The following is a 57671-nucleotide window of genomic DNA, read 5'->3' on the forward strand; positions in this document are numbered from 1 at the left end:
TTATAGGCATCAGCGTCTTTCATATCTAACTGTTGGTACACTAAACGAGCAATAAAACGTGCTAGTACTTCTTGGTCGATTGCTTCTTTAACAAAGCTTTTCAAACTATCGACAACTATTGCCTTAAATTCATCAAGACTGTGAGTTGGACGGGCAACCCCTACAATAGTACTTTGCTCATTAATCAGACCACAAACTTCTAATTGATATAAAGCGGGTAACAATTTTCTGCGCGATAAATCTCCTAACGCGCCAAAAATAATGATTTCACTGGCGGATTGACAATCTAATTTTTTCATAAAAACTTTCTGACCCCGTATCTGAGTATATAAAGTGTTAATTGTGATCAGCTGATATTTTTCAGCTTAATAACAGCTAAGAGAATTAACGACTACTCATCAAAAATAATAAACAGCAATATTTGTAACTAAAGTACATATACTGCTAATTTAGCGCTTGAATGCTCATCAGTAAAGAACTTTTTGTAATATTACTACATTTTATTTAAAAAAGGCGCTTATCGTTGACTTTTTTGCTTGAAATAAATATCAGAACACTTTTTTTGTTCACTTTTCACAAAAAAACAGGAATGAATCGGTAAAAAATCGCTGTGTTGATTTATTAAACATTGCAAATCACCTCGTTTTCGCAGTATATTAATAACAATTATGAAATAAAATTTCATTTTTTCTGTTTCTTAATCAGAAAATAAATTACAGTATGCACATATTGCAATAATGAAATAGCTAAAATTAGTTATTAAACTCAACTTTTACGTCAAACTATTTGGCTTATATAAAGTAGCGCTAGGGTCACACAATAATGAACATATTAGAAAAGATCGCTAATGAACTAGACACTCTGAGCAAGTCAGAGCGTAAAGTAGCCGAAGTTATTCTCTCTTCACCAAGCACAGTCATACACTCAAGTATAGCGGCATTGGCAAAACAGGCGAACATAAGTGAGCCAACGGTAAATCGCTTTTGCCGTCGATTAGATACTAAAGGTTATCCTGATTTTAAATTACATCTGGCACAAAGTTTAGCCAACGGTACACCTTATGTTAATCGTCATGTTGATGAAAATGATAGTGCCGAAGAATATACTGATAAGATTTTCGAATCTACCATGGCAAGCCTTGAATTAGCACGTAAAAACTTAGACGCATCCTTGATTAATCGCTCAGTAGATGTGTTAACACAAGCTAATAAAATCTCATTTTTTGGTCTAGGTGCTTCAGCCATTGTCGCTCATGATGCACAGAACAAGTTTTTTCGCTTCAATGTACCCGTTGTTTATTTTGATGACATATTAATGCAACGTATGAGTGCTATAAATAGTCGCCAAGGTGATGTGGTTATTGTCATATCACATACCGGCAGAACAAAATCGCTAGTAGAAGTAGCAAGTCTAGCCAAAGAAAATGATGCGACAGTAATAGGTATTACCACTAAAGATACGCCACTAGCAAAAGAGTGCAGTATTGTACTGTCTGTTGAGGTTGCTGAAGATACTGACTTGTATATGCCAATGTCGTCCAGAATTGCTCAGCTAGCGTTAGTTGATGTACTAGCAACAGGGTTTACTTTACGACGAGGAAGTAAATTTAGAGATAATTTGAAAAAAGTAAAAGACAGTTTAAGAAGCTCACGCTTTGAACGTAAAGATTAATTTTTTGTAATAAACACTTAACCAGTGATAAGGATTAAAATGCCTAGAAGAACGAAAATTGTTGCAACCCTTGGTCCAGCAACTGATGACAAAATTAAATTAAAAGCCGTACTTGCAGCGGGTGTTAACGTTGTAAGACTCAATTTTTCCCACGGCGTACCTCAAGATCATATCGATAGAGCGAATAATGTTCGTGAAGCTGCAAAAGAATTAGGTGTCTATGTCGGTATTTTAGGTGATTTACAGGGGCCTAAAATTCGTGTTTCCACCTTCAAAAATGGCCCAATCAAGCTAGCAGTTGGCGATAAGTTTGAACTTGATGCCACCTTGGAAAAAGGTCAAGGTTGCCAAGAGAAAGTGGGCATAGATTATAAAAAGCTGGTGCAAGATGTGAGCACCGGTGACATCCTACTACTTGATGATGGTCGTGTTCAGCTTAAAGTACTTTCAACATCTCTAACTTCAGTGTTTACTGAAGTTACTGTTGGTGGTCCTTTGTCAAATAACAAAGGTATTAACCGCCAAGGTGGAGGGTTAACAGCGCCAGCACTAACAGCAAAAGATAAAGACGATATTAAGCTTGCCGCTGAAATTGATGTCGACTTTCTCGCCGTTTCTTTTCCTCGTGATGCTGCGGATATGCGTGAAGCCCGTTTATTAGCGCAAGAAGCTGGTTGTGATGCACGTTTAGTCTCTAAAATTGAACGTGCTGAAGCAGTTAATGATGACAAAGTACTTGATGACATCATTTTAGCTTCTGATGTAGTTATGGTTGCCCGCGGTGATTTAGGTGTTGAGATTGGTGATGCTGAGCTAGTAGGCAAGCAAAAGCACATTATCACTCGCTCTCGTCAGCTAAATAGAGTTGTGATTACCGCCACACAAATGATGGAAACCATGATTGAACAACCGATGCCAACACGAGCAGAGGTTATGGATGTTGCCAATGCAGTATTAGATGGTACAGATGCTGTTATGCTTAGCGCTGAAACGGCTGCAGGTAAATACCCCGTTGAAACAGTTACCGCTATGGCTAATGTCTGTTACGGCGCGGAAAAACATCGCTCAGTGAATAGCTCTAACCACCGAATTGATCTAACTTTTACTGAAACATCTGAAACTATCGCACTTTCAGCTATGTATGCCGCAAACCATTTGGAAGGTGTAAAAGCGATTATTTCATTAACAGAGTCAGGGCAAACCAGTAAATTAATGTCTCGTATTACCTCAGGTTTACCGATTTTTTCGTTATCACGTCATGATAAGACGCTCAATAAAACAGCTATTTATCGCGGCGTTTATCCTATCCTATTTGATTCAACTAATAGTGATGATGCCACCTTGAGCGATGATATTCTAAACATGGTATGCCACAACGCAGACTTAGTGGTTGGCGATAAAGTGATTTTAACTCACGGCGATTTAATGGAAACTGTTGGTGCTTCTAATACGTTAAAAGTGTTAAGTATCACTAAAAAGCATTTACGTTAATCTAATTCAATTGTAATTAATTAATGAGTTAAAAGAGCAGTTTACTGCTCTTTTTTATTGTCATTTTTACACAAAATACCAGTCTGATATTTGTTATATCTACAAAACCGTATTAATATATAAATAACTATGGTAAATGAGTCAGTAATAGGATGTTAAATAATACCCCTCAGGCCTATCGAGCATCAAAACCACCTTGGCTATCTTTTTTGTTTGTGCTTGGGTGTTACTTGCTGTCATTACCATCTCAGGCTCAAGATAAACTCATGATTGCTGTAGGTTTAGCCAAACCCCCTTATGTCTTTCAAGCAGACAATGCTGGATTTGAAATAGATCTTGTTCGTAATGTTCTCGCCAAGATGGAGAAGTCTGTAGAATTTGTTTACACTTCTTATGGTCATGCCCCCAAAATGTTAGCGGTAGATGAAATTGATGCCGTTATGACTATGAGCCCCAAAGTATTTCGCGATAAATCTCAGTTAAGTGATATTTATATTACCTATCAAAACGTTGCTATATCACTCAAAGAAAAGCAGCTAAACATATTAACAATCAATGATCTAGCTAATTATTCAGTGGCGTCATTTCAACAAGCAGATAAAATTTTAGGGCCTGTCTTTGAAAATGCCGTCAATTTAAGCCCTATTTTCCTTCAGGTAGCCGATCAACAACGCCAACCTAATCTACTCCTCAAAGGACGAGTCGATGTTGTAGTAATGGATAAAAATATCTTTAATTATTTTGCCCGTAAGTTAAAAATAGAATCGTTATCTAGCCACTTTAACTATCACAATGTATTCGCTAAAAGTCATTATCGAATGGCCTTCAAAGATAAAAGCCTTATTGCATTATTTAATCGCGCATTTCTTGATTACTCCAGCAGCAAAAGCTATCAACGCTTACTAAAGCAATATCAATTAGAGCAATATCCATTATCTTCAATCATATTTGAGGAATCAAAAATATAATGCTTTTATCACTCATTATAGTCATACCAGAACGTCGCCCGTTGACTAATATTATCTAAAGCATTTCCTAACAGCACTTCAAACTCTCCTGGCTCAGCTAACCACTCATCCTTGATTTCATCCCAAAAAGACAAATCACGACGGGTTAATCGGATTTTAATCAACTTAGTCTCTTGAGGTTGTAACATCACTTTCGCAAACCCCTTTAATTCTTTATTTGGACGTAGAACACTTGACTCAACATCATGAAGATACAATTGAACGACTTCTGCACCGGCACGCTTTGAAATGTTTTTAACTTTTGCTGTCACAATAAGGGAGTCATCACCTTTAACTAGGCTAGATGACAATTCAATATCACTTATCACAAATTGACTATAAGAAAGGCCATGACCAAAGCTAAACAATGGTTTACGTTGTTGTTGTTCAAACCAGCGATAGCCAATAAAAACTCCTTCACTGTACAAACTCTCTGTTGCATTATAGTCATCTAAAGCGATTGGTGCCGTGTGTTCAAGTTTAACCGGTAAGGTAATGGGCAGTTTGCCACTTGGATTAACATCACCAACTAGAATATCAGCAAAAGCATGCCCTGCTTCCATACCGCCATACCAACCCCAAACAACCGCATTAGCTTTGTCAACCCAAGGCATTTCCACTGCCGAACCAGCAACTAAAAACACTACGGTTTTAGGGTTAGCATCAAGCAACTTGCCAATGATTTCATCTTGTGAGTTAGGGAGCTTCATATGAGTGCGATCAATAGACTCTCTATCATCTGCATGGCTTAAACCACCAAAGTAAATCACCGCATCGGCTTTTTTCGCTGCCGCTATATAATCTATTTCGTCAGTAAATAATGTTCCTGGAGCTTCCCAACCTAAGGTAAAACTTTGTTTTCCATCGTATTCAATTTCAAAGCGATATTCTTCTTTATTATCTAAGGTAATATCGTGATTGCGTAAGATCATATCCTCTTTATGATTAACATGGCTAGAGTGAGACATAATCACTTCATCATTAATCTTTAATTGAAAACGACCAATAGCCTTCACTTTCAATTGATGAATACCACTTTTTAATGGTTTTATCTTCGCGGTCATGGTGATGTGGTGGGTTTTGTCCTTGCTATTAGATTTAAATTGAGAGTCAACAATCCAAGATTGTTCAATTAACGTTTTACGCTGTTGTTGTTCAAAGTATGAAATATTCCACGCAGGAGTTCCTGTCCAATGTTTGCTTGCGACATAATCACTGGCTATAGGCGTTAACTCACTGCTTTTAGCTCGCATCACCTCAATATTAACCTCATCGCCAAACTTGGCTTTTAATCCAGCTAAAGGAGTAATCTCATAAAGAGACTTAACTTCAGAAGATCCGCCACCTGAGCCGTGCTTTTTATTAGCATTAGGACCCAACACTAAGATGTTTTTTATTTTATTTTGATGCCAAGGTAATGTTTTTGCGCCATTTACATCAGAGTTTTTTAATAAAACCACACCTTGCGTTGCAATTTCACGTGCAGCTGCTTGATGGGCACGGGTATTTCGAGCGCCTTTTTTTCTGTTTTTATCATACATGCCTATACTATGCTGAACGCGCAAAATACGACGCGCTTTATCATCAGCGATACTGACAGGAATTTGTCCGGCTTCAATCATTGTTAACATAGGCTTAGCTAAATAATAATTCTGATAATCATCAACCTCTGTTCCCATTTCTAAATCTAAACCATTCATAGCGGCATCGAAGGTGTTGATGTCAACATTCCAATCTGTCAGTAATACACCTTGATAGGCCCACTCACCTTTTAGAATATCCATAACCAAATGCTTACTTTGATTAGCATTGGTACCATAATATTGATTATACGCTCCCATCATACCTAAGACGCCAGCATCTTTAACCGCTGCCTCAAAAGCCGGCAGATACACTTCTCTTAACGTGCGTTCACTAGGTTTAGCGTTCACTCCTGTGCGATTTAATTCTTGGGTATTTAGGGCATAATGTTTAACCGTAGCAGCAACATCATTTTCTTGAATTGCCTTAATTTGTGGTACAACGAGCTTAGCGGCAAGAACGGGATCTTCACCCAAGTATTCAAAATTACGTCCGTACAGCGGTAAACGCGCTAAATTCACCCCCGGCCCTAAAATAAAGTCTTTGTTCCTATCTCTTGCTTCTGCACCTAATACTTGACCGTGCAGATAGGCCATTTCAACATTCCAACTCGCGGCAACCGAAGTAAGATGAGGCAAGTAGGTTGCGTAATCATCTGTCCAGCCCGCTGATTCCCAACTATGCATTTGAATTTGATGTCGCACACCATGAGGACCATCTGACAGCCACATTTGAGGGATACCCAACCGCTCAATCGCATTGACATGAAACTTACCACTAGCATGAGCTAAAGACACTTTTTCAGCTAAAGTCATCTTAGACAATAAAGTGCTTACATCTTGCTCTACTGTGGCCAAACGATCTTGTTTAGTTGCTAGTGCAGATGATATGTTTATTATTGCTTGCTTGGCTCTGTCTTGCTCGATCGTTACTTGTTGCTGGCAAGCAGTTAAGCAAAACAAAGTAAAAATTATCATGGGTTGTCTTGATGATACTCTCATATGCTTCTTCTTGTAGTTTGTAGTGGGTAAAATGCTTTTTTGAGCTAAGTAATCAAAGCAGTTAGTGTTAAGTGTTAAGTGTTTAGTGTGCATTAGGCTAAGTTCATAATTTTTTCTTCTGCTGCGTTTACACTCTTCTCAAATAAACATTAGCGCGTCTTAAATATTCACGCTTTAAAAAAAACATCAATAGCCTGTTATGTTGATTGCTGTTTTCTATAAAACACAATGACTAATTTGATTACTAATTTGGTATAGAGTACACCATAAATGTAAGCGCTTACAATTTATTTTTATTTTTTTAAAAATATCAATCACCTTGAGATCAACTACCTATCAAACCCCATAAGGTACTGTTTAATAAACATATAATAGAAATATCGTTCATAATATTGATCTACTACGTGTATTTTTTCCTTAAAAAAAATGTGCCGAGTTTAACCAATTAATAAAAAAATTATTGACCTCGCCAGCGTAATAATCTAACTTAAATGTAAGCGCTTTCATTTGTTTGCAATTTATCCTTTACACATCAAGATAAAAAAAGCATAAAGTGTTTATAAAAATGATAATTATAAGGTATCTCAATTTGAGGGGAGATGAACATGAATCACAAGGTTTTCACCAAGACAAGAATAGCAACAAGCTTGTCTTTAATTCTGTCTGCAACTGCAGCACTTCCGGCGCTTTCAGCCGAAGAAATCAATAAAAAGCAAGATGACCAAGTAGAGATTATTGAGGTCAGAGGTATCCGCGGTTCGTTAGTACAATCTGTGGATATGAAACGCAATGCTATAGGTGTTACTGAATCTATTTCAGCAGACGACATTGGCAAAATGCCAGATCAAAATATTGCTGAATCGTTACAGCGCCTTACAGGTATTCAGATTGACCGCAATGCGGGCGAAGGAACTACCGTTAGGATCCGTGGCATGTCTAACAACCTGACGGTACTTAATAACGAGAGCTTTTTAACAGGGATGGAATATTTCCAGCTCGGTGAAGGCCGAGCTGAATTTCAAGATTCACTTGAAGGTGTGCCTGCAGAAGTTCTAGGTGGAGTAGATGTTTATAAAACACCAAAGGCATCATTAATTGAAGGCGGCGTTGGCGGTGTAGTAAATTTACGAACCCGTTCTCCTTTTAGCGTTACTGAAGGTTTTATCGCTGGAAACGTAAAAGCAGATATGGGTCAAGATGCGGATCAGTGGAAACCTCAAGCAACCGTTGCCGTTGGTAATAGTTGGGATTCTTTTGCGGCTATAGCAACGTTATCAACCAATAGTAAAGTTGTGCATTCTGATCAGGCACAAAACATTAACCGTCAAGGCTGGGTATACAATCAAACAGCTATGGGAGAAAATTATATCCTTCCGGGCATGCAATATGAATCTGACCGCGAATATAGCCGTGACCGAATTGGCGCTACTTTAGCATTAGGATGGCGCCCTAGCGATGATTTAGAAGTCAACCTAGATATTTTTCACAATGAATTGGACGTTGATAGCCGCGAGTATGCACAAAAATATGCAATGGCTATTGATGGCGCTTTAGATGAAAGTAAGCCTTATAGCATTGATTCAAATGGTGTCATTAAAAACGCAACCTTTAAGCAAAACGCAGGTGAAACCAATGCCGCTCGCGAAATTACTCACATTACTGCCGACAATATAAAACTGAGTTTTGACTATTACCTCGATGATTGGCGTTTTGACGGTAACATTACTGTGAGTCAATCCGAGTTAAATAAGGAAGCAGCATTTGCTGATTCACGCTATTCGCCTTATGGAGTCGCTGGTTTTATCGGCGCTGACGCCGCTAGCGGTAATGGCTCTGGCACAATTATTCCTAACACGGTAACAGGTGATGACGGTGATCGTTCTTATGAATTTACGGGCGGAAATGGCCTTCCTGGCATTTCATTTTTGAATCATGCGCCATTACAAGAGGAACAATATCAGTTTTATAAATCTCATTGGGGCTTTGCTGATACAACCGAAAACGATGCAATCTCTGCTAGTTTAAACGCTGAATATGATATTGATGCTGGTGATGTTAAAACCATTAAGTTTGGTGCTCGTTTAGCCAATAATGAAGTTGATTTTGCACAAGGTCGTTATTTAACTAATTTAAGTCAAAATGGGGCTCCAGCTTCATTTGATCCTACCTTTGACTATGGTTTTAATGCAGGTATTGCTGCACCTGACGGTCACAATTTAGGCGATGTGGACGGTGATGGTGTCAGTGACAATCAAGCGTGGGGACCCATGTATTATTACTTAGATGCGGCTATAGGTAATACTGCATTTGATGCAACTACGTCAAGCGGTGAAAATTTATTCCAAAACCTTCATGGGGTTGGTGGTTGGATGTGGGGTGGATCACCATCGACAATGCCAATTGCTACTTTCACTAGTGATCCAAGTCGTGGCACGCTTGTTGATGGTTGGTTCCCAAGTGGCGGCTCTGTCAGTAGCGCCCTATTTCAGGATACGAGTAAAATGGGTAATCCTCAAGCATGGCTTTCAGCAATATCGGGTGGCGCACCTGTTAGCTTACACTCTATGCCTTTAGAGTCGTGGAATGTTGAAGTCAAAACATCTGCATTATATGCGGAAGCAGACCTAGAAGGTGACGACACACCATATAAATTAAATATTGGCGTTCGTGCTGTTCATACCGAAGTGACTGTCAAAGGTGCACAAGCATCACCTCAAACAGATGACTACTGGGGAACACACACTTGGAATGGTACCTATAAAACATGGTCAAATACCTCACAATCTACTGATTATTGGGACTTATTACCCAGTGCAAACTTTAGTTACGATCTAGATGATAAACAAATCATTCGCGCTTCATTTGCCCGTGTTATGTCACGCCCTAGTAACCAATCTCTAGGGCGCGGTTTTGGAACAGAGTTTGTTCGTAATGATCAAGACCAATATGTTTTCTCCTCAGGCTCAGCGGGTAACCCTGATCTAGAGCCCTTTAGAGCCAATCAATTGGATGTCTCTTATGAATGGTACATGGATGAACTGAGTTACCTTGCTGCAGGTATATTCTATAAAGATGTTGAATCTTTTATAGTAAACCAAACCAATACTGAATTTGTAGCTGACGATAGCGATGCAGGCGAATCAGGTGCAGGCGTAACTCGCCCGTTTAATGGTGACGGTGGCTCAGTACAAGGATTTGAATTTGCCCTTCAAAAAGGCTTTGAAAATGGTCTAGGGGTTATTGTTAACTATACTTATTCAGATTCTTCTACCGACCAAAACTCATTAACAAAAGATAACTTAGCCTTACCGGGTATTTCAAAACATGCCTATAACATTATCGGTTTTTATGAAAATAATGGCATCAATGCAAGAATTGCTTATTCATGGCGAGATGAATACTTATCACCCGATAATACTTTTATTTCAATTGCCGGTTTAACTGACCAGTTTGGTGATAGCGATCGTCCATTGGCTAACTACTATTCTGATTACGGACAACTGGATGCGTCAATCAGCTACGACATTAATGAAAACTTCACCTTAACGGCTGAAGCAATTAATATCACAGGTGAAAATCAATCACGCTACGCCGAGTGGAAAAACTTATTCAGAAGTTTCTCATCTGGTGAAGCTAGATACATTGTTGGTGCTTCATTTAGATTCTAAAAGGGGGCTTTTAGAGTCTAATGCAAGTAATAGCACAACTGAGTTTTAGTTGTGCTTTTTTTATTTTTCTAGCACAACATTCAGGAATAATGATGGACAGCATTAATAATATTGTCATTGTTGGTGGCGGCACAGCCGGTTGGACAACAGCCGCTTGTTTAGCTCGGGTATTAAACCAAACCAAGAGTAAAATAACCTTAATTGATTCACCTGAAGTTGCCACTATTGGTGTTGGTGAAGCAACTATTCCCCCTTTAGTTGAGTTTATGCGCTTTTTGGGGGTGAACGAGCAAGAGTTTGTCAGAAAAACCCAAGCAACGTTTAAACTGGCGATAAAGTTTACGGATTGGAATAAAGTCGGTGAGCATTACTGGCACCAGTTTGGCAGTGTTGGCGCGGATATCGATGGTAAACCCTTCTATCAACATTGGTATAAATCAAGATTACAGGGTAATCAAAACAACTACACTGATTACTCCCCAGCAATTGCTATGGCCAAAAAAAATAAATTTGCGATCCCGGATCCTAGGCAGCAATCTATTTTAAACGGTGCAACTTATGCTTGGCATTTTGACGCCTTATTAGTCGCAAATTTTTTAACAGAGTATTCAGTTGAGCTTGGTGTTGATCATATTCGAGGACATGTTGAGAGCATTGCTAAGCATGACAATGGCTTTATAAAAAGTGTGTTCTTAAAAAATGGACAAATCATTACCGGTGATTTTTTTATTGATTGTACCGGCCAAAAAGCACTATTAATAGAAGGAGCAATGGGCGCTAAGTTTGAAAGTTGGCAACATTATCTCCCAATGAACAGGAGTATTGCCTTACAAACCGAAAACCATGGAGAACTCGTGCCTTACACTGAATCTATTGCCCACCCATGGGGATGGCAATGGCGCATTCCTTTACAGCACAGAACCGGTAATGGCATGGTATTTTGTGATAAATATTGTACTGATGAAGACGCTCTAATCGCATTAACCAAAAATATTTCGGGTAAACAACTCACTGAGCCTAGATTTATCTCTTTTGCCACAGGCAAAAGAAAGGAGTTATGGAAAGGTAACTGTTTAGCACTTGGACTATCCTCCGGATTTTTAGAGCCGCTTGAGTCAACGGCTATTCACTTAATGATGAAAGGGGTCATTAAATTTGCCGAAATGTTACCCGACAAATATTGCCACCAAGCAACCATTAATGAATACAATCGAATAATGGATATTGAATATCTAAGTATTCGTGATTTCATCATTTTGCATTACTGCACAACCTCTAGAACAGATAGTCCATTTTGGCAAGATTGCCAAAACATGCCTATCCCTGACTCTTTAGCTGAAAAACTGGCTTTATTTAAAAACCAAGGACGATTATTTCGCAGTGAGTTTGATCTTTTCACACCACCGAGTTGGTATGCAATTCTAGCGGGTATGAATATAAAGCCCGACAATTACGACCGTTTAATTGATATTTCTGATACAAATCAAGTTAATAGTATTATGAACAATGGTTTACACAATTTGAACAATACCATTTCACAACTCCCTAGCCATGAAACATTCATCAAACAATTTGCGCTAAAAACATAAAAGATCGCTTAAGATACTCGTAGTATCTTTACCACTTAACCTCATAACCATGTTTTAGTTATGAGGTTTTTTACCCACAATTATGGGCTTACTTTCACCCGGCTACCGCTAATACCGTAATGGGCAATAAACCCATAGCACAAAATAGGTAATAAAAATGCCATTTGCACCCCGACGTTATCGGCAATCATCCCTTGAAATAATGGCACAATTGCACCACCAACAATTGCTAAACACAAAATCCCCGAGCCTTGCCCTGTGTCTTTACCTAATCCAGTGATCGCTAAACTAAAAATCGTTGGAAACATAATAGAATTACATACACCAACCAGCAAAATAGCCCACATAGCGAGCTTTCCCGATGTTGTCACGGCAATGATAAGCAGCCCTATTGCAACAACCGCATTAAAGCAAAGCACTTTACCTGCTGCAATTTTTTGCATCACCCCTGCACCAATAAAGCGACCGACCATAGCGCCGCCCCAATAATAAGTAATGTATTTCGCCGCGTCTGCTTCTGCAAGACCAGCAATGGTTGGCTCACCCAGAAAACTGACTAAAAAGCTGCCGATGGAAACCTCAGCACCCACATAAACAAAAATGCCTATTGCCCCTAAGACTAAATGTCGATGGTGCCATGGACTACTTAACGATTCATCTATATCAACTTCGCGTTGGTTATCAATCAGTTTAGGCAACTTTAAATAGGCAAAGATTCCAGCCAAACCAAGGAGCATAGCGGCAAGAACAACATAAGGCATTTGTACCGCTTGAGCATTTTCGTTTGAAGAAATTGAGTTAGCGGCATGATTTAATATTAACAGCGCGCCAAAAAGAGGGGCAACGGTTGTACCTAGCGCATTAAAAGCCTGTGTAAGTGTTAATCTTGCTGAAGCAGTTTTAGCATCCCCTAGCCTGCTGACATAAGGATTGGCTGATACTTGCAATACGGTAATACCACTGGCCAAAATAAATAGCGCTAATAAAAACACCGGGTAACTATGCAAAGCGGCAGCGGGATAAAAACATAAACACCCAAAGGCTGCTATCGTTAAGCCAATAACTATACCCTTTTGATAACCTACCCTTTTTACCAGTGTACCAGCAGGTAAAGAAATCAAAAAGTATGCCGAGAAAAAACAAAATTGGATCAACATTGCCTGCGTGTATGATAATTCAAACACCGCTTTTAAATGTGGAATTAAAATGTCATTTAAGCAGGTAATAAAACCCCACATAAAAAAAAGTGAAGTAAGCGCAGTTAATGCAAACTGATAATTCTGTGGTTGCTGTTCATTAATGACATTGTCGCCTAGCGTTGTTTTTATGATCATGTTCTTTTTACCTCTTTCGTCGATTGTTTTCATTATCGGCCATGTAATTTGCATGTAATTACGAAGCGCTACTTAGCCTTTTTATATGTATTACCTTATAGCTTATCGCCTCTTGTCAGCGCATTAGAATCACTTCTATAAAGTAAGACCTTACAAAAAAATCAAACATTTAACTTTAATACGTATATTAATAATTAAAATTAGTTGACCTAGGTAACAGAAAACACTAACCTAAATGTAAGCGCTTTCATTTATTCATTAAAAACTATTAATCACTTTATTTCAAGTGTTTTGTAAGCGCTAACAATTATTGATTGAACAATAGATTTACCAAGTAAACTTTATTAAATAGGTATTTTTTATAATGACAGTAAAACTTTCTCTGCCCAAAAGCTCGAACATGCTTTCACCCGATTTTATTTATGGTGTTGCTACTGCAGCTTTTCAAATCGAAGGCGGAGCGAACAAACGATTACCCTGTATTTGGGACACCTTTTGTGACACCCCACAAAAGGTTATTGACGGTTCAAACGGTTTAATAGCCTGCGACCATTTTTCACTATGGCAACAAGATATAGAATTAATAGATTCTTTGGGGGTTGATGCTTATCGCTTATCAATTTCTTGGCCCAGAGTTATTACCCAATCAGGTGACTTAAACACTGAAGGCGTCAATTTTTATTTAAATATTCTCAATGCGTTAAAGAAAAAAAACATTAAAGTTTTTGTAACGCTTTATCATTGGGATTTACCGCAACATATAGAAGATAGTGGTGGTTGGCTGAATCGAGACACTGCCTATAAATTTCGTGATTATGCGGATCTTATTAGCCAAGCTTTTGGTGATCTAGTTCATTCTTATGCAACACTCAACGAACCCTTTTGTAGCTCTTATTTAGGGTATGAAATAGGGATTCATGCTCCGGGTAAAATAGGACAAGCAAACGGACGTAAAGCCGCTCATCATTTATTACTAGCACATGGTTTAGCCATGCAAGTACTTAATAAGAACAGCCCTAACTCTCAACATGGAATCGTGTTAAATTTCACCCCATGTTACCCTCAATCTAACGCTGAAGCAGATCAAGCAGCAAGTCGTTATGCCGATGACTATTTTAACCAATGGTATATAAAGCCTCTCTTTGATGGTGAATATCCTGAGATTATTAACCAGATATCTAATGAAAATCAACCCGATATTCAACCCGGCGATATGGAAATAATTGCTCACCCTCTCGATTTTTTGGGTGTTAACTTTTACACTCGAGCCATTTATAAAGCTGATAACAAACTACCTTATGTGCAGGTCGCTCCACCGGAGCCAACAACGGATATTGGCTGGGAAATTTACCCAAATGCACTAACTACGTTACTTACTTCACTCAATGATAAATATACATTACCACCTATTTATATTACAGAAAATGGTGCTGCAATGGCAGATGAGCTAATTGATGGTAGTATCGAAGATTTAGATCGCATAGATTATTACCAAGTTCACCTTAACGCGGTCAACGATGCCATCATTAAAGGGGTTAATGTTAAAGGGTACTTTGCTTGGAGCTTGATGGATAACTTTGAATGGGCTGAAGGCTATTTGAAACGATTTGGTATTGTCCATGTAAACTACAACACGCAAGTGCGCACCATAAAAGCGAGTGGTTACGAATATAAACGATTAATTAGCAATCGATAATTTTCTTTCATCAGGCAACAATTAAACCAATATCACTGGACACAACATGCATAAATTACCGTACTTTGAAAAAGCTGGTTACGCCATGGGCGATGCCGCTGCAAACCTTGTTTGGCGCGGTGCGCTAGCTTATCTTGCGGTATTTTATACCGACACTTTCGGTTTAACGGCCTCAGCTGCCGCAATGTTATTTTTAGTGGTACGCTTATCTGATGGTGTTACCGATATTATCATGGGAATGATTGGTGATAGAACTCACACAAAATGGGGTAAGTTTCGTCCATGGATCTTATGGTCTACCCCTTTTTTAGCTTTATTTATGGTGTTGTGTTTTACCACACCAAACTTCAGTGATAGTAATAAGCTCATCTATGCTTACGTGACCTACATAGGGTTAACGCTTGCTTATACTGTTAATAATGTGCCCTACTCTGCCCTGATGGGCGTAATGACCCCAAGTGATACTGAACGTACCAGTTTATCTAGTTTTCGATTCGCAGGCGCGTTTGCCGGCGGTTTGTTAGTGATGGGTTTTTTACCTGATTTGGTTGCCTATTTTGGCGAGGGAAATGATTCTGTCGGCTACCAACAGACAATGTATCTATTTGCCGCTCTATTAATCGTACTAATGCTGATCACATTTGCCAGCACTAAAGAACGTATCATTCCCAAAGTTGATCAGTCGAGCAACTTAAAAACAGAGTTAGGTGATTTATTTAAAAATTTACCTTTTATTATTTTACCCTTACTATCAACCACGCTGTTTTTTTACTACCGAGATTTCTATAGTGGCTTATTCTTCTTTATTGTTATGATCGCCATGTGGTTAATAGTTAAAAAACTCATTAAAAACACCACGAATTGCGTCAAAGCTTCTACTCTTAGTGGTACTCAGCGAGATATGGTTGATCTATTAACCAACAAGCCTTGGTTAATATTGCTGGGGATGGGCTTTTTAACCATGATGTTTAATGGCATCAAATATGGTGTTATAGCGTATTACTTCAAATACCATGTTGGTGATGAGTTGATGGCCGGCACGTATTTTATCGCATTGTTAATTGTCTCTATTTTAGGCGCCTTGGCAACGGGGTATTTATCTAGAGAGTTAGGAAAGCGTAAACTATTCATCTTGTCATTGACATTAAGCGGTATTCTTACAGCAGGGTTTTACTGGATCCCACAAGGAGATGTAACGAGTATCTTTATTTTAGGTTGTGGTGCCGAATTCTTTGCAGCTATGATGCCCACCTTATTTTTTTCCATGTTAGGTGATTCCGCTGATTATTCAGAATGGAAAAATGGACGAAGAGCCACAGGGTTAATTTATTCCGCAGGTACTTTTGTTCAAAAAACCGGTGGCGGTTTCGCAGGTGCCTTAGTTTTAGTAGTACTGGCAAGCTATGGGTATGATGGTATGGACATAAACACCATTAATGGTGCCTTAGCTGGCATGCAACTCCTTATGAGCTGGATACCTGCAGCTTTTGCTTTTGCAGGCGCATTGCTTATTATGTTTTATCCTCTAACGTGCGCAACAAACCAGCAAATTGGCAACGAATTAATCGCACGTAGAGCAACATTAATTAATGCACCAATCTTGGCTAGTAAATAATGTGACTGTGCTAGTTAAAACGCCTCTTAACATGCTAGAATCTTGTTTTTTAAAGTCTCTTTTTAATGAATAAACGTAAAGGCATTGGAATTACATGGCTACAATTTATCAAGTATCAACCCTTGCCGGTGTTTCACTTGCAACCGTTTCGCGGGTAATTAACAAAAGTACTCGTGTGAGTGACAAAACCCGGCAAAAAGTGGAAGATGCAATGAATGAGTTAGGGTATCGTCCCAACTCAATCGCTCAATCATTAGCCTCAAACTGTACTAATAGTGTAGGAATATTAGTATCTGAACTACATGGTCCCTTTTTTGGGCAAATGATGGCCGGAATTGAAGCTGAACTTAGAGCCGCCGGAAAGCATGTTATTATCACCACAGGACATAGTGAAGCAGACAAAGAAAAAGATGGTATTGATTTTTTAATCAGCCGAAACTGTGATGCTTTAATCATTCACACCGAAGCCTTAGATGATGACTATTTAGTCAAGCTCACCAAAGGAAAAACCCCCGTTTATTTTATGAGCCGTTTGATTGCGGGTATAGAAGATAACTGTATCCACCTAAACAATGAACTCGGCGGTTACCTTGCAGCTAAAGCAGTGATTGACCAAGGGCATTCAAAAATTGCTTATATTGCAGGTCCTCAATTTAAACCTGACTCACAAGATCGTCTTGCAGGACATAAACGTGCTCTAGCCGAAAGCAAGTTACCCTTTAGCAGCGATTTGTTTTTTGTTGGTGACTTTAAAGAAACAGGGGGGAAAGCAGGCCTTAAAAAGTTTATTAGCCAAAAATTATCTTTTACCGCACTAGTGTGCGCTAATGATGAAATAGCCTCAGGTGCAATGACCTATGCCCGCGAACATAATTTTTCTCTACCTGAAGATTTATCAATAATCGGCTTTGATAACATTATTTTTTCTCAGCATATATATCCTAAATTGACAACCATTGACAATCCAGTGAATGAAATGGGGCATATGGCAGCCAAACTTGTTTTAAAAAATGTCTATAATCATAAAAAGCTCAACATTAACCATTCGTTTGATCCTGTGCTAGTTTCACGCGATTCTATTGCCAAAATATCAATTTAACATTTAAGGTTTTCACTATAACAATAAATGAAACTATTCACTAAGCTCAGCCAGCATTGCTGCAATGTAATGACCTTATTAATATCGCCTTTATTACTGGTGCAAGCCCTTTGGGTAAAACTAACCATAGTACGCTTACCTGAGCCTAGTGGCGAACGCATTGGAACTTGTGAGCTGACTGATGATAGCCCCCCAAATCTTAAACTTCTTATTATTGGCGACTCTGCAGCAGCTGGCGTGGGTGTAAAGCAACAACAAGATGCCTTAGCGGGACAACTCTGTAAATTACTCGCGGAAAAAAACAAAGTAGATTGGCAGTTACTCGCTAAGACTGGAGCTACATCAACTGATCTAATCACCTCACTCTCTTACCTGACAGCACAAAAATATGATTATGTGCTGGTTTCAATTGGTGTTAATGATGTCACTCATCCCACTCGTGCCAGTGTATGGCAAACCAACCTAAAAACCTTGATAAGCCTATTAGAGACCAAGTTTGACAGTCCAAAAATCATATTTACTAGCGTGCCACCCATGCAAAAATTCACCGCTATTCCTGCACCTCTTAGATGGTGCTTAGGTCAAAGAGCTAAAAAATTAAATAATATATTGATGAAAGAGATAACGACTTACGAGCAACACTCAGTAATTAATTTTGACTTACCGTTCAAACCTGAGTTCATTGGGGAAGATGGTATCCATCCATCAAAAATTGCTTATTCAACTTGGGCAAAAAAAGTAGCATTTACCATGCTAAAACACTGAATCAGCTAAAAATGCCAGCATAATTATTTTACAAACTTCATCTTTACATGGATACTGAAAACAATAGGAAACAAAAAATAAAACACGGGGTTAGTATCAAGCACACTACCAATAAAAATCACACGGTAATTGAGTCACTCAGAGCTAAGCTCGTCAATGACGTATATTTAGGACTTGGGATTGCAGCAATCCCGTCATTAGCTATTTCGTTATGGCGTTCTATTTTCATTGATTTTCAATTATTTATGCTTGTTCAAATTATCCTAGTGGCAATTTTATGGATTTGTTGGCTTTCTCGGCATCAACTCTCATATCTTGTCAAAGTGACTAGCTTGCTTACTATACTATGGATAGCTTCATTTGCAGCACTATTCCAACTAGGGCCTGTTTCTGATAGCAAGGTTTTCATTGTATTGTTCGCATTCACCAGTATGCTGTTTTTAAGACCCTTAATAGCCTGCTTGTTAATTACAGCCATCATTTTTAACATCATGATACTTGGTTATGCTGCAACCCAGCAATGGATCATTTTTAGTCTAGATTATAGTAGCTACTCAGCACATCCCTTATCTTGGCTATTGTTAACATGGAATATGGGAGTATTTAGTGCAATTGTTGCCTACCTTGGCTGGCAAATGATCTTTGGTTTAAGAAACTTATCTGATAAATCTGATGCGCTCGCATTACGACACAAAAAAATTACTGAACGCATACCCGGTTTAGTATATCAATACCGATTACGTCCTGATGGCAGTGCCTGTTTCCCTTACGCAAGTGAAGGGATTGAAACAATCTATAGAGTAAGCGCAGAATCAGTTAAAGAGGATGCGTCTTCAGTTATGGCTTTGGTTCACCCTGATGATATTGCCGAACTTAGCAAAAAAATAAACGAATCAGCCCAAGCGTTAACGCCTTGGCAAATGGAATATCGCGTGTGTTATTCAAATGGCGACTTTAGCTGGCTTTCAGGAAACTCTACACCTGAGGTAGAGCCTGACGGCTCAATACTTTGGCATGGTGTGATTATTGATATTAGCGATAGAAAAAAAGCTGAAAATATCAAAGAAGACTTCGTATCCACCGTTAACCATGAATTAAGAACACCACTGACAGCCATTTCAGGTGCTTTAAAATTGATCAACAGCGGTGTGCTTGACCAAGCGGCTGATAAAAAACAAAATATGCTTGAAGTTGCCGAAAAAAATACTGAGCGATTATTGTTCCTAATTAATGACTTGCTCGATATCGATAAAATTGAAAAAGGTAAACTCAACTTACATTACTCGAAGGTTTCGATGCAAACGCTACTTGAGCAGTGTGTTGAAGAAAATCAAGCGTTTGCCGCTCAGTATAATGTTGAACTAACAATAACCGCCTTTGCGCCTTGCAATATAAGCGTTGATGAAGATCGATTAAAACAAGTAATCACCAACTTATTATCCAATGCATGCAAGTATTCGCCCGCAAATGACGAGGTAGTAATTCATGTTGAGCATGATGAGAAAAACATCAGTATTACCGTCACTGATCATGGACCTGGCATTCCAGAACAATATAAAGCAAGTGTGTTTGAAAAGTTTACTCAAGCTGACAACAGTAATACCCGTGAATTAGGTGGCACAGGTTTAGGCTTGTCCATTTCAAAAAAAATAGTAGAACTACATAAAGGTAGCATCAGCTTTAGCAGCGAACCTTACAAAGCGACTTCGTTCACAGTAACTTTGCCGTTAATAAGCCCTTAAACTGTATATGATATTACATTTTAAGGTAAGACTAAGCAGACTAATTAATTATTGCCTCAATGAAGGTTAATGGGTCTAGAAGCAGGGGTTGATTTTAAAAGCCCTTGTTCACGACATTCGTTTGTGGTGTTGTCTTTCTAGTAACTGTTTTAAATGAGACCAACTCAGACATAAAAAAACCGCTAAGCTTTATTTTTAAAGGCTTAACGGTCTGTTTCGTTCTTCTTTGTTTAATTTAGTGGTGCGGATGGGGGGACTTGAACCCCCACGACCTAAGTCACCAGCCCCTCAAGCTGGCGCGTCTACCAATTCCGCCACATCCGCGCAAAACTAAATTAATATTGTTTTTCAGTACCTATTACTTTGGTACGTCACTATCATCGTTTTTGTTGACAACAGTATCAGCAGCAGGGACATCAGAGTTTACGCTCTCAATAGCTTTTGGCTCTGCGCTTTCATCTGGAATAGCATCAGTTGCTATAGTTTGCTCGCTAACAGGTTGACTTAAGTCATTCCATTCTTCAACCGCTTTAGTACGATTAGCCGTTAAGTTACCTAGCACGAGACTGATAACAAAAAAGCCGATCGCTAACCAAGTAGTCATTTTAGTTAAGAAATTACCTGAGCCACCGGCACCAAACACGGTAGCAGATGAACCAGCACCAAAAGATGCACCCATATCGGCACCTTTACCTTGTTGAATTAATACTAATCCAATTAGGGTTAAAGCAATTAATACGTAAGCTATAATTAAAACTTGATACAACATTTTTACTTTCCTTTCGCTGCTGAGCAAATGATTTTAAACTGCTCAACTTGTAGACTAGCACCGCCAATAAGACCACCGTCTATATCAGATTGTGCGAATAATTCTTCACAGTTTGACGCATTAACGCTGCCACCGTATAACAAAGGCACTTTAGCCGCCACATCTTCATCAGCTTGCGCTAAGAACTGGCGAATAAATTGATGTGTTTCTTGTGCCATCTCACTTGATGCTGTTTTTCCTGTCCCTATCGCCCAAACAGGCTCATAAGCGATAACAACATCATTAAATTTTTCTATGCCTATTTCATCAATAACAGGTTGCAATTGAGCAGCAAGTACTGTGTCTGTTTGCTCCATTGCTCGTTCGGCTTCGCTTTCACCAATACATAGAATGGGTGTTAAACCAGCTGTTAATGCCGTATGAACTTTATGAGCAATTTGAGTAGAAGATTCATGATAATAACTTCTACGCTCAGAGTGTCCTATAATAACAAACTTTACTGATAATTCCTGTAACATTTGTGTAGAAATTTCACCAGTATATGCGCCCTGCTTATGCTCACTTACATTTTGTGCACCTATTGAAATGGCAGCACTTAACTGCTTGGTTTTAACCTGCGCAGAAAGTTCAGATAAATAAGGAGAACTTGGGCACACCACTACGTTGACATTGTCTTGTAATTCAACGTTTGCTAGGCCTGAAACCATAGTGTTAACTAAGGCTAAATCACCATTCATTTTCCAGTTTGCTGCAACGATTGCACGTCTGGTCATTATAAATCCTCTTTCCACTTTCAATATATTGCAAAATGAAGCCGCGAGATATTAACCAACCTGAGAATAACTTACAAGTTTTAAGTTAAAAACCTGTGTCATTAGCGTAAAATTTGTTTGTGTTTGTTGGTTATTTACTCAGTTAGCTTGCTAATTTTACTGAATCAGCGATTTCATTCGCTAAGTTTGTTACTTCGTCTAAGTTAGAACCTTCCACCATGACTCTAATTAAAGGCTCTGTTCCTGATTTTCGAAGTAATACTCTTCCACGTCCAGAGAGTTGGCTATTAGCCTTCTCAACTGATGCTTGCACATTCGGCGCGTCAATTGGATTATGATCACCGTTAAAGCGCACATTGACCAATATTTGCGGCAACATAGTCATCCCTTGACGTAATTGATATAACGACTTACCTAGCTGGCACACAGCGGTTAAAACATTCAGCGCTGCAATGATACCGTCACCTGTTGAGGTATGGTTCAAGTTAATAATGTGGCCTGAGTTTTCCGCGCCTAACTGCCAACCTTTTTCACGTAACATTTCCATCACATAGCGATCACCAACGTTACTACGAGCAAATGGAATATCTAACGCCTCTAGCGCAAGTTCAAGCCCCATATTACTCATTAATGTGCCGACGACCCCACCTTTTAAACTACCCGATTTTAAATCATTACAAGCAATGATATAGACCGCTTCATCGCCATCAATGACATAACCTGTGTGATCGACCATCATTAAGCGATCACCATCACCATCGAGGGCGATACCTAAGTCAGCTTTATGTTCAATGACCGCTTCACTAATAGCTTTCATCGAGGTTGCACCGCAGCCATCATTAATGTTGGTTCCATTAGGTTGAGTACCTACCTCAATAACGGTAGCACCTAACTCGCGAAAAACATTCGGTGCTATGTGGTAAGTGGCACCATGGGCAGAGTCAACCACAATAGTTAAGTTGCTTAATGACAATTGGCTTGGAAAATTTGATTTACAAAATTCAATATAACGACCCGCTGCATCTTCAATTCGATTTGCTTTGCCAAGTTTTGCTGAGTCAACACAGCCCATAGGTTTATCTAATTCTGCTTCAATCGCTAACTCAACCTCGTCTGGCAATTTTTGACCATCTTGTGAAAAGAATTTAATACCATTATCGTAATAAGGATTATGTGACGCACTAATGACAATGCCAGCCTCTGCACGAAACGTTTTGGTTAAATAAGCGATACCCGGAGTTGGCATTGGGCCTAATAAGCCAATATCAATACCTGCAGCCGAAAACCCAGCTTCTAGTGCTGATTCAAGCATGTAACCAGAAATTCGCGTATCTTTCCCGATGAGCACTTTTTTAGTCCCTTGTGCTGCAAGCACTTTTCCAGCAGCATAGCCAAGCTTCATCACAAATTCGGGTGTGATAGGGTATTGCCCAACTAAACCTCGCACGCCATCGGTACCAAAATATTTACGACTAGCCATTTTATTTCCTTCTGTTAGTTCTGCTCAGCACGATTTAATGCTGTATTACATAATTAAGGTGTTTCTTTATAAACACGATTAATTAGTGATTATTTGAATATTGAGCAACTTCGGTTAATACTTTAATTGCATCTACTGTTTCAGCTACATCATGAACCCGTATTATACTTGCCCCTTGCTGAACGGCAACAATAGCAGCCGTTAAACTACCTGCTAAGCGATGTTCGACATCTCTATTTAATACATCCCCTAACATTGACTTGCGTGACATCCCCGCAAGTAATGGCAGTTTCAGTTGTTTAAATTCAGCAAAGTGTGCCAACATTTGGTAGTTATGTGCTAACGTTTTACCAAAGCCAAAGCCAGGATCTAGTATCAAACGTGATTTATCAATCGCCTGCTGCTCACAACTAGTGATTCGTTGCTGAAAAAAATCAATGATATCGGTTATAACATCATTGTACTGAGGATTTGCTTGCATAGTTCTTGGCATACCTTGCATGTGCATTAAACAAACAGTCACGTCACTTTGAGCAACCACATCCAAACAACCTTTATTCTGTAATGCTCGCACGTCATTTATCATATCTGCGCCGTATGTAATCGCTTCGCTCATTACTGCCGATTTGCTTGTATCAATAGAAACACTAATATCAAAACGTGATTTGATTGCTTTTAATAAGGGGATAACCCGTGCTATTTCATCTTTTTCACTGACTTCAGCAGCCCCTGGTCGTGTTGATTCTCCGCCAATATCAATAATGTCTACACCATTGATTATCATTAACTCAACTTGAGTGAGTGCCTTATCAAAACTCGAAAACTTTCCGCCATCAGAGAATGAATCAGGCGTGACATTCAATATGCCCATGACCTTAACTGGTTTAAATGCTGACATAGCGTGTGTACTTATATTCATAAATGAGTGTTCTTTTGCCAAAGCATTAGACTTGCATTGGGAATTAGATAAAATAAAGCCTCGGGGTTTTCACACCGAGGCTTATGTTTGGCTATTAATTACAGACTACTTAACTGGTGCATCACTATTAGGCTCTGACAGATCTGGTGTAGGTTCGATATCACCATCTTGCTCTGTTGATTTTTTAGCAGAGCCACCTTCATTCGAATTCGAGCTTGAATTAGAACTAGAGTTAGAATCACTGTCATCCCATCCAGAAGGCGCTCTAACGGCTGTTCTTGCCATTAAATCATCAATTTGCAGCGCATCAATCGTTTCATACTTCATCAATGAATCTTTCATTGCATGTAATATGTCTATATTATCTTTGATCATTTTTTCAGCGCGTTGATAGTTTCTATCAATTACCGCTTTAATTTCTTCATCAATGGCTTTCGCCGTTTCATCGGACATATGCAATGACTTGGCTGACGTGCGACCTAAGAATACTTCGCCTTCTTCCTCAGCGAAAAGCATTGGACCCATTTTATCTGACAAGCCCCATTGTGTAACCATTTTACGGGCAATATTCGTTGCACGCTCGATATCATTAGAGGCACCTGTTGATACTTTATCACTACCATAAATGACCTCTTCAGCAACACGACCACCAAACAGCGAAGAAATATTACTTTCTAAATGTTGTTTAGAATGGCTAAATCTGTCTTGTTCAGGCAAGTACATGGTCACACCTAGCGCACGACCACGCGGAATAATACTTACCTTATAAACGGGATCATGATCTGGCACTAAACGTCCGATTATAGCGTGCCCTGCTTCATGGTAAGCGGTCATTTCTTTTTCAGATTCGCTCATCACCATAGACTTACGCTCTGAGCCCATCATGATTTTATCTTTAGCTTTGTCAAACTCATGCATACATACAGTACGACGTGAAGTACGAGCAGCCCATAAAGCCGCTTCGTTTACCAAGTTGGCTAAATCCGCCCCTGAAAAACCAGGTGTACCTCGGGCAATAACAGAGGCTTTCACATCATCACCTAAAGGCACTTTACGCATATGCACTTTTAAAATTTGCTCACGACCACGAACATCCGGTAAACCTACCGTTACTTGACGGTCAAAACGACCGGGGCGCAATAACGCTGGATCTAATACGTCAGGGCGGTTAGTTGCTGCAATAACAATAACGCCTTCATTGCCTTCAAAGCCATCCATTTCTACTAACATTTGGTTTAAGGTTTGCTCACGCTCATCATGACCACCACCAAGACCTGCACCACGTTGACGACCTACTGCATCAATTTCATCAATAAAAATGATACAAGGGGCTGATTTTTTTGCTTGTTCAAACATATCACGAACACGCGACGCACCGACACCAACAAACATTTCAACAAAATCTGAACCTGATATAGTGAAAAACGGTACCTTGGCTTCACCAGCAATAGCTTTTGCTAGTAATGTTTTACCCGTACCCGGTTGACCTACTAATAAAATACCTGATGGAATACGCCCACCTAACTTTTGGAACTTACTTGGCTCTTTTAGATATTCAACTAATTCAGCAACATCTTCTTTTGCTTCGTCACAACCTGCAACATCAGCAAACGTTGTTTTTATTTGTTCTTCACCCAATTGACGTGCTTTAGATTTACCAAATGACATGGCACCTTTACCGCCCCCACCTTGCATTTGACGCATGAAGAAAATCCATACCCCTATAAGCAAGATCATCGGGAACCATGACACAAAAATGGTCGTTAAAAAGCTGGTTTCTTCTGGTAATTTACCTTTTGCACGAACGCCCTGCTTGACGAGATCATTAATTAAATCACGGTCATAACCACCGGGTATTGTTGTAGTATATGCTTCACCACTACGTTTTTCCCCAGTAATAACGCCATTTCTGTCGACGTTAGCATCACGAATTTGTCCTTGACGAACATCAGTGATAAAACGGGTGTAGTCCATTTGCTCTTCATTGGCTGTATTAGGAGAAAAACTCTGAAAAACAGACATTAAAACAACGGCTATTACTAACCATAAAATAAGATTTTTTGCCATATCGCTCAACTTAATGACCTCTTTGGGTTTGATGAATTTGTACAAACATAACTGTTATACGTTATTGTGCCTAATTTACTACAATTCAAGCCTTGTCGCTAATTTACTTTAGTCTGTATTTACAACTAGTAACAACTTAATTACTCTACACTTGATAAATAATTGCGTCAAAACAAGTGCTCTGGTTATAAACATTAACCTTTATAACCGGTGGCAACAAGGTATACCTCACGCGAACGGGCACGTGAAGATTCAGGTTTTCGTGTTTTAACTGAAGTGAATACCGCTCTAACCTCTTTCATAAACTCTTCAAAACCGGCTCCTTGAAAAACTTTTACGACAAAAGCACCTTGTGGTTTCAATACTTGATGACACATATCTAACGCCAGTTCAACTAAGTACATGCTGCGAGCAGAGTCAGCACTTTCATTGCCGGTCATATTTGCTGCCATATCCGACATTACTACATCAATATTCTTGCCGTTAATGCGCGTTAACAAGGCATTAAGCACTGCTTCTTCGCGAAAATCACCTTCTAAAAAGTCAACGCCGGCGATAGCGTCCATAGGCAAAATGTCACAAGCAATGACTTGTCCATTATCACCAACCGCTTTAACCGCATATTCAGACCAACCTCCTGGAGCTGCGCCTAAATCAACCACCTTCATTCCGGCTTTAATTAATTTATCTTTGTTATTAATTTCTTCAATTTTAAAAACAGCACGTGATCGTAACCCTAATTTTTGAGCTTTTTTCACGTATTCATCTTCAAAATGCTCGTCTAGCCAACGCTGAGAGCTTGCTGTATGTTTTTTCTTTGCCATAATTTCGACTATTTATAGATATTAGTAGTTAGATAAGGGTAAAATAGCGTTAATTCAAGTTAACGACTATCGAAAAATCTTAATGAACCTAAATAAAAAGCAAATTCAATATTTAAAAGGGGTTGCTCACCCACTAAAACCGGTTGTTTTACTCGGAAATAACGGCTTAACAGAGGCCGTTGTTGCTGAAATAGATTATGCCCTTAATCATCACGAATTAATTAAAGTGAAAATCCCAACCGATGACAGAGACACAAAAGCTTTAATTGTTGAAGCTATTTGTCGCGAAACTAATTCAACTAAAATCCAAGTAATTGGTAAAACGTTAATTATTTATCGACAAAGTGAAGAGAAGAAGATTCGCATTCCTAAAATTTAGCAAGGCGTTAACTTTTCATTTAAATAAATAATAACCAAAAGGCAGATGTATTAGCATCTGCCTTTTTTATTGGTTCAAACCAACTTAACCTTTACCCGGCTATTTTTGCCCAAGTATCACGTAACCCAACGGTACGGTTAAACACTAAAGCACGTGCACTCTTTTCATCATTGTCTAAACAAAAGTAACCTTGTCGTTCAAACTGAAATGCTTGTTCAGGTTTTGCATCAATTAACGATGGCTCTACCTTGGCTTGCTCAATAGTTACTAATGATTCAGGGTTCATAACTTGATGAAAATCATTTTCAGCGGCAGGATTAGGAACAGTAAATAATCTATCATATAAACGCACTGTCGCATCAAGCGCTTTATCAGCATCAACCCAATGTATTACCCCTTTAGGTTTAGTGCCATCCGTTGGATTTTTACCTAAAGTATCGTCAAGATAATTACAATACACTGTAGTCACATTGCCCTGTTCGTCTTTATCACATCGAGTAGCTGTAACGACATAAGCACCACGAAGACGCACTGCTTTATCAAGTACCAAGCGTTTATATTTTTTATTTGCTTCTTCTCTAAAGTCTTCCGCTTCAATATATAATTCGCCGCTAAACGGGACAACTCGTGTACCTTGACTTTCATCACTTGGATGATTTTTAACAATTAAGTCTTCAGTTTTACCGGCTGGGTAATTCTCAATAACCAATTTAATCGGATCAAGCACGGCCATTGCTCGTGGCGCATTATCATTTAAATCTTCGCGGATGCAAGCTTCTAGCACGCTCATTTCAACGGTATTTTCCATCTTAGTCACGCCGATGCGTTTTGCAAATTCACGTAATGATGCGGGAGTGTAGCCACGACGTCTAAAACCTGCAATCGTAGGCATACGCGGATCATCCCAGCCATCAACTAGCTTTTCTTCCACTAAGGTATTTAATTTGCGCTTACTCATTAATGTATATTCAAGGTTTAAGCGTGAAAATTCATACTGATGGGGCTTAACCGGTACAGAAGCGTTATCAATAACCCAATCATACAAACGACGGTTATCTTGAAACTCCAAAGTACAAATAGAGTGTGTAATACCTTCAATCGCATCAGATAAACAATGGGTAAAATCATACATTGGGTAAATGCACCATTTATCGCCTGTTTGATGATGATGAGCAAAACGTACACGATAAATAATAGGATCACGCATGCACATAAAGCTTGAGCTCATATCTATTTTGGCGCGCAAAGAGCATTCACCTTCTTTAAATTCACCTTTACGCATTTTTTCAAATAACGCTAAGTTTTCTTCAACTGAGGTGTCTCTATAGGGACTATTTTTTCCCGGCTTATTCAAGGTACCGCGGTACTCACGCATTTCGTCGCCCGTTAAAAAACAGACAAATGCCAACCCTTTCTCTATTAGTTCTACCGCAAATCCATGTAATTGTTCAAAGTAATCAGAAGAGTAATGAACGTCACCTGCCCATTCAAATCCTAACCACTGAACATCCTTTTTAATGGCATTAACGTAGTCAATATCTTCTTTTTCAGGGTTAGTGTCATCAAAGCGTAAATTACATAAGCCATTATAATCGTTAGCAATACCAAAATTTAAACAAATAGATTTTGCATGACCTATATGCAAAAAACCATTTGGCTCTGGCGGAAAGCGTGTTTGCACTGAATTGTGCTTACCACTGGCAAGATCAGCATCAATAATTTGACGAATAAAGTTTGATGGGCGTTTTTCAACTTCCGACATTCACAAAACCTCTAAAAAAAATACGAAAAATATAATTGAACGGAGTATATCAAGAGTTCTAGGCAGCGAATAGCAAAAAGGCTCAACCGAGCCTTTTAATTATGAGATAAAATAACAAGGGAGTTTGAGACTATTTTTTTAAAATACCATCAATAGTGCCTTGGGCAAGACCATGATATCCCGGTCGAGCTTGTTGATAGACTTTTAATGCCCATGCTTTGCCTTGCTCGGTTTGTGCCAATTCTTTATACAAAGGTACAATTAACTTACGGCGGCCAATGGCTATTAAATACTTAGACATTGCAGGATAGACAACATCGTAACCCGCACGTACTGCTAATAAATACCACGCGTGAGCTATCTCTGCATTGTTACTATTGGTTAGATTGAATTGTTTATCAAGTGCTGTCATACGCTCAACCTTGATATCTAAAGGTAAGTTATTTATAAAATGCAACCATTCATGCAAGGTCCATTTCGCCGAAGGTAATTGAACTAACGTGATGTCGTCTGCTAACCATTGAGATATTTGTTTATCAACGATACTAAATGCGCTCGATGTAGGTTTAGGTACAAACGCCGGTAAACCTTGTTGATAAATCCATTCGTTTACTTCGTTATCACTGACGATATTCGGATATTTGTGTGTGAGGTTAGCTTTAAGGTATTTAACAAAATTAGCAGTGCCTAAACTTTCAAAGGCATGACTATCAAAGTAGTCCAATACAAAAGCATCGAAGCGTTCACGACCAAATTTTTTCTCTAAATAGATAAGGAATAATTGACCTTTAGTATAAGGTACGCTTGAAAAAGCATCATCTGGATCACGACCTTTTAAATCAATATAAAGCTGTGTGTCTCCAGGCGCTAGTTCGGCGATTTCATGGTTTAGCCCTTGTGCATCAAGAGCTTGCTCCATAATTGCTCTGTTTTTACCAAATACTGCTTCCATAATACGGTTTTCAACATAACTGGTAAAACCTTCATTTAACCAGAGATCTCGCCAGCTTTCATTAGTCACCAAATTACCAGACCAAGAATGTGCTAGCTCATGGGCTATTAAATTAACTAAACTTTTATCTCCTGCAATTACGGTAGGAGTAATAAATGATAAGCGCGGATTTTCCATGCCACCAAAAGGAAAGCTTGGTGGTAAAATTAGTAGATCATAACGACCCCAACGGTATTTACCATACATCTGTTCGGCTTTATCTATCATGGCTTGAGTATCATCAAACTCAGCAACCGCTGCATCTAATATGTTTGCTTCAGCATAAATTCCTGTTTGATGACTCATTGCTTTAAAGTGAAGATCACCCACGCCAATCGCAATTAAATAAGCCGGGATAGCTTGTGGCATTGAGAAAGAATAATCACCATCGCGTGTTGTGTCTGGTTCGTTATTTGCGCTCATTACTGCAAGTAAATCTTTGTCTGTGCGGATGCGTGCGGTGTAGGTTACGCGAACACTCGGGGTATCTTGAATAGGAATCCATGAACGCGCATGAATCGCTTGGTTTTGACTAAATAAAAACGGCTTTTCTTTACCAGCAGTTTGCTCGGGTGATAACCACTGTAACCCTGAGGCTTTTTCAGTAGAATTATAATAGATACGTAGTTTCTTTGTTTGATTGACAGCGTTAATGGTCAATTTAGCGCCTAGTACATCATCACGCTTGGCTAAATCAAAGCTCACTTTTTGCCATTGACCTTGCTCATTTTGCGCCAGTACTTTATCAATAACTAAATCACGAGTATCTAGGATAACTTGTTGACTGTCATCGCTAAGCCATTTTAATGACAACTCGGCAAAACCTAATAGTGATTTTTGCTCAAAATCTACCGCCAGATCCAAGTATAGATGTGTGGTGATCACTTGATCATAGTTTGCATAGGTATAAGCATCATTTCGTACCTGATGAGTGACCGAGGTATTAGCTAAAGCCCACTGCGACAAGGTTAAAGTAAATAACACTATTAACCGATTAAAATTTTTCATTTAGAGAATCCTAAAATATAGACAAAAAAACAGGCTAGTAGATTACTTCGAATCTACTAGCCTGTTCAACTTTTTATCAAACTCACTAGGCGGTTATTTTTATAGAATAACAACCAAATGTAATGCTTTAGCTACAATTTTTGCATTTGAATAACAACACGTCGGTTTTTGCCACGACCTAATGTAGTTTCATTAGAGGCTATATGGCGTTTTTCACCATAACCTGTCGCTTCGATACGGCTGGCATCAATACCATTTTTGACAAAGTAATCACGAATTTTCATCGCTCTTTTTTCTGACAACTTCAAATTTGACCATCGGCCACCATAACTATCTGAGTAGGCATCAACCAAAACGAGTTCAAGATCAGGGTCCAAACTTAAATATTCTCGGATCATATCAATGCGTCTTTGTGATGCTTTAGTAAACTTATCACTATTAGACTGATAATTTAATACCGTGTAAGCAATGTCCTCGAAACTATAATTCAGTAAATTACTCACGCAGGTAACAAAATTTCGGTAAGCACCTTTAAAGCGAGCTGTAGATAAACCAACCGATATTTTATCTTGCTCACTATGCCAATCATTATAATAAAAAGTTGGGCTCATCCCTTGCTCAAGCTCACTTAACATGGTCCAAGCGACTTTTTTAGGTAAACTAGGGGTAAACTGCTTATGGAGTTTCATGTTAGCTAAAACTTTGCCACCGTATCCGGGCCGCCATTTAGGAGATTCGCTGCGAACCTGTGCTAGAGAGTAGCTATCAGGTAGTAGCATCATATCTAATTCAAATTCCATATTAAGCTGACGACTTGCTTTTGCGGAAAATCGAGCTTGCCCATAATGAGGAATTTGGTGAGCTAACGTGCATTGTAGCCTTGAATCGTTAGCAAGTTGCCATTTAGAGCTGTTGAGATCAGCGCTATATTGACGAATACCGGCTAGGGCATTATTGGGAAGTAAACTAACAAAAAATGCCATAATGAAAAACACCTTAGCTAGGAAAAGGTAGCTAGGTAAATAAACGATAATTGGATTACCGATTGCACAAGAGTGTCTTTTCATAATAGTTACACGAAGTTTATAATTGGCTTAATTCTGTATCGACCCTTTCAATAGTAACTTTAGCATTTAATTATTGAATTTGCGTTAACAAATTAAATTATCTTACTTTGGCTTTTTCTGAGATAATCACGGTAAATTTTCTTCAATGATCTTATCCCTAAAAAATATGTCATCAAGCTTAGAGACCTTAAATCAAAAAAATACCGATATCATCACTCAAGCCAGCACGGCAAAGCCGCTTTTTGCTGAACGTTTTCGTGGTTACTTTCCTGTGGTCATTGATGTTGAAACAGGTGGTTTTAATGCCCAAACAGATGCGCTATTAGAGATTGCCGCCTCTGTTTTAGCTCTAGATGAAACCACTGGAAAGTTTTACTTAGATGAAACGATACAATTTAATGTAAACCCATTTGAAGGCGCAAATTTAGAGCCTAAAGCATTAGAGTTTACTGGTATTGATCCGAGTAACCCTCTACGTGGGGCTGTTGATGAAGACGTTGCTTTAAAAGCAATATTTAAATTGGTCAGAAAAAAAATGAAGTTAGCCGGTTGTCAACGCGCCATTATTGTAGCCCACAATGCCGCATTTGATTTAGGTTTTTTAAATGCTGCAACCACCCGCAGCAAAATAAAGCGTAGTCCATTTCATGGCTTTGTGAGTTTTGACACCACCACCTTGGCCGGACTTGCTCTAGGACAAACCGTGTTGGCCAAAGCCTGCGAGGCCGCCAATATAGATTTTAGCAATAGTGAAGCTCACTCAGCATTGTATGATACTGAAAAAACAGCAGAATTGTTCTGCTATATTGTCAATAAATGGCATGATTTAGGCGGGTGGCCACTAGTGAATAGCGATAATTAATACAAAAAAAAGGTTAGTGTCAAAAACACTAACCTTTATATCAATTGAATAACAAGCATTGAATTTAGCTTGCCATTAATAACCCGTCACTATTAAAGTTGGTCGGCATTATCTGTAAGGTAAGCTGCAACACCGTCTGGTGACGCTGTCATGCCTTTATCGCCTTTATTCCAACCTGCTGGACAAACTTCGCCGTGGTCTTGGTGAAATTGTAGTGCATCAACCATACGAATCATTTCATCTACGTTGCGGCCTAATGGTAAATCATTCACAACTTGGTGACGAACATTACCTTCTTCATCAATTAAGAAAGAACCACGAAATGCAACGCCAGCTTCTGGATGTTCAACATCATAAGCTTGACAAATTTCATGTTTAACATCAGCAACTAAAGTGTACTGAACTGGGCCAATACCACCATCATTTACTGGGGTATTACGCCAAGCGTTATGTGAAAACTGTGAATCAATAGAAACACCAATAACTTCTACACCACGACTCTTGAATTCTTCCATACGGTGATCAAAAGCTAAAAGCTCAGACGGACATACAAAAGTAAAGTCTAACGGGTAGAAAAAAACTACCGCTTTTTTACCCTTAATTGCTTCACTTAATGTAAAACCATCAACAATTTCGCCACTACCTAATACTGCAGCAGCTGTAAAATCTGGTGCGGGACGACCAACTAATACGCTCATTTTACTCTCCATTTATTTTATTAATTTCTCGATATGAGAATGATAAACTATCACTAGTATTGTGACAAATATCAATTTTTCAAGAAAAACAATAGAATTACTTAAGATTCTATTCCGAAACGTTTTTAGCCGCTGCTTCTTTAACTAACGTTTGTAGCTCGCCTTGTTGAAACATTTCTAAAATAATATCACAACCGCCAACTAACTCACCATTAACCCAAAGCTGAGGGAAGGTAGGCCAGTCTGCATACTTTGGTAATTCCGCTCTAATATCAGGGTTTTGCAAAATATCAACATAGGCAAATTGCTCATCACAAGAAATCAATGCTTGAGATGCTTGAGAAGAAAAGCCGCAACTTGGTAACTTAGGTGAGCCTTTCATATATAATAAAACGGCATTTTCACTAATTTGTTCTTTAATACGTTCAATCGTATCCATATTAACCTCTAATAAATTATTTCTGTTGATGTTTCAATGTAAACATATGGTGATAAAACTCAATTTTTCAATTCAAGATAATAAATACCTAAAATAAAATTTTTAATGCTTGAAAATAGCTGAAGAAAACCTATATCGTAATAAGACAATATAGTATAAACTTAATACTTGAGTATTTTACTCAAGTTTTAGTAAAAAAGACACCCTTTCTTCTTAAATACCTTATAACTTTTAAGATAAAAAAATTGGAGAGCAAAATGGCTATTGAATTACCTGCATTACCTTATGAACAAGATGCTTTAGAACCGCACATTTCTGCAGAAACTTTATCGTTTCACTATGGAAAGCACCATAACACCTACGTAGTAAAGTTAAACGGTTTAATTGAAAACACTGACTTTGCAACCAAGTCATTAGAAGAAATTGTAAAATCATCTACTGGTGGTGTATTTAACAATGCAGCACAAATTTGGAATCATACCTTCTACTGGAATAGTTTAAGTCCTAATGGCGGTGGTGAACCTTCTGGCGCATTAGCTGAAGCAATCAATGCTAGCTTTGGTTCTTTTGCTGATTTTAAAGCAAAATTTACCGAAAGCGCAATTAATAACTTTGGTTCGAGCTGGACATGGTTAGTGAAAAATTCTGATGGTAGCTTAGCGATTGTTAATACTTCGAATGCGGCTACACCATTAACTGACGATAACGTTACCCCACTAATTACGGTTGATTTATGGGAGCACGCTTATTATATTGACTACCGTAATCTTCGTCCTAGCTATATGGAAGCTTTTTGGGCATTAGCCAATTGGGAGTTTGCACAAGCAAACTTTGCATAAGTTTCAATTGCTTTAATTAACCTTAAACAGGTTGATAATCAAACAAAAAACGAGCCAAATGGCTCGTTTTTTTCTATTCATTGGTCCAACACTTTACCACGTTATATACTTAGGATGGCTCAATTAAAATGTTTTAACTACTTTCACAGAACCATCAACACTCGCTTTAGCCACATAACCAATGGCGCCAGGATTTGCAGCAACAAAGGCTAAAATCGCTTTATCGTTTGCAAGTTCTTTTGGGGGCTTACCTTTCCCTGAAAACATGAGTTTTGACCAATAAGCTTTCACTTGGCTCGCTTTTTTATTTAATACTTTTTCTTCAAATTCATTTCTGGTTGCATTGTTATATTTTAAATTGACAATGGTAATAGTATCACCCGTTGAAAATGCTTTTATTTTACCCAAAAAAATCCGTGAAACATCATCATCTGAGATAGTTGCACCATTTCCTGAATTTACTATCACAGACACTTCGGCGAGCGTGTATGAACTAAACAACATGATTGAAATGCAAAGTAAAAGCTTACCCTTAATATTTTTTATAATAGACATTGTATTTAACTCCAAATATGCAGTAACTAAGATAATCCTATTGAATACTCAGAATTAAATTAATTACTTATATTTTATAAAAATTAACTAAAAAACTTTAACCACTTTAACCGAGTCATCAACGCTTGCTGCATCGACATAAGCAATCATATTATTATCTGACGCCACCATCGATAAAACATCCTTATCAGAAACAAGCTCTGGTGGTGGTTTACCTTTACCTGAAAAAACTCTTTTTGACCAGTAAGCTTTTATTTGACTCGCGCTTTTACCCAAGACTTTAGTTTCAAATTCATTTCGTGTATCGCTGCCTAGTTTCAAATTGATAGCAACCGCTTTACCACCAGAAGTAAATTTTTTCAATTTACCTAAAAATAACCGTGATATATCACTGTCTGAAAGTACCGAGTTATTTTCATGATTAACCACCACGGCAATATCAGCATAGCAAAACGAACTAATCAATAGAGTACTACAGATACTTGTTTTAAAGAATTTATTCATAATTGACTCCGTTAATAAGTAATAAGATGTATCGTTTTAAAAAACCGCTACTAATGCGGTACGGAACAAGCCTGCATCATTATTACTATTAAGATCATCACTGTAGGACATATACTCAAATTTTAGTGCTGCTGAGTCATGAAAATCCCAACGCAAACCAAGGTTTATATAGCTTGCTTGATTTTTTTGAGAATCAGACAGTCCATTAGTTGGTACCAGTAATGGTAATAACTGATCGACAACTGGCACATTCTCGGTGACTCTATCCCTTGCATCATCATCTTCACCATAGGTAACGTGTACTAGCATATTATCAAAACGGTAGCCTGCTAACACATAAAATGAATCTTGATTCGGAAGGATTGTACCATCTAGGTTCAGTTCGGTATATTCACCAATCACGAGCCAATTGTTATAGTCAATTTGAAAACCAAACTCTAGAAACGACCCGGTATCTTTCATCACATTAATATCATTTGCGACACTATCAAACCCAGCAGCTTGCCAACCTTGAATAAGGGGTTGAGTGCCTTGCAATGGAATATTCATCTCGGTTTGTAAATACCCTGTTCGAAGCGTTAGCCAATCTCTAGTTATGGTGGCTACAAGCCCCATTGAGTCAATAAAATCAGGTTTGACGGTTTCACCTGCCACAGTAATTTCAGAATTATTGCCACCATAAATCATATGAAAATTAGCATCAAAACTACCCATACTCGTTGAGTATATCGCCCCTAAACCATCGAAGGTATCAAACGCAACACTATAAACACCTTCTGGAGGTGTGATCCAAGGGTATGCGTAAGAGACATCAAGAAAGTCCGAATACATATAAAAAGGGACGCGTTGTCGCCCGGCTAAAACACGCAAGTTATCGCTGGCATCATACGCGATATAAGCCCATTCAAAATCAGGATCCCAATCATTTTCTCCTCTCGCTAACAATTGTACTGTAGCGGTTAAACTATCCCCAAGATCTGCTGATGCTTGAATGGCAAATAATGAACCTTGGCTAAAGTCAATATCTTGATCATAACCATATAGAGTATCGTCACTTGATGTTGTGACTCCACCAACAATTGATGCAAAACCGTTGAGTGTGATTTCCGCTTGGCTATTTGCTGCAAAAATCGCACTAGATAGAATTAAAGCTTTGTGTAAGTTTTTCATATTTACTCCCAGTGTTTACTCTTATTATTTAATCAATTGAATAATGAAAAAGTGTATTTTCATCAATACCTATACCTTAAACTGTCTAGCAACTGATTCTAATTCCGATGCTAGGCTAGTTAAATGTTCACTAACAGAGGCGACTTCATCAGACGCTTTAGAAGCTTCATCCGCACAAGATTGTATGTCTTCAACATGACCTACCATAACCCCTGAAACTTGGTGTTGTTGCTCTGTTGCAACCGCTATAGCACCATTCATTTCTGCAATTGTATTTACCGTGTCAGTGATCACAACTAAGCTATCCCCAGCTTCGTTTGCTGTTTTAACACTATCTTCAACGCTCGAACGCGAACTCTCCATCATGGTTACAGCTTTTTTGGCCGCTCCTTGCAATTGACCTAACATTTGATTTATTTCTTCTGTTGACTCTTGGGTTCTCGATGCAAGGTTTCTCACTTCATCAGCAACAACCGCAAAACCACGACCTTGCTCACCAGCTCTTGCTGCCTCAATTGCAGCATTTAGGGCTAATAAATTGGTTTGCTCTGCAATACCTCGAATAACCTCGAGAACGACATTGACTCTATCGGTGTCTTCTTGCAGTAGGTTTATTGTTTCAGCTGCCTCTGTAACATTTTTAGCTAAATGCTGAATCCCTGATACGGTTAGCTCAACAACTTGTTTTCCTTTTTCAGCTTCGGTATTAGCATTTTTAGCCGCATTAGCTGCATCAGCCGCATTAGTTGTAATTTCAGCAACACTATTACTCATTTCTTCTACCGACTGTCTCGATTGAATAACACTTTCAGATTGGCGGTTAAATGACTCAATGGTACTGTTAGAGAGTGTTGAAATAGTACTGGCTGTTTCAGCAAGAGGTAATGCAGTGTCTACAACATTTTTAATTACCCCTTGTAATTTTTCAATAAAGCTATTAAACCAGAAAACCAAATCGCCCATTTCATCTTTGCTGGTAGTGGTTAACCGCACCGTTAAATCACCATTTTCTTGGGCAATATTTTTCATGGAATAGATAATATCTCGTAAATTAGAGCTAATGGTTTTAGCCACAGGAATAGCCACTGCAAATAAAACAATGATGGTAACAACCCCGACAATAACCCCTGTGGTTGAGGTCGATTCTGCCTCCTCATTAACTGATTCAAAGGCATTTTTAAAAGACTCATAGCGCTCGGCTCTAAAGGTGTTTAACTTACTTTGCAATGCAGTTAATTTGCCTAGCATCTCTTGACTTCGCTGTCCTAAGGTTGCAAAGTCTGCAGTGCCATCAACCATCTCTTTTGATAGCGCATAAGCTAATTTATAATATTCATTAAAATCAACCAGTAATGACCGTAAAAAACTCGCATTATCTTGGTCTGCTTGAATGTTTCTTTCGAGTTTGTCTCGAGTTTCCTGAGCGTAAACATTAGCTGTTTCCAGTAAATCAGCCTCCCCCATAGTCGCCGCATTCCCCAGGGTTTCTTTAAGCTTGTCAAGGCGAACCAAACTGTACTCTGAGGTTTGTAGTAATTGGTATTCAACTCGATAAGCGCCATCAAGCTGAGTAACTATGTTCGACATCGCTATTAACGTAATTGCGAGGTAACTGCAAAAACCTAACGCTCCAACCATTGGAATTAAAAGTATTTTGTAACGCACCGATAATGTTTTAAAAAAATTCATAGAGACCTACTAGTTACTGTTACACAAGGTTATTGTTATTTTGAACCACTAACTAAAATGAGTGTAGACAAGGAAATTTGATTCAACAACTTTTATAAAAAATTAAAAAAGCAATTAATTGATCTGACAAACTTTTTATCTGGGAACAATGCAATTAAATAACATTTATATTAGCAATATCAGCCAAAGCAACTAATCTTAATTTAAGGCTCTAGTAAATTTACTGTTAGCAATTATTACACCCAAGCTTATGGAGATTGTTATGACTATTTTTCAACATTATCAAGCTCGTTATGAACAGGCTCAGCAAGAAGAATTCAACTTACAAGAGTTTTTGACCTTATGTAAAGACAATAAGCTTGCCTATGCTAGTGCCTCTGAAAGGCTATTAAGCGCAATCGGAACACCTGAAACGATTGATACCGCCACCGACCCAAGGCTAAGTCGAATTTTTTCGAATAGAGTTATCAACCGATATCCTGCGTTTAAAGATTTTTATGGCATGGAAGATGCCATAGAACAAATTGTTTCTTATCTAAAGCACTCATCTCAAGGGTTAGAAGAGCAAAAGCAAATATTATATTTACTCGGCCCTGTTGGTGGTGGTAAATCTTCTTTAGCTGAAAAGCTAAAAGCGTTAATGCAGCAAGAGCCGATTTATGTATTAAGTGCTAATGGTGAGCGCAGCCCTGTTAATGATCACCCTTTTTGTTTATTTGACGTTCACTCTGATGGCAAAATCCTACAAGAAGAATACAATATTCCATCACGCTACCTAAACAACATAATTTCACCTTGGGCGGCAAAACGTTTACATGAATTTAAAGGTGACATTGCTCAATTTAAAGTCGTTAAGGTCTACCCTTCAATTTTAGACCAAATTGCCATAGCTAAAACAGAGCCAGGCGATGATAACAATCAAGATATTTCAGCACTAGTTGGGAAAGTTGATATTAGGCAACTTGAACATTATGCCCAAAATGATGCAGATGCCTATAGTTACTCGGGTGCATTGTGTAGGGCTAACCAAGGGGTTATGGAATTTGTAGAGATGTTTAAAGCGCCAATTAAAGTGTTACACCCCTTACTCACTGCAACCCAAGAAGGCAACTACAATCCCACTGAAGGCTTATCGGCATTACCCTTTAATGGTATTTTATTGGCTCATTCTAATGAATCTGAATGGCAAACGTTTAGAAACAACAAGAATAACGAAGCCTTTTTAGACCGGGTTTATATTGTTAAAGTACCCTATTGTATGCGGGTTTCTGAAGAAGTTAACATTTACAAAAAATTGCTGGAGCACAGCGAGTTAAAAACCGCGCAATGTGCGCCTGACACGCTAGAAATACTAGCGCAATTCTCAGTACTGTCTCGATTAAAAGACCCCGAAAATTCCAGCATCTACTCTAAAATGCGCGTTTATGATGGTGAAACGTTAAAAGACACTGATCCTAAGGCCAAGTCCTATCAAGAGTATAAAGATTATGCAGGTATTGACGAAGGAATGTCAGGCTTATCAACACGTTTCGCCTTTAAAATACTCTCACGTGTGTTTAATTTTGACAATGTTGAAGTAGCGGCTAACCCAGTACACTTGTTTTATGTACTTGAGCAACAAATAGAGCGTGAGCAGTTACCAAAGGAAACCACAGAGCGGTATTTTGAATTTATCAAAGGATATTTAACGCCTCAATACGTTGAATTTATAGGTAAAGAAATACAAACCGCCTATTTAGAGTCTTACTCTGAATATGGACAAAATATTTTTGATCGCTACGTTACTTATGCTGATTTTTGGATACAAGATCAAGAATACCGTGATGCTGAAACAGGACAACTATTTGATAGACAGTCGCTGAATGAAGAGCTGGAAAAAATAGAGAAACCCGCAGGAATCAGTAACCCTAAAGATTTTCGTAATGAAATTGTCAATTTTGTTTTGAGGGCAAAAGCCAGTAATAACGGTAAAAACCCATTATGGACTAGCTATGAAAAGTTACGTACCGTCATTGAGAAAAAAATGTTTTCTAATACCGAAGATTTACTGCCGGTTATTTCTTTCAACTCAAAAACATCTAAAGATGATCAACAAAAACATGATGATTTTGTTGAACGAATGATGAGTAAAGGCTACACCCAAAAACAAGTTAGATTATTATCTGAATGGTACTTGCGCGTAAGAAAGTCTTCTTAAATGTCTCATTAGGCTAACGTTATTGCTTATCAAACTAAAGGTAACGCATTGTAGTTAAGAGATAAGGAGCCAGAATGGCTAATTTTATTGATAGACGACTTAATAGTAAAAATAAAAGTACGGTTAATCGTCAGCGTTTTTTAAGGCGCTATAAAAACCAGATAAAAAAGTCGGTATCTGACGCGATTAACCAGCGTGGTGTCACTGATATACAATCTGGTGAAAATATTATCATCCCTAAAAAAGACCTTTCTGAGCCGGTATTCCATCAAGGAAGTGGAGGTGTTCGCGATAGAGTTCACCCAGGTAATGATCAATTTTCTACGGGTGATCGTATAAAAAAACCACCAGGACAACAAGGACAAGGTAGCGGAAAAGGCGATGCTAGTGACAGCGGTGAAGGTGAAGACGACTTTACTTTTTCTATATCCAAAGAGGAATATTTAAACCTACTGTTTGAAGATTTAGAACTCCCTAATTTAGAAAAAAATCAACTCGATAAATTAATTGAATACAAAACTGTTCGCTCTGGTTTTTGCGCAGAAGGTGTGCCGTCAAATATAGATATTGTCAAATCACTACAAGGCTCTATTGCTAGGCGTATAGCCATGACATCATCAAAAAGGCGACAGCTAAAAGAGCTAAAACAACAATTACAGTTGCTTAATCAAGATACCCATGATCATGTGAGCGAAATCCAAAAAATTAATGAAAAAATTACTGAGTTAGAGAATAAAATCGCCAAAGTGCCTTTTATTGATACCTTTGATTTGCGCTTTAGAAACTTTACTAAACAAGCCGTTCCCACATCAAAAGCGGTGATGTTTTGCCTAATGGATGTATCAGGTTCAATGGATCAGGCAACTAAGGATATAGCTAAACGTTTTTATATCTTACTGTACTTATTCTTGAGCCGAACTTATAAAAATATTGAGGTGGTTTATATTCGTCATCACACTCAAGCTAAAGAAGTGGATGAACAAGAATTCTTTTACTCGCAAGAAACCGGCGGCACCATAGCATCTAGTGCATTAGAGCTGATGAATAATATTATCAACGAGCGCTACAATGATAACCAATGGAATATTTATGGCGCACAAGCGTCAGATGGTGATAACTGGGCTGATGACTCTCCGCACTGTAAATCATTGCTCGAAAAACAGATTTTACCAAGAACTCGCTATTTCAGCTATATTGAAATAACGCAACGTGCTCACCAAACACTATGGCAGCAATATCAGCAACTTAAAGAATCACATACAAATTTTGCCACGGCTCATATCAAAGAAGTCTCAGATATATATCCGATATTTAGAGAGTTATTTAAGAAGAACACCACAAGTGCTGCCTAAAGAATCAATGTAAACAAAATAGGTGAAATTATGGTAACAACATCTAAAAAGAAATCAGCAAAAGTAACCCCATTAAATGACTGTCCTGATTGGACATTTGAATTACTTGAGCAATATCAAACCGAAATTGCCAGGGTTGCTGCCCACTACCAACTTGACACCTACGTCAATCAAATTGAGGTTATCACTGCAGAACAAATGATGGATGCTTATGCGGGTGTTGGCATGCCTATTGGCTATAACCATTGGACATTTGGTAAAAAATTTATACAAACCGAGCAAACTTATAAACGAGGACAAATGGGGTTAGCCTATGAAATAGTCATTAATTCTGACCCTTGTATTTCATACCTTATGGAAGAAAACACTATGCCAATGCAAGCCTTAGTTATGGCGCATGCTTGTTATGGTCACAACTCATTTTTTAAAGGCAATTATTTATTTACCTCATGGACCGATGCTAGCTCTATTATTGATTATTTATTATTCGCCAAAAACTATATCGCAAAATGCGAGCACCGCCATGGTATAGATGAGGTTGAAGCGACTTTAGACGCTTGCCATGCTTTGATGAATCATGGCGTAGATAGATATAAAAGGCCACAAAAAATATCATTAGAAGAAGAGTTAAAGCGTCAAACAAAACGAGAAAAATATTTGCAATCTCAAGTTAACAACTTGTGGCGAACTTTACCTGACCAAAAGAAAACCAAAGATAAACAACAAAGTAAATTTCCTTCTGAGCCACAGGAAAACATTTTATACTTCATCGAAAAAAATGCTCCGTTGTTAAAACCTTGGCAGCGCGAAATAGTCCGCATTGTCCGAAAAATATCTCAATATTTTTACCCGCAAAAGCAAACACAGGTTATGAATGAGGGATGGGCCTGCTTTTGGCACTACACCCTGTTAAATCACCTTTATGATGAGGGCTTAGTCACAGATAAGTTTATGTTAGAGTTTCTACACAGTCACACCAATGTGGTCGCCCAACCTGAATACAATAGTAAATACTACTCAGGCATTAACCCTTATGCGCTAGGTTTTAATATGTTCATTGACATTAGACGCATTTGTGAACACCCTACGGACGAAGATAGGGCATTCTTTCCGGATATTGCTGGCAGTAATTGGCTAGAGACAGTTCATTTCGCTATGAAAAACTTTAAAGATGAAAGTTTTATTAGTCAGTATTTGTCACCTAAATTAATTCGAGATTTTAAGCTATTCCATATACATGACGATGACCAAAATAACTACGTGGAAATAGGTGCAATACATAACGAGCAAGGCTATAAAAAAATCCGACAAAAGCTAGCTGAGCAATACAATTTGAGCAACATAGAGGTAAATATTCAAATAGTTGATGCTAATATTGAAGGGGATCGTTCATTAACACTGCGGTACACACCACACAATGATATTAAACTGGGGGATTCAAAAGATGAAGTGCTTAAGCATTTACACTATCTATGGCAATTTGATGTGCAGATTATACAAGAGAATAAAGACGGAAAAGATGAAGTTATCACTCAATGTCCTGCGCCAAAAGATAAAGAAGGTGAAGAATAAAGGTTAATTTAATGCCGCTAGGCTAGGCGTAGCTCAAATGTAGTTGCTCTGACCTAATTTGAACTACTGCACCGAGCTACAACCGAGGGTTTTCAAAATTAATTGCAAGCTTACTCCGTGTAACTCAAACCCTAAGACACACCTAATAAGAATAATAATTATCACAAAAATCTAATTCTCTTTTCTGCCGTTGTTGCTCTTTAAAGGCTTCAATTTCACGCCATTTGCGCTTATTTTGCTTTTTGCTTTTCTTTTTTTCACACACTTGAATATCTTCAAAATCACTAAAATCTAATTCTTGCCATTCGCTGTCTTTCATATTAAATACTCATATTGTTGATTTTCTTTAATATAATTAAGCTATATGACAGTTTATTTACTAAAAAATGAAGATAATATGAACTTATATGAAATTTCAGCGCTCTAGCCGATGAGATAGATCAAAAATTTGTCTGATATATTCTTATTTTAATCATACTGAATACAAAAAATTAAATCGATTGGTATAATTGAACTTGATTACGCCCTAAATATTTTGCTTGGTATAGCGCTTTATCAGCAGTGATTAATAACTCATCTTGGCTAGTCACATTATTCTCATTGTAACCACTGACACCAAAACTAGCCGTTAAGCTAAGCTCGACGTTAATTGAATTAGTATAGTTAAAGATACTTTTGTTAATTTTATCTTTCAACTGAAGTGCTAATTGAAATGCTTGAGTACTTGCCGTGTTAGGCAATAAGATAACAAACTCTTCTCCACCATAACGTGCAAGTACATCACCAGTTCTGACAACTTCTTCAGCTAGCAGACTCGCAATAAACTTTAAACACACATCACCAGCATCGTGCCCGTAGGTATCGTTGATTTTCTTGAAATTATCTAAATCCATCATAACCATTGATAAAGAACTACGATTACGACTCGCTCTTTTGTATTCAATGGTAAACTTTTCATCAAAATAACGTCGGTTTTTCAATCCCGTTAGAGGGTCTTGTTCATTTTGAAGAGCGAGTAATTGATTACTAGTCAATATCTCTTCTCTTTGTTGGCTAAGTTTATTTCTTAATTTCAAGCTGAAATTGGCAATAATACTTATCCAAATTGCAGATAAAGTAAATACAGCAAATTCGACAGCTTGATACTCTAAGCTAAATTCATTGGGGTATTGAAGGTAATAAGAAAAATCAGCGATAGCTAAACCTATGATTGATGTTATTGGTAATAAAAACAACGCCATTTTTGAGGTATGGTAGATGCTGTACAGTAAACAAATAAAGCTAAAAAATACCATAATACCTTTTATTTCAGGCATTAAGATCATAGCTGTGGTTATCCAAAATGTGGCATTTAACAGTTGAACTGTTGTTAAATTAGGATCACTAAATCGGAGATTTTTATCAGTCTTGAGTAAATAGAATAGTAACACTTGTGTTACTAGGCAAATTGCAACACCAATGAATACGTTTATAAGCTTAATATCGGAAATATCAAATACTGCACTTAAAATAACAACCAACCAACCAACAAAAAAAATACCAAAACCTATAATAGCTCGATATAAGCGTTTTTTTTGTAGTAGTGCCAACCTTTTTGGCTGGTGTTTTTTAGGATTAATTAACCGTTTGCTTGCAGTCATTATTATTACATCTTGTTTATTATCTGCACTATCAACTAATATACCATGTGATTGTGATCACTGTATAGCGTGATGAATATTATCAAAATGCAACAAGTCTGCATGGCGTCGCGGTGGTGACAGCATGAATAACAATTTTGAGTTTACAGTCAATGCCTGCGCTTATTCTATTATAAAGGTCGCCCATGAAAGCGGCAGCCTTGGCCATCAGGACAACATGCACCTGCATTGTCTAATAAGTTACAACCATGTAACGTCATGGCTTGGTTTGACTGACACTTTACATGTCTTCATCATGGTGGGTTATACTTAATTATTGCTTGGATTTTGATTCTCTGCTTGGCGTCGCGGTGGCGACAACACCCAAAGGGAGTCTGCCTCCGGCCTCCCCTTGGAACCCCACGGAGCTCCAACTCAGCAAAACATTCAATAACAAATGAGCGTAGCCCACGATACCTGCCGATTTATCATCCATGAACAACGGCAGTCCTCGACGTCCTGTCTCGGATCGAGGCCTACATCTGCTAGTTGGCCATTTCATTGCTGAGATGGTTATTTAAGCTCTTGGCAAAGTTCGCTAATCATTCAAAATAAGAGTTTTTTACTCTAACAAAACCTAATCTGTTCTTAAATTCCCTTCCCGATCAACAAACACCAAGTCTGCTTGAATCAAGTGCCTTGAATGGAGGATCACACTTGATTAGCAGCGCAGGGGGATTCCCTGCTCAGTAGAACATTCAATAACAAATGCTTGGAGTTTGATTCTCTGCTTGGCGTCGCGGTGGCGACAACACCCAAAGGGATACTGCCTCCGGCATCCCTCTGGACTCCCTCGGAGCCCCAACTCAGCAGTACATTCAATAACAAACGAACGTAGCCCACGATACCTGCCGATTTATCATCCATGTACAACGGCAGCCCTCGACGTTCTGTCTCGGGTCGAGGCCTACTCATGCTCGTTGGTCATTTCATTGCTGAGATGGGTATTTGGCTCTTGGCACGGTTAGAAAACCCAATGAACACCGTCTATTTGAAGCCACAAAAACTTTATTATAATCCCCCCTCCTATCAACAAGCGCCAAGTCTGCTTGAATCAAGTGCCGAAATGAAAGGCAATATTCACGTATTGCCATCATGGATGATGGCAAAGGCAAAGTAGCACATGGATGTGCGTTCTTTGCCGTTACGTCGAAGATATTGCCTTGAATGTAGGTTCACACTTGATTAGCAGCGCCGGGAGAGTCCAGAGGGGGCTCGGCGTTTAGCCCCCTTTGGGTGTCGTCGCCACCGCGACAATGTATTAATAGATAAAATGCATAAACTGTATATAATTTAATAGGTTATTGAAATACCACCTAAAAACATAAGGAAAGCAGCAGAAGAAAAGATGCTAAAGATAAGTAACTATAAAAACAAAAAACCCGCTAGATAGCGGGTTTTTATTAAAGATTACAAGCTGTAAGCTACTAGCCTACCAACCTGTTTTCTCTTTAAGTGCAGAGCCAATTTCCGCTAAAGAACGAACTGTTTTAACACCAGCCGCTTCTAATGCTGCAAATTTCTCATCAGCTGTACCTTTACCACCAGCGATAATCGCGCCAGCGTGACCCATACGCTTACCAGCAGGTGCGGTAACACCAGCAATGTAAGAAACAACAGGCTTAGTAACGTTAGCTTTTATGTACTCAGCAGCTTCTTCTTCTGCAGTACCACCAATTTCACCAATCATTACGATTGCTTCAGTTTGGTCATCAGCTTGGAACATTTCTAATACGTCAATGAAGTTAGTACCTGGAATTGGGTCACCACCAATACCTACACAAGTAGATTGGCCAAAACCTGCATCAGTAGTTTGCTTAACTGCTTCGTACGTTAAAGTACCAGAGCGTGAAACAATACCAACTTTACCTGGCTTGTGAATGTGACCTGGCATGATACCAATTTTAGTTTCGCCTGGTGTGATAACACCTGGGCAGTTTGGACCAATCATGCGAACGCCAGACTCTTCAAGTTTAACTTTTACGTCAACCATGTCTAACGTTGGGATACCTTCAGTGATAGTAACGATAATCTCGATACCAGCATCGATAGCTTCTAAAATAGCATCTTTACAGAAAGGAGCAGGAACGTAGATAACTGTTGCTGTTGCGCCAGTTGCTTCTACTGCATCACGTACTGTGTTAAATACTGGAAGGCCTAAATGCGTTTGACCGCCTTTACCTGGGCTTACGCCACCTACCATTTGTGTACCGTAATCAATTGCTTGTTCTGAATGGAAAGTACCTTGACCACCAGTAAAACCTTGACAGATAACTTTAGTATCTTTGTTAATTAATACAGACATTACTTGCCCTCCGCAGCTGCAACAACTTTAGTCGCTGCATCGGTTAATGACTCAGCTGCAATGATAGCAACATCAGAGTTCTTAAGAACTTCGCGACCTAATTCAGCGTTTGTACCTTCTAAACGTACAACAACTGGCACTTGAACACCAACTTCTTTAACTGCGCCAATAATACCTTCAGCAATCATGTCACAACGCACGATACCACCAAAGATGTTAACTAAAACAGCTTTAACGTTGTCGTCAGAAAGAATGATTTTGAATGCTTCAGCAACACGTTCTTTGGTAGCACCGCCACCAACATCAAGGAAGTTAGCAGGTTTGCCGCCGTGTAAGTTAACGATATCCATTGTACCCATTGCAAGGCCAGCACCGTTAACCATACAACCAACGTTACCGTCTAATGCTACATAGTTAAGTTCCCACTGAGCAGCATGCGCTTCACGCTCATCTTCTTGTGATGGATCGTGCATTTCACGGATTTTAGGTTGACGATATAACGCATTGCCGTCAATACCAATTTTTCCGTCTAAACAGTGAAGATTACCTTCATCAGTGATAACTAACGGATTAATTTCTAATAAGGCAAAATCAAAGTCGTTAAACATGTTAGCAAGACCCATAAAGATCTTAACAAATTGCTTCATTTGCGTTGGGTTTAAACCCAATTTAAAACCTAATTCACGTGCTTGATATGCTTGAGGGCCTACAAGAGGATCAATTTCAGCTTTATGAATCAATTCAGGTGTTTCTTCCGCAACGGTTTCAATCTCAACACCACCTTCGGTAGAGGCCATGAAAACAACTTTTTGAGAAGCACGATCAACAACAGCACCAAGATATAATTCGTTAGCGATATCAGTACAGCTTTCAACTAAAATTTTAGATACTGGCTGACCATTTTCATCTGTTTGATACGTTACTAAGTTTTTACCCAACCAATGTTGTGCAAACTCTTTGATCTCTTCTTTGGTTTTAACCAGCTTAACGCCGCCAGCTTTACCACGGCCGCCCGCGTGTACTTGAGTTTTAACAACCCACATATCGCCGCCAATTTTGGCAGCAGCTTCTGCAGCTTCTTGAGGGGTATCGCAAGCGAAACCTTCAGAAACTGGTAAACCATATTCAGCGAATAATTGTTTCGCTTGATACTCATGCAAATTCATGGTGTTTTATCCATTTATCTGTAAATGAAAGCTAGCATTTGTTTACGCTTTTAATAATAAACTTTAATAAAAAATACACATTAAAAGAATCAAACAAACGAAAGCCAATGAAAAGTTGACAAATTATAGTACAAAAGCTCTAGTGACGGTAGACAAAAGAGCTAATACTATAGTCTATTCAGCAATTATTTTTTCTCTGCGTTACATTTTGATGCTATACATCTAAAAGTAGACGTGTTGGATCTTCTAACAACTCTTTAATTGTCACTAAGAAACCAACAGACTCTTTACCATCTATTAAACGGTGATCATAAGAAAGCGCTAGATACATCATAGGTAAAATTTCAACTTTACCATCAACTGCCATAGGTCTGTCTTGTATCTTATGCATCCCTAAAATACCTGCTTGTGGTAAATTTAGAATAGGTGTAGAAAGCAACGAACCAAATACGCCGCCGTTGGTAATAGTAAAGTTACCGCCGGTCATATCAGCCATAGCCAACTTACCATCACGACCTTTGATTGCTAAATCACGTATACCATTTTCGATACCCGCCATGCTAAGTTGGTCTGCATCACGAAGTACTGGTGTTACCAAACCGCGAGGCGTAGATACCGCAATAGAAATATCGAAGAAGTTATGATAAACGATATCATCACCATCAATTGATGCATTGACTGCTGGATATCGTTTGAGTGCTTCGGTTACCGCTTTAACGTAGAAGGACATAAACCCTAGACGTGTGTCATGGGTTTTTTCAAAAATATCTTTATATTGCTTACGTAAATCCATAATTGGCTTCATGTTAACTTCATTAAACGTGGTTAACATGGCTGTTGAATTTTTCGCTTCTAATAACCTTGTGGCAATAGTTTTACGTAAACGCGTCATTGGCACACGTTTTTGACTACGTTCACCTAGATCCTGAACTACAGGGGCAGCGGCAGCAGGTGCTGCAGCTTTAGGCGCGCTTTTTGCGGCAACAGCAGCTTCAACGTCTTCCTTAGAAATTCGACCGCCTTTACCTGAGCCAGTTACGTCACTAGCTGATAAGCCTTTCTCCGTCATTAAACGACGTACCGATGGGCTTGCTAATTCATCTGCACTAACCGCTTCATATTTATCAGCAGCTGGTGCTGATGTTGCGGTTGCCCCAGCAGCTAATTCACCAATTTTTTGTTGACCTAATACTGTATCACCTTCGACATGCAGTATTTTACCAACAACGCCATTATCTTGAGCAACTACTTCAAGTACAACTTTATCTGTTTCAATATCCACTAAATTTTGATCAGCAGTTACCACATCACCTTCAGCTACATGCCAAGTTGCAACAGTTGCATCGGCTACTGATTCGGGTAACACAGGCACTAAAATATCAATGATTTTTGCATTGCTACCCGTCGTAACAGAGGTTGACTCAGCTGGTGCAGGTGCACTGGCTGTAGCCTCAGCACCTTCTGAGAAGGTACCTATCACTTGATCACCTAATACCGTTGCACCTTCAGCTTGGCTGATATCAGTTAATACACCATCAGCGGTAGCAGGTACTTCTAACACTACTTTATCCGTTTCAATATCTACTAGTACTTGATCACGGCTAAATTTTTCACCTACTTGTACATGCCAAGTAGCAACTGTTGCATCAGCAACTGATTCAGGTAATACCGGCACTTTAATTTCGGTTGTCATTTTATTTTATTCCTTACAAACTTTTTGCACTTTGCCTATCGTCACGTCTATGTTCGTAGCTTGACAAGCTAGTGCACTCAATAGTTAATCTGCTCTTATCTAACATTAGCGCTTGTATAACAAGCGCTGGCTTTCTCGTTCATGTTAGTCCAAAGTTAACGCTTGAGTGACAAGCGCTTGTTGTTCTTTTACATGCATAGACATATAACCACACGCAGGTGCTGCTGAAGCATTACGTCCGGCATAAGTCAAATAGGTTCCTTCAGGGATAGCTGCTCTAAAATGATGCTGAGAACAATACCAAGCGCCCTGATTTTGAGGTTCTTCCTGACACCAAACAAATTGCTTCACGTGTTGATAATCTTTTATCGCTGCTTGAAGTTCTTTCTCTGGGAAAGGATATAATTGCTCAATTCGCACAATCGCAACGTTATTTAGCTCATTTTTACGACGTTGTTCTAATAATTCGTAGTAAACTTTACCACTACAAAAAACAACACGCTCAACCGATTCTGGCGCTAAGTCATCTATTTCGCCAATAACACTTTTAAATTCACCTGTAGCTAATTCCTCTAAAGATGAAACCGCTAATGGATGACGTAATAATGATTTCGGCGACATAACGACTAATGGACGACGCATAGGACGAACCACTTGACGACGAAGCATATTAAATACTTGCGCTGGTGTAGAGGGAACACAAACTTGCATATTATGATCAGCACAAAGTTGCAAAAAACGCTCTAACCGAGCTGATGAATGCTCAGGCCCTTGTCCTTCATAACCATGAGGCAACAGCATAGTTAAGCCGCATAAGCGTCCCCACTTTTGTTCACCTGATGAAATAAATTGATCAAATACCACTTGTGCACAGTTAGCAAAATCACCAAACTGGGCTTCCCAAATGGTTAAACCTGCAGGCTCTGCTGTGGTGTAGCCATATTCAAAGGCAAGCACAGACACTTCTGATAACACTGAATCATGCACATCAAAAGGACCTTGACCTTCGCTGATATTTTGCAAAGGTAAATAAGTACTACCATCCTCTTGGTTATGCAACACAGCATGACGATGGAAGAAAGTACCGCGACCTGCATCTTGACCCGTGATTCTTACTCTAGAGCCAGAGTCAACAATCGATGCATAAGCAATGTTTTCTGCCATTCCCCAATCAAGTAATTTTTCACCATTAGCCATTTTCATGCGATCGTCATAGATCTTTTTAACACGCGAGTGTACTTTATGGTCTTCAGGAAAATCCGTTACTTTAGTGGCTAAAGCTTTGAGCTTATCAAGACTGATTGCTTTATCATAATCATCATCCCATTCATGACCAATATACGGAGTCCAGTCAACAGAATGTTCTGTCATTGGGCGCCATTGCTCTACCGTACATTGACCTTCATCAAGTAACTTACGGTAATAGGCGGTTAACTCATCGATTTTAGCTTTATTTAAGCTACCTTCATTCATGAGTTGGTCTGCATACAACTGACGAGGTGTTGCATGCTTTTTAACGGTTTTATACATTATTGGCTGTGTGGCACTTGGCTCATCAGCTTCATTATGCCCGTGACGGCGATAACAAACTAAGTCAATGACGACATCACGCTTAAATTCATTGCGATAATCTAACGCTATTTGTGTCGCTAAAATAACCGCTTCAGGATCATCACCATTAACGTGTAAAATTGGCGCCTGAACCATTTTAGCTATTTCAGTACAGTACTCACCACTGCGAGTATCATTTGGATTCGATGTTGTGAAACCAACTTGGTTATTAACAACAATTCTTACCGTACCGCCAACTTTAAACGCTCTGGCTTGAGACATATTAAAGGTTTCTTGCACAACGCCTTGTCCAGCAATAGCTGAATCACCGTGAATAGTAATAGGTAAAACTAAATCACCCTGGCTACAATCACGTCGGTCTAAACGTGCGCGAACTGAACCAATAACCACAGGATTAACAATTTCAAGGTGAGATGGGTTGAATGCTAACGCTAAATGAACATTGCCACCAGGTGTTACAAAATCTGATGAATAACCTTGGTGATATTTGACATCGCCAGAGCCTAATGCTTCATCATGCTTACCACCAAATTCATCAAATAATTTCGATGGGTTCTTACCCATAACATTGACTAGCACATTAAGACGGCCGCGGTGAGCCATACCCATAACCACTTCTTTTGTACCAGCAGCACCAGCACGAGTGATTAATTCTTTAAGCATAGGGACGAGTGCATCGCCACCTTCTAATGAAAAACGTTTCGCTCCGGGAAATTTAGCACCAAGATATTTTTCTAAACCATCGGCAGCAATTAAACCCTTAAGGATTTCTGTTTTTTCATCTACACTTAAGGTTAATTGTGCTTGAATCGATTCGATTCTATCTTGCAGCCAACGTTTTTCACTTGTTGAGGTAATGTGCATATATTCTGCACCAAGCGAACTACAATACGTTTTCTTCAGCGTTTTGTATAAATCGCCTAGTTTCATCGCGTCTTGACCGATGGCAAACGAACCGACATTGTATTCTTTATCGAAATCGTTTTCGGAGAGATCATGATGAGATAATTGTAAATCACGAACCTTATCTCGCTGCCATAAACCTAAAGGATCTAAATTTGCGTTTTGATGACCGCGCACTCTAAAAGCATTGATCAGTTGTAATACTTTAACTTGTTTGGCGTCGCCACCGGAAGTTACAACTTGCTTTTGTTGTTGCTTAGCTAAAACTTTAAATTCTTCACGGATAGCACTGTGGCGATATTCCACATCACTACCTTCAACTTTAGGAAGTTCTGAAAAGATTTCGCGCCATTCTGCGGATACAGAAGCCGAGTTATCTAGGTATGATTCGTACAACTCTTCTATATAAACGATGTTACCACCGTTTAAATGGGAAGACTCTAGCCAAGCCTTCATTACACCTTCTGGCATTGCCTTTTCCTTGCTGGGGTAAAGCAAAAAATAAATAACCGCTTAAATTATAATAAGCGATTACGGTTAAATTGTAATTACACTATGTTTATCAAAGAAAACATACAAAACTTTATTGATAAACTAGTAGCAATATCTAACTATAAGGTTAGATATTGCCCTACTTTGCCTTTCGATGCTAATTTACCAGTTACACCGCTCGGCTCAATAGCATAGTTTTAATATGACCAATAGCTTTGGTTGGGTTTAATCCTTTTGGACAAACGTCAACACAGTTCATAATTCCGTGACAACGGAACACACTATATGCGTCTTGCAAACCGTCTAAACGCTCTTCTGTAGCAGTATCACGGCTATCAATTAAGAATCGATAAGCATGTAATAAACCGGCAGGACCGATAAATTTATCAGGATTCCACCAAAAAGAAGGACAAGACGTTGAACAACATGCACATAAAATACATTCATAAAGACCATCCAATTTATCTCGGTCTTCAATCGATTGTATGTTTTCACGAGCAGGTTGCTGTGCATCGTTAATCAAGTATGGCTTAATTTTTTCATATTGCGCGTAAAATTGAGACATATCAATAATTAAGTCACGTACTACAGGTAAACCAGGTAGCGGGCGTAATACAATAGTATCTGCCTTCAACTCTGATAAAGGCGTAATACATGCTAAGCCATTTTTACCATTCATGTTTAAACCATCGGAGCCACATACACCTTCACGACAAGAACGACGGAATGACAAAGATGAATCTTGTTCTTTTAATAAGATCAAGGCATCAAGAACCATCATATCTGAACCCTCTGGTACTTCAAGCTCATAATGTTTCATGTACGGCTTAGCGTCTACATCAGGATTGTAACGGTAAATAGAAAATACTTGTTTCATTTTATTTATCCTTAGTAAACACGTGCTTTAGGTGGGAAGGCTTCACGATGAACAGGCATCATGTTTACATCACGTTTTGTCATGTCTTCAGTGTCAGGTGAATAGATTGAATGGCATAACCAATTATCATCATCACGTTCAGTGAAGTCTTGACGAGCATGTGCGCCACGAGATTCAGTGCGGAAGTTAGCCGCTTTTGCAGAACAAAAAGCAGTTTCCATTAAGTTATCTAATTCTAAACACTCAATACGTTGGGTGTTAAATTCAGATGACTTATCATTTAAATGTGCTGACTGAAGACGTTCACGTATTTCCGTTAATTCTTTCATCCCTTTAGCCATAGCATCACCTTCACGGAATACCGAGAAGTTCATTTGCATACAGTTTTGTAGGTCTTTACGAATTTGTACCGGATCTTCACCTCTAACTGATGATTCCCAACGGTTTGTACGTGCTAATGCTGCTTCTAAATCAGATTCTGAAGCATCTTTACCATTTTCAGTATCATTTAAGTAAGTACCTAAGAAGTTACCTGCTGAGCGGCCAAATACCACTAAATCAAGTAACGAGTTACCACCTAAGCGGTTTGCACCATGAACAGATACACACGCAATCTCACCTACAGCAAATAAACCTTCAACGATAGTTTCACTACCATCAGCGGCAACGTTAATCGCTTGACCATTAACATTACAAGGCACACCACCCATTTGGTAGTGACAGGTAGGAATAACAGGAATTGGCTCTTCCACAGGATCAACATGAGCAAAGGTTCTTGATAAATCACAAACACCTGGTAAACGTTTTTCTAATGTCTCTTTACCTAGATGATCAAGCTTAAGCTTAATGTGTGGACCCCAAGGACCATCACAACCACGACCTTCACGAATTTCTGTCATCATTGAACGAGCGACAACATCACGACCAGCTAAATCTTTAGCGTTTGGTGCATAACGTTCCATAAAGCGTTCGCCATCTTTATTTAAAAGATAACCACCTTCACCACGACAACCTTCTGTGACCAGTACACCTGCACCAGCAATACCTGTTGGGTGGAACTGCCACATTTCCATGTCTTGCATTTGAACGCCAGCACGAAGCGACATACCGACACCATCACCTGTGTTGATGTGAGCATTAGTTGTTGAAGCAAAGATACGACCCGCTCCACCCGTAGCTAAAACAGTTGCACGGGCTTTAAAGTAAACAACTTCGCCAGTTTCAATGCAAATAGCAGTAGTACCAACAACATGACCATCACTATTTTTAACTAAATCTAATGCGTACCACTCAGAGTAAACATTAGTTTTGTTTTTAACATTTTGTTGGTACAAACAATGTAATAAGGCATGACCAGTACGGTCAGCCGCAGCAGCAGTTCTTGCTGCTTGTTCACCACCAAAGTTTTTAGATTGACCACCAAACGGACGTTGGTAGATTTTACCTTCTTCGGTACGAGAAAATGGTAAACCCATTTTTTCTAATTCTATCACTGACTCAGGGCCAGTTTTACACATGTATTCAATTGCATCTTGGTCACCGATATAATCGCTGCCCTTAACAGTATCGTACATATGTTGTTCCCAATGATCTTCATGGGCATTACCTAACGCAACGGTAATACCACCTTGAGCAGATACAGTATGAGAACGAGTTGGAAATACTTTAGAAATCAAGGCACAAGATTTGCCTGATTCTGAAATAGCTAATGCAGCGCGCATACCTGCACCGCCTGCGCCAATAACGATGGCGTCAAATTCACGAATAGGAACGCTCACTTACACACCCCACACAATTGAAAAGCCAAACACAACGTAGGCTAATAATAGAACTGAAAAGAAAAACTGCAATGTACCACGTAAAAATGCAGGTTTGATGTAATCTGACAATACTTGCCAAACGCCAATTTTAGCATGCACAAGTAACGCAAGCAGCGCTAGCATTGTGGCGACTTTTACGCTCATACAAGCAAAGAACCCTTGCCATTCATCATAAGTAACACTAGGTGTTACTACAAAAAATCCAGCAAGCAGTAAGGTGTATAGTACAAGAATAATTGCACTAGCTCTTAGAAGAATAAAATCATGTACGCCATTACGGCCTACCGATGCGACGACGCCTACCATAACCAAACTCCTATAATTGCTGAGATAACTAACCAAAGAATCATTATAACTTTGGCACTATGATTACCTGAAGCGAGTTCTTCAAAGTGACCTAGGTCCATAAACAAGTGGCGAACACCGGCTAATACATGGAAAGTCAAAGCTGAAAGACAGCCAAAAATAATAAAGGTAAAGAAAAAGCCACTCAAAGAATCTTGAACTTGGGCGAATCCTTCAGCAGAAGAAAGAGAGGTTGAAAGGGTCAACAATAAGATACCAATTGCAAATACCATAATCACACCAGAAACTCGGTGAAGAATAGAGGCATTAGCAGCCGGATGCATCTTAATTGTAGTTAGATCTAGATTTACAGGACGTTGTTTTTTCACAATTGTTGCCTACAGAGCTCGAAAGCCGTCAACTTTTATTATTGTTACTCATGAACTACCTTTTTAGAATTTAGCACCCTTTATAATTTACGTAACACAAAAGAACACTAAAGAGATTACTAAATAAGTAATTCCCGAAATGCACGGTAACTGTCTTTTGTATAGAAGAATAAATTAACACTTATTCCTCCAGTTAACCGAGTCGCGTAATAATAGCTAACTTAAGCCCCGTTGGCTAAGTAATTATATTAATACTTTCGTATAATAGAACAGTAATTTTAACACAGTAAGCATACTAAACAGATAAGCTGTTTA

General features: G+C 38.8%; 45 protein-coding genes and 1 tRNA gene (1 of these 46 cut by a window edge). 17 read left to right on the plus strand and 29 right to left on the minus strand.

Annotated elements, in window-relative coordinates; all coding sequences use genetic code 11:
• Window positions 1-299, minus strand: partial view of a glucose-6-phosphate dehydrogenase gene (gene zwf / locus ABXG98_RS12345; protein WP_353538996.1) — the 5' end (the start) only. It extends 1171 nt beyond the left edge of the window; 299 of the gene's 1470 nt are visible here — the first part of the coding sequence; it begins with the start codon at window positions 297-299; its stop codon lies beyond the left edge, outside the window.
• Window positions 300-822: 523 nt separating this feature from the next.
• On the opposite strand from zwf, the gene ABXG98_RS12350 reads away from it, so the two are divergent.
• From ABXG98_RS12350 to ABXG98_RS12360, 3 genes are all read left to right on the plus strand, one after another.
• Entirely contained in the window at window positions 823-1671 is an 849-nt protein-coding gene (locus ABXG98_RS12350) for a MurR/RpiR family transcriptional regulator (protein ID WP_353538997.1), read from the plus strand.
• A gap of 39 nt (window positions 1672-1710) precedes the next feature.
• Window positions 1711-3162: a pyruvate kinase gene (gene pyk / locus ABXG98_RS12355; RefSeq protein WP_353538998.1), complete on the plus strand. Its 1452-nt coding sequence runs from the start codon at window positions 1711-1713 to the stop codon at window positions 3160-3162.
• A gap of 152 nt (window positions 3163-3314) precedes the next feature.
• The gene (locus ABXG98_RS12360; RefSeq protein WP_353538999.1) at window positions 3315-4130 is read left to right on the plus strand and encodes a substrate-binding periplasmic protein; all 816 of its coding nucleotides are present in this window, start codon (window positions 3315-3317) and stop codon (window positions 4128-4130) included.
• An 8-nt stretch (window positions 4131-4138) separates the two neighbouring features.
• Here the strand turns inward: ABXG98_RS12360 and ABXG98_RS12365 are convergent, their stop codons facing one another.
• Complete coding sequence (locus ABXG98_RS12365; RefSeq protein WP_353539000.1) at window positions 4139-6727, minus strand: glycoside hydrolase family 3 C-terminal domain-containing protein; 2589 nt, start codon at window positions 6725-6727, stop codon at window positions 4139-4141.
• 629 nt (window positions 6728-7356) lie between these two features.
• On the opposite strand from ABXG98_RS12365, the gene ABXG98_RS12370 reads away from it, so the two are divergent.
• Together ABXG98_RS12370 and ABXG98_RS12375 are read left to right on the plus strand one after the other, a co-directional pair.
• Complete coding sequence (locus ABXG98_RS12370) at window positions 7357-10419, plus strand: TonB-dependent receptor (protein ID WP_353539001.1); 3063 nt, start codon at window positions 7357-7359, stop codon at window positions 10417-10419.
• 20 nt (window positions 10420-10439) lie between these two features.
• A complete protein-coding gene (locus tag ABXG98_RS12375) occupies window positions 10440-12008 on the plus strand; it encodes a tryptophan halogenase family protein (protein WP_353539002.1) in 1569 nt (522 codons plus the stop codon).
• Window positions 12009-12088: 80 nt separating this feature from the next.
• Here the strand turns inward: ABXG98_RS12375 and ABXG98_RS12380 are convergent, their stop codons facing one another.
• Complete coding sequence (locus ABXG98_RS12380; RefSeq protein WP_353539003.1) at window positions 12089-13342, minus strand: sugar MFS transporter; 1254 nt, start codon at window positions 13340-13342, stop codon at window positions 12089-12091.
• 364 nt (window positions 13343-13706) lie between these two features.
• Between ABXG98_RS12380 and ABXG98_RS12385 the strand changes: the two genes are divergently transcribed.
• The 5 genes from ABXG98_RS12385 (at window position 13707) to ABXG98_RS12405 (ending at window position 20259) form a co-directional block, all read left to right on the plus strand.
• On the plus strand, window positions 13707-15038 hold the full coding sequence (locus ABXG98_RS12385; RefSeq protein WP_353539004.1) for a GH1 family beta-glucosidase: 1332 nt from the start codon (window positions 13707-13709) through the stop codon (window positions 15036-15038).
• Window positions 15039-15084: 46 nt separating this feature from the next.
• The gene (locus tag ABXG98_RS12390; protein WP_353539005.1) at window positions 15085-16653 is read left to right on the plus strand and encodes an MFS transporter; all 1569 of its coding nucleotides are present in this window, start codon (window positions 15085-15087) and stop codon (window positions 16651-16653) included.
• Window positions 16654-16747: 94 nt separating this feature from the next.
• The gene (locus ABXG98_RS12395) at window positions 16748-17752 is read left to right on the plus strand and encodes a LacI family DNA-binding transcriptional regulator (protein WP_353539006.1); all 1005 of its coding nucleotides are present in this window, start codon (window positions 16748-16750) and stop codon (window positions 17750-17752) included.
• A gap of 69 nt (window positions 17753-17821) precedes the next feature.
• The gene (locus tag ABXG98_RS12400) at window positions 17822-18517 is read left to right on the plus strand and encodes an SGNH/GDSL hydrolase family protein (RefSeq protein WP_353539007.1); all 696 of its coding nucleotides are present in this window, start codon (window positions 17822-17824) and stop codon (window positions 18515-18517) included.
• Between the two features lie 47 nt (window positions 18518-18564).
• Window positions 18565-20259 (plus strand): sensor histidine kinase, encoded by a 1695-nt coding sequence (locus ABXG98_RS12405; protein WP_353539008.1) that lies wholly within the window; start codon window positions 18565-18567, stop codon window positions 20257-20259.
• Between the two features lie 239 nt (window positions 20260-20498).
• On the opposite strand, the gene ABXG98_RS12410 is transcribed toward ABXG98_RS12405, so the two are convergent.
• The 7 genes from ABXG98_RS12410 to rlmE all read right to left on the minus strand — a co-directional run bounded on the left by ABXG98_RS12410 (window position 20499) and on the right by rlmE (window position 27091).
• Window positions 20499-20583 (minus strand) — tRNA-Leu (locus ABXG98_RS12410).
• A 34-nt stretch (window positions 20584-20617) separates the two neighbouring features.
• Complete coding sequence (secG, locus tag ABXG98_RS12415; protein ID WP_353539009.1) at window positions 20618-21028, minus strand: preprotein translocase subunit SecG; 411 nt, start codon at window positions 21026-21028, stop codon at window positions 20618-20620.
• Between the two features lie 2 nt (window positions 21029-21030).
• Window positions 21031-21801, minus strand: a complete 771-nt coding sequence (gene tpiA, locus ABXG98_RS12420; RefSeq protein ID WP_353539010.1) for a triose-phosphate isomerase — start codon at window positions 21799-21801, stop codon at window positions 21031-21033.
• A gap of 142 nt (window positions 21802-21943) precedes the next feature.
• Entirely contained in the window at window positions 21944-23281 is a 1338-nt protein-coding gene (gene glmM / locus ABXG98_RS12425) for a phosphoglucosamine mutase (RefSeq protein ID WP_353539011.1), read from the minus strand.
• Window positions 23282-23363: 82 nt separating this feature from the next.
• Window positions 23364-24200 (minus strand): dihydropteroate synthase, encoded by an 837-nt coding sequence (folP, locus tag ABXG98_RS12430; protein ID WP_353539012.1) that lies wholly within the window; start codon window positions 24198-24200, stop codon window positions 23364-23366.
• 105 nt (window positions 24201-24305) lie between these two features.
• On the minus strand, window positions 24306-26276 hold the full coding sequence (gene ftsH, locus ABXG98_RS12435) for an ATP-dependent zinc metalloprotease FtsH (protein ID WP_353539013.1): 1971 nt from the start codon (window positions 26274-26276) through the stop codon (window positions 24306-24308).
• A gap of 185 nt (window positions 26277-26461) precedes the next feature.
• Complete coding sequence (gene rlmE, locus ABXG98_RS12440) at window positions 26462-27091, minus strand: 23S rRNA (uridine(2552)-2'-O)-methyltransferase RlmE (protein WP_353539014.1); 630 nt, start codon at window positions 27089-27091, stop codon at window positions 26462-26464.
• Between the two features lie 82 nt (window positions 27092-27173).
• On the opposite strand from rlmE, the gene yhbY reads away from it, so the two are divergent.
• Entirely contained in the window at window positions 27174-27470 is a 297-nt protein-coding gene (gene yhbY / locus ABXG98_RS12445; RefSeq protein ID WP_353539015.1) for a ribosome assembly RNA-binding protein YhbY, read from the plus strand.
• Window positions 27471-27561: 91 nt separating this feature from the next.
• Here the strand turns inward: yhbY and glnS are convergent, their stop codons facing one another.
• The 3 genes from glnS to ABXG98_RS12460 form a co-directional block, all read right to left on the minus strand.
• Complete coding sequence (gene glnS / locus ABXG98_RS12450; protein ID WP_353539016.1) at window positions 27562-29232, minus strand: glutamine--tRNA ligase; 1671 nt, start codon at window positions 29230-29232, stop codon at window positions 27562-27564.
• 130 nt (window positions 29233-29362) lie between these two features.
• Entirely contained in the window at window positions 29363-31231 is a 1869-nt protein-coding gene (locus ABXG98_RS12455; RefSeq protein WP_353539017.1) for a M1 family metallopeptidase, read from the minus strand.
• Window positions 31232-31362: 131 nt separating this feature from the next.
• Window positions 31363-32214 (minus strand): flagellar protein MotY, encoded by an 852-nt coding sequence (locus ABXG98_RS12460; RefSeq protein WP_353539018.1) that lies wholly within the window; start codon window positions 32212-32214, stop codon window positions 31363-31365.
• A gap of 250 nt (window positions 32215-32464) precedes the next feature.
• On the opposite strand from ABXG98_RS12460, the gene rnt reads away from it, so the two are divergent.
• Window positions 32465-33160: a ribonuclease T gene (gene rnt, locus ABXG98_RS12465; protein ID WP_353539171.1), complete on the plus strand. Its 696-nt coding sequence runs from the start codon at window positions 32465-32467 to the stop codon at window positions 33158-33160.
• Window positions 33161-33252: 92 nt separating this feature from the next.
• Here rnt and ABXG98_RS12470 read toward each other — a convergent pair whose 3' ends face one another.
• Together ABXG98_RS12470 and grxD are read right to left on the minus strand one after the other, a co-directional pair.
• Window positions 33253-33858, minus strand: a complete 606-nt coding sequence (locus ABXG98_RS12470) for a peroxiredoxin (protein WP_353539019.1) — start codon at window positions 33856-33858, stop codon at window positions 33253-33255.
• Between the two features lie 109 nt (window positions 33859-33967).
• Entirely contained in the window at window positions 33968-34297 is a 330-nt protein-coding gene (grxD, locus tag ABXG98_RS12475; protein WP_353539020.1) for a Grx4 family monothiol glutaredoxin, read from the minus strand.
• A 257-nt stretch (window positions 34298-34554) separates the two neighbouring features.
• On the opposite strand from grxD, the gene sodB reads away from it, so the two are divergent.
• Window positions 34555-35136: a superoxide dismutase [Fe] gene (gene sodB, locus ABXG98_RS12480; RefSeq protein ID WP_353539021.1), complete on the plus strand. Its 582-nt coding sequence runs from the start codon at window positions 34555-34557 to the stop codon at window positions 35134-35136.
• Window positions 35137-35259: 123 nt separating this feature from the next.
• Here the strand turns inward: sodB and ABXG98_RS12485 are convergent, their stop codons facing one another.
• The 4 genes from ABXG98_RS12485 to ABXG98_RS12500 form a co-directional block, all read right to left on the minus strand.
• Entirely contained in the window at window positions 35260-35691 is a 432-nt protein-coding gene (locus ABXG98_RS12485) for a type 2 periplasmic-binding domain-containing protein (RefSeq protein WP_353539022.1), read from the minus strand.
• A gap of 87 nt (window positions 35692-35778) precedes the next feature.
• On the minus strand, window positions 35779-36195 hold the full coding sequence (locus ABXG98_RS12490; RefSeq protein ID WP_353539023.1) for a type 2 periplasmic-binding domain-containing protein: 417 nt from the start codon (window positions 36193-36195) through the stop codon (window positions 35779-35781).
• Between the two features lie 36 nt (window positions 36196-36231).
• Window positions 36232-37365, minus strand: coding sequence for a porin (locus tag ABXG98_RS12495; protein WP_353539024.1), 1134 nt, complete (start codon window positions 37363-37365; stop codon window positions 36232-36234).
• A 69-nt stretch (window positions 37366-37434) separates the two neighbouring features.
• On the minus strand, window positions 37435-39054 hold the full coding sequence (locus ABXG98_RS12500) for a methyl-accepting chemotaxis protein (RefSeq protein WP_353539025.1): 1620 nt from the start codon (window positions 39052-39054) through the stop codon (window positions 37435-37437).
• A gap of 262 nt (window positions 39055-39316) precedes the next feature.
• On the opposite strand from ABXG98_RS12500, the gene ABXG98_RS12505 reads away from it, so the two are divergent.
• The 3 genes from ABXG98_RS12505 to ABXG98_RS12515 all read left to right on the plus strand — a co-directional run bounded on the left by ABXG98_RS12505 (window position 39317) and on the right by ABXG98_RS12515 (window position 44175).
• Window positions 39317-41251, plus strand: coding sequence for a PrkA family serine protein kinase (locus ABXG98_RS12505; protein WP_353539026.1), 1935 nt, complete (start codon window positions 39317-39319; stop codon window positions 41249-41251).
• Between the two features lie 74 nt (window positions 41252-41325).
• Window positions 41326-42603, plus strand: coding sequence for a YeaH/YhbH family protein (locus ABXG98_RS12510; protein WP_353539027.1), 1278 nt, complete (start codon window positions 41326-41328; stop codon window positions 42601-42603).
• A 30-nt stretch (window positions 42604-42633) separates the two neighbouring features.
• A complete protein-coding gene (locus tag ABXG98_RS12515; RefSeq protein ID WP_353539028.1) occupies window positions 42634-44175 on the plus strand; it encodes a SpoVR family protein in 1542 nt (513 codons plus the stop codon).
• A gap of 142 nt (window positions 44176-44317) precedes the next feature.
• On the opposite strand, the gene ABXG98_RS12520 is transcribed toward ABXG98_RS12515, so the two are convergent.
• Complete coding sequence (locus tag ABXG98_RS12520) at window positions 44318-44494, minus strand: DUF3545 family protein (protein ID WP_353539029.1); 177 nt, start codon at window positions 44492-44494, stop codon at window positions 44318-44320.
• 172 nt (window positions 44495-44666) lie between these two features.
• Entirely contained in the window at window positions 44667-45815 is a 1149-nt protein-coding gene (locus ABXG98_RS12525) for a GGDEF domain-containing protein (protein WP_353539030.1), read from the minus strand.
• A 952-nt stretch (window positions 45816-46767) separates the two neighbouring features.
• Here ABXG98_RS12525 and ABXG98_RS12530 point away from each other — a divergent pair.
• A complete protein-coding gene (locus ABXG98_RS12530; RefSeq protein ID WP_353539031.1) occupies window positions 46768-46974 on the plus strand; it encodes a hypothetical protein in 207 nt (68 codons plus the stop codon).
• A 312-nt stretch (window positions 46975-47286) separates the two neighbouring features.
• On the opposite strand, the gene sucD is transcribed toward ABXG98_RS12530, so the two are convergent.
• The 8 genes from sucD to sdhC form a co-directional block, all read right to left on the minus strand.
• On the minus strand, window positions 47287-48159 hold the full coding sequence (sucD, locus tag ABXG98_RS12535) for a succinate--CoA ligase subunit alpha (RefSeq protein ID WP_353539032.1): 873 nt from the start codon (window positions 48157-48159) through the stop codon (window positions 47287-47289).
• Window positions 48159-49325 (minus strand): ADP-forming succinate--CoA ligase subunit beta, encoded by a 1167-nt coding sequence (gene sucC / locus ABXG98_RS12540; RefSeq protein WP_353539033.1) that lies wholly within the window; start codon window positions 49323-49325, stop codon window positions 48159-48161. Before sucC ends, sucD begins: the two co-directional genes overlap by 1 nt.
• A gap of 214 nt (window positions 49326-49539) precedes the next feature.
• Window positions 49540-51018: a 2-oxoglutarate dehydrogenase complex dihydrolipoyllysine-residue succinyltransferase gene (gene odhB, locus ABXG98_RS12545; RefSeq protein ID WP_353539034.1), complete on the minus strand. Its 1479-nt coding sequence runs from the start codon at window positions 51016-51018 to the stop codon at window positions 49540-49542.
• A gap of 144 nt (window positions 51019-51162) precedes the next feature.
• A complete protein-coding gene (locus ABXG98_RS12550) occupies window positions 51163-53964 on the minus strand; it encodes a 2-oxoglutarate dehydrogenase E1 component (protein WP_353539035.1) in 2802 nt (933 codons plus the stop codon).
• 190 nt (window positions 53965-54154) lie between these two features.
• Complete coding sequence (locus ABXG98_RS12555) at window positions 54155-54862, minus strand: succinate dehydrogenase iron-sulfur subunit (RefSeq protein WP_353539036.1); 708 nt, start codon at window positions 54860-54862, stop codon at window positions 54155-54157.
• Window positions 54863-54873: 11 nt separating this feature from the next.
• On the minus strand, window positions 54874-56640 hold the full coding sequence (gene sdhA / locus ABXG98_RS12560; RefSeq protein WP_353539037.1) for a succinate dehydrogenase flavoprotein subunit: 1767 nt from the start codon (window positions 56638-56640) through the stop codon (window positions 54874-54876).
• The gene (gene sdhD / locus ABXG98_RS12565) at window positions 56641-56988 is read right to left on the minus strand and encodes a succinate dehydrogenase, hydrophobic membrane anchor protein (RefSeq protein WP_353539038.1); all 348 of its coding nucleotides are present in this window, start codon (window positions 56986-56988) and stop codon (window positions 56641-56643) included.
• Window positions 56982-57356 (minus strand): succinate dehydrogenase, cytochrome b556 subunit, encoded by a 375-nt coding sequence (gene sdhC, locus ABXG98_RS12570; RefSeq protein WP_353539039.1) that lies wholly within the window; start codon window positions 57354-57356, stop codon window positions 56982-56984. Before sdhC ends, sdhD begins: the two co-directional genes overlap by 7 nt.
• Window positions 57357-57671 lie beyond the last annotated feature (315 nt).

The organism is Colwellia sp. KU-HH00111 (assembly GCF_040362745.1).
In the GTDB taxonomy this organism is placed as follows: Bacteria; Pseudomonadota; Gammaproteobacteria; order Enterobacterales; family Alteromonadaceae; genus Colwellia.

Bases quoted from the DNA above. Each gene is read 5' to 3' on its own strand.
- ABXG98_RS12350 (WP_353538997.1), top strand. From the start codon at position 823: ATGAACATATTAGAAAAGATCGCTAATGAACTAGACACTCTGAGCAAG.
- pyk (WP_353538998.1), top strand. From the start codon at position 1,711: ATGCCTAGAAGAACGAAAATTGTTGCAACCCTTGGTCCAGCAACTGAT.
- ABXG98_RS12360 (WP_353538999.1), top strand. From the start codon at position 3,315: ATGTTAAATAATACCCCTCAGGCCTATCGAGCATCAAAACCACCTTGG.
- ABXG98_RS12365 (WP_353539000.1), bottom strand. From the start codon at position 6,727: ATGATAATTTTTACTTTGTTTTGCTTAACTGCTTGCCAGCAACAAGTA.
- ABXG98_RS12370 (WP_353539001.1), top strand. From the start codon at position 7,357: ATGAATCACAAGGTTTTCACCAAGACAAGAATAGCAACAAGCTTGTCT.
- ABXG98_RS12375 (WP_353539002.1), top strand. From the start codon at position 10,440: ATGCAAGTAATAGCACAACTGAGTTTTAGTTGTGCTTTTTTTATTTTT.
- ABXG98_RS12380 (WP_353539003.1), bottom strand. From the start codon at position 13,342: ATGATCATAAAAACAACGCTAGGCGACAATGTCATTAATGAACAGCAA.
- ABXG98_RS12385 (WP_353539004.1), top strand. From the start codon at position 13,707: ATGACAGTAAAACTTTCTCTGCCCAAAAGCTCGAACATGCTTTCACCC.
- ABXG98_RS12390 (WP_353539005.1), top strand. From the start codon at position 15,085: ATGCATAAATTACCGTACTTTGAAAAAGCTGGTTACGCCATGGGCGAT.
- ABXG98_RS12395 (WP_353539006.1), top strand. From the start codon at position 16,748: ATGGCTACAATTTATCAAGTATCAACCCTTGCCGGTGTTTCACTTGCA.
- ABXG98_RS12400 (WP_353539007.1), top strand. From the start codon at position 17,822: ATGACCTTATTAATATCGCCTTTATTACTGGTGCAAGCCCTTTGGGTA.
- ABXG98_RS12405 (WP_353539008.1), top strand. From the start codon at position 18,565: ATGGATACTGAAAACAATAGGAAACAAAAAATAAAACACGGGGTTAGT.
- secG (WP_353539009.1), bottom strand. From the start codon at position 21,028: ATGTTGTATCAAGTTTTAATTATAGCTTACGTATTAATTGCTTTAACC.
- tpiA (WP_353539010.1), bottom strand. From the start codon at position 21,801: ATGACCAGACGTGCAATCGTTGCAGCAAACTGGAAAATGAATGGTGAT.
- glmM (WP_353539011.1), bottom strand. From the start codon at position 23,281: ATGGCTAGTCGTAAATATTTTGGTACCGATGGCGTGCGAGGTTTAGTT.
- folP (WP_353539012.1), bottom strand. From the start codon at position 24,200: ATGAATATAAGTACACACGCTATGTCAGCATTTAAACCAGTTAAGGTC.
- rlmE (WP_353539014.1), bottom strand. From the start codon at position 27,091: ATGGCAAAGAAAAAACATACAGCAAGCTCTCAGCGTTGGCTAGACGAG.
- yhbY (WP_353539015.1), top strand. From the start codon at position 27,174: ATGAACCTAAATAAAAAGCAAATTCAATATTTAAAAGGGGTTGCTCAC.
- glnS (WP_353539016.1), bottom strand. From the start codon at position 29,232: ATGTCGGAAGTTGAAAAACGCCCATCAAACTTTATTCGTCAAATTATT.
- ABXG98_RS12455 (WP_353539017.1), bottom strand. From the start codon at position 31,231: ATGAAAAATTTTAATCGGTTAATAGTGTTATTTACTTTAACCTTGTCG.
- ABXG98_RS12460 (WP_353539018.1), bottom strand. From the start codon at position 32,214: ATGGCATTTTTTGTTAGTTTACTTCCCAATAATGCCCTAGCCGGTATT.
- rnt (WP_353539171.1), top strand. From the start codon at position 32,465: ATGTCATCAAGCTTAGAGACCTTAAATCAAAAAAATACCGATATCATC.
- ABXG98_RS12470 (WP_353539019.1), bottom strand. From the start codon at position 33,858: ATGAGCGTATTAGTTGGTCGTCCCGCACCAGATTTTACAGCTGCTGCA.
- grxD (WP_353539020.1), bottom strand. From the start codon at position 34,297: ATGGATACGATTGAACGTATTAAAGAACAAATTAGTGAAAATGCCGTT.
- sodB (WP_353539021.1), top strand. From the start codon at position 34,555: ATGGCTATTGAATTACCTGCATTACCTTATGAACAAGATGCTTTAGAA.
- ABXG98_RS12485 (WP_353539022.1), bottom strand. From the start codon at position 35,691: ATGTCTATTATAAAAAATATTAAGGGTAAGCTTTTACTTTGCATTTCA.
- ABXG98_RS12490 (WP_353539023.1), bottom strand. From the start codon at position 36,195: ATGAATAAATTCTTTAAAACAAGTATCTGTAGTACTCTATTGATTAGT.
- ABXG98_RS12495 (WP_353539024.1), bottom strand. From the start codon at position 37,365: ATGAAAAACTTACACAAAGCTTTAATTCTATCTAGTGCGATTTTTGCA.
- ABXG98_RS12500 (WP_353539025.1), bottom strand. From the start codon at position 39,054: ATGAATTTTTTTAAAACATTATCGGTGCGTTACAAAATACTTTTAATT.
- ABXG98_RS12505 (WP_353539026.1), top strand. From the start codon at position 39,317: ATGACTATTTTTCAACATTATCAAGCTCGTTATGAACAGGCTCAGCAA.
- ABXG98_RS12510 (WP_353539027.1), top strand. From the start codon at position 41,326: ATGGCTAATTTTATTGATAGACGACTTAATAGTAAAAATAAAAGTACG.
- ABXG98_RS12515 (WP_353539028.1), top strand. From the start codon at position 42,634: ATGGTAACAACATCTAAAAAGAAATCAGCAAAAGTAACCCCATTAAAT.
- ABXG98_RS12520 (WP_353539029.1), bottom strand. From the start codon at position 44,494: ATGAAAGACAGCGAATGGCAAGAATTAGATTTTAGTGATTTTGAAGAT.
- ABXG98_RS12525 (WP_353539030.1), bottom strand. From the start codon at position 45,815: ATGACTGCAAGCAAACGGTTAATTAATCCTAAAAAACACCAGCCAAAA.
- ABXG98_RS12530 (WP_353539031.1), top strand. From the start codon at position 46,768: ATGCTCGTTGGTCATTTCATTGCTGAGATGGGTATTTGGCTCTTGGCA.
- sucD (WP_353539032.1), bottom strand. From the start codon at position 48,159: ATGTCTGTATTAATTAACAAAGATACTAAAGTTATCTGTCAAGGTTTT.
- sucC (WP_353539033.1), bottom strand. From the start codon at position 49,325: ATGAATTTGCATGAGTATCAAGCGAAACAATTATTCGCTGAATATGGT.
- odhB (WP_353539034.1), bottom strand. From the start codon at position 51,018: ATGACAACCGAAATTAAAGTGCCGGTATTACCTGAATCAGTTGCTGAT.
- ABXG98_RS12550 (WP_353539035.1), bottom strand. From the start codon at position 53,964: ATGCCAGAAGGTGTAATGAAGGCTTGGCTAGAGTCTTCCCATTTAAAC.
- ABXG98_RS12555 (WP_353539036.1), bottom strand. From the start codon at position 54,862: ATGAAACAAGTATTTTCTATTTACCGTTACAATCCTGATGTAGACGCT.
- sdhD (WP_353539038.1), bottom strand. From the start codon at position 56,988: ATGGTAGGCGTCGTCGCATCGGTAGGCCGTAATGGCGTACATGATTTT.